The organism is Palleronia salina (assembly GCF_900141995.1).
In the GTDB taxonomy this organism is placed as follows: domain Bacteria; phylum Pseudomonadota; class Alphaproteobacteria; order Rhodobacterales; family Rhodobacteraceae; genus Palleronia; species Palleronia salina.
The window spans coordinates 1-56,156 of record NZ_FQZA01000012.1; the positions used below are offsets into that span (position 1 = coordinate 1).

Annotated in this window: 51 protein-coding genes and 2 tRNA genes; 25 read left to right on the forward strand and 28 right to left on the reverse strand. The window is 65.3% G+C overall.

The features are described 5' to 3' along the window. On the reverse strand, positions 1-276 hold a 276-nt coding region (locus BUB76_RS14420; protein ID WP_073126442.1), incomplete at its 3' end, for a transposase. 15 nt (positions 277-291) lie between these two features. Here BUB76_RS14420 and BUB76_RS14425 point away from each other — a divergent pair. The 5 genes from BUB76_RS14425 to BUB76_RS14445 all read left to right on the forward strand — a co-directional run bounded on the left by BUB76_RS14425 (position 292) and on the right by BUB76_RS14445 (position 8,325). Next, positions 292-3,141 (forward strand): UvrD-helicase domain-containing protein, encoded by a 2,850-nt coding sequence (locus BUB76_RS14425; protein WP_373280057.1) that lies wholly within the window; start codon positions 292-294, stop codon positions 3,139-3,141. Continuing rightward, entirely contained in the window at positions 3,135-4,490 is a 1,356-nt protein-coding gene (locus BUB76_RS14430; RefSeq protein WP_236737927.1) for a NotI family restriction endonuclease, read from the forward strand. The genes BUB76_RS14425 and BUB76_RS14430 overlap by 7 nt, the downstream gene beginning before the upstream one ends. Positions 4,491-4,569: 79 nt before the next feature. Continuing rightward, positions 4,570-5,703 carry a DNA cytosine methyltransferase gene (locus tag BUB76_RS14435; protein ID WP_073129505.1) on the forward strand — a complete coding sequence of 378 codons (1,134 nt, stop codon included), beginning with the start codon at positions 4,570-4,572 and terminating at the stop codon, positions 5,701-5,703. A 1-nt stretch (position 5,704) separates the two neighbouring features. Beyond that, positions 5,705-6,055 carry a very short patch repair endonuclease gene (locus BUB76_RS14440; protein ID WP_073129506.1) on the forward strand — a complete coding sequence of 117 codons (351 nt, stop codon included), beginning with the start codon at positions 5,705-5,707 and terminating at the stop codon, positions 6,053-6,055. Positions 6,056-6,456: 401 nt separating this feature from the next. Further along, positions 6,457-8,325 carry a TniQ family protein gene (locus BUB76_RS14445; protein ID WP_073129507.1) on the forward strand — a complete coding sequence of 623 codons (1,869 nt, stop codon included), beginning with the start codon at positions 6,457-6,459 and terminating at the stop codon, positions 8,323-8,325. Between the two features lie 162 nt (positions 8,326-8,487). Here the strand turns inward: BUB76_RS14445 and BUB76_RS17705 are convergent, their stop codons facing one another. The 3 genes from BUB76_RS17705 to BUB76_RS14450 form a co-directional block, all read right to left on the reverse strand. Further along, the gene (locus BUB76_RS17705; RefSeq protein WP_139250885.1) at positions 8,488-9,417 is read right to left on the reverse strand and encodes a hypothetical protein; all 930 of its coding nucleotides are present in this window, start codon (positions 9,415-9,417) and stop codon (positions 8,488-8,490) included. Continuing rightward, positions 9,410-10,573 (reverse strand): hypothetical protein, encoded by a 1,164-nt coding sequence (locus tag BUB76_RS17710; RefSeq protein ID WP_139250886.1) that lies wholly within the window; start codon positions 10,571-10,573, stop codon positions 9,410-9,412. The genes BUB76_RS17705 and BUB76_RS17710 overlap by 8 nt, the downstream gene beginning before the upstream one ends. A gap of 478 nt (positions 10,574-11,051) precedes the next feature. Beyond that, a tRNA-Arg gene (locus BUB76_RS14450) sits at positions 11,052-11,128 on the reverse strand. A gap of 99 nt (positions 11,129-11,227) precedes the next feature. Between BUB76_RS14450 and BUB76_RS14455 the strand changes: the two genes are divergently transcribed. Then, entirely contained in the window at positions 11,228-11,752 is a 525-nt protein-coding gene (locus BUB76_RS14455) for a superoxide dismutase family protein (protein WP_073129508.1), read from the forward strand. 71 nt (positions 11,753-11,823) lie between these two features. Here the strand turns inward: BUB76_RS14455 and BUB76_RS14460 are convergent, their stop codons facing one another. After that, the gene (locus BUB76_RS14460; protein WP_073129509.1) at positions 11,824-12,135 is read right to left on the reverse strand and encodes an ETC complex I subunit; all 312 of its coding nucleotides are present in this window, start codon (positions 12,133-12,135) and stop codon (positions 11,824-11,826) included. 391 nt (positions 12,136-12,526) lie between these two features. Between BUB76_RS14460 and uvrB the strand changes: the two genes are divergently transcribed. Then, on the forward strand, positions 12,527-14,728 hold the full coding sequence (uvrB, locus tag BUB76_RS14465; protein ID WP_073129510.1) for an excinuclease ABC subunit UvrB: 2,202 nt from the start codon (positions 12,527-12,529) through the stop codon (positions 14,726-14,728). Between the two features lie 41 nt (positions 14,729-14,769). On the opposite strand, the gene BUB76_RS14470 is transcribed toward uvrB, so the two are convergent. Beyond that, the gene (locus BUB76_RS14470) at positions 14,770-15,654 is read right to left on the reverse strand and encodes a hydrogen peroxide-inducible genes activator (RefSeq protein ID WP_073129511.1); all 885 of its coding nucleotides are present in this window, start codon (positions 15,652-15,654) and stop codon (positions 14,770-14,772) included. Positions 15,655-15,777: 123 nt separating this feature from the next. On the opposite strand from BUB76_RS14470, the gene katG reads away from it, so the two are divergent. After that, complete coding sequence (gene katG, locus BUB76_RS14475; RefSeq protein WP_073129566.1) at positions 15,778-17,982, forward strand: catalase/peroxidase HPI; 2,205 nt, start codon at positions 15,778-15,780, stop codon at positions 17,980-17,982. Between the two features lie 71 nt (positions 17,983-18,053). Here katG and BUB76_RS14480 read toward each other — a convergent pair whose 3' ends face one another. The 5 genes from BUB76_RS14480 to BUB76_RS14500 form a co-directional block, all read right to left on the reverse strand. Next, the gene (locus BUB76_RS14480) at positions 18,054-18,338 is read right to left on the reverse strand and encodes a hypothetical protein (RefSeq protein ID WP_073129512.1); all 285 of its coding nucleotides are present in this window, start codon (positions 18,336-18,338) and stop codon (positions 18,054-18,056) included. An 84-nt stretch (positions 18,339-18,422) separates the two neighbouring features. Next, entirely contained in the window at positions 18,423-18,698 is a 276-nt protein-coding gene (locus tag BUB76_RS14485) for a GlsB/YeaQ/YmgE family stress response membrane protein (RefSeq protein ID WP_073129513.1), read from the reverse strand. 55 nt (positions 18,699-18,753) lie between these two features. After that, positions 18,754-21,045, reverse strand: coding sequence for a glycosyl hydrolase family 28-related protein (locus BUB76_RS14490; RefSeq protein ID WP_073129514.1), 2,292 nt, complete (start codon positions 21,043-21,045; stop codon positions 18,754-18,756). 107 nt (positions 21,046-21,152) lie between these two features. Next, positions 21,153-21,557, reverse strand: a complete 405-nt coding sequence (locus BUB76_RS14495; RefSeq protein WP_073129515.1) for a DUF4864 domain-containing protein — start codon at positions 21,555-21,557, stop codon at positions 21,153-21,155. 87 nt (positions 21,558-21,644) lie between these two features. Next, a complete protein-coding gene (locus tag BUB76_RS14500) occupies positions 21,645-22,247 on the reverse strand; it encodes a riboflavin synthase (RefSeq protein ID WP_073129516.1) in 603 nt (200 codons plus the stop codon). A 134-nt stretch (positions 22,248-22,381) separates the two neighbouring features. Between BUB76_RS14500 and BUB76_RS14505 the strand changes: the two genes are divergently transcribed. From BUB76_RS14505 to BUB76_RS14515, 3 genes are all read left to right on the forward strand, one after another. Continuing rightward, entirely contained in the window at positions 22,382-23,686 is a 1,305-nt protein-coding gene (locus BUB76_RS14505) for a capsule polysaccharide biogenesis protein (protein ID WP_073129517.1), read from the forward strand. Positions 23,687-23,782: 96 nt separating this feature from the next. Next, positions 23,783-24,916, forward strand: a complete 1,134-nt coding sequence (locus BUB76_RS14510) for a polysaccharide biosynthesis/export family protein (RefSeq protein WP_236737928.1) — start codon at positions 23,783-23,785, stop codon at positions 24,914-24,916. A gap of 4 nt (positions 24,917-24,920) precedes the next feature. Further along, positions 24,921-26,936 (forward strand): capsule polysaccharide biogenesis protein, encoded by a 2,016-nt coding sequence (locus BUB76_RS14515; RefSeq protein WP_073129518.1) that lies wholly within the window; start codon positions 24,921-24,923, stop codon positions 26,934-26,936. On the opposite strand, the gene ribD is transcribed toward BUB76_RS14515, so the two are convergent. Continuing rightward, positions 26,933-28,018 (reverse strand): bifunctional diaminohydroxyphosphoribosylaminopyrimidine deaminase/5-amino-6-(5-phosphoribosylamino)uracil reductase RibD, encoded by a 1,086-nt coding sequence (ribD, locus tag BUB76_RS14520; protein WP_373280058.1) that lies wholly within the window; start codon positions 28,016-28,018, stop codon positions 26,933-26,935. The genes BUB76_RS14515 and ribD overlap by 4 nt on opposite strands. Then, complete coding sequence (gene nrdR / locus BUB76_RS14525; protein ID WP_073129519.1) at positions 28,015-28,482, reverse strand: transcriptional regulator NrdR; 468 nt, start codon at positions 28,480-28,482, stop codon at positions 28,015-28,017. Before nrdR ends, ribD begins: the two co-directional genes overlap by 4 nt. A 163-nt stretch (positions 28,483-28,645) precedes the next feature. On the opposite strand from nrdR, the gene BUB76_RS14530 reads away from it, so the two are divergent. Further along, complete coding sequence (locus BUB76_RS14530; protein WP_073129520.1) at positions 28,646-29,320, forward strand: SDR family oxidoreductase; 675 nt, start codon at positions 28,646-28,648, stop codon at positions 29,318-29,320. A gap of 4 nt (positions 29,321-29,324) precedes the next feature. Here the strand turns inward: BUB76_RS14530 and BUB76_RS14535 are convergent, their stop codons facing one another. Both BUB76_RS14535 and BUB76_RS14540 read right to left on the reverse strand, forming a co-directional pair. Continuing rightward, the gene (locus BUB76_RS14535; protein WP_073129521.1) at positions 29,325-29,696 is read right to left on the reverse strand and encodes a hypothetical protein; all 372 of its coding nucleotides are present in this window, start codon (positions 29,694-29,696) and stop codon (positions 29,325-29,327) included. Between the two features lie 80 nt (positions 29,697-29,776). Continuing rightward, positions 29,777-30,193: a secondary thiamine-phosphate synthase enzyme YjbQ gene (locus tag BUB76_RS14540; RefSeq protein WP_073129522.1), complete on the reverse strand. Its 417-nt coding sequence runs from the start codon at positions 30,191-30,193 to the stop codon at positions 29,777-29,779. Between the two features lie 86 nt (positions 30,194-30,279). On the opposite strand from BUB76_RS14540, the gene BUB76_RS18000 reads away from it, so the two are divergent. Together BUB76_RS18000 and BUB76_RS14545 are read left to right on the forward strand one after the other, a co-directional pair. Beyond that, positions 30,280-30,456: a hypothetical protein gene (locus tag BUB76_RS18000; protein ID WP_175481785.1), complete on the forward strand. Its 177-nt coding sequence runs from the start codon at positions 30,280-30,282 to the stop codon at positions 30,454-30,456. Positions 30,457-30,507: 51 nt separating this feature from the next. After that, entirely contained in the window at positions 30,508-31,101 is a 594-nt protein-coding gene (locus tag BUB76_RS14545; protein WP_073129523.1) for a DedA family protein, read from the forward strand. A 6-nt stretch (positions 31,102-31,107) separates the two neighbouring features. Here BUB76_RS14545 and BUB76_RS14550 read toward each other — a convergent pair whose 3' ends face one another. The 5 genes from BUB76_RS14550 to BUB76_RS14570 form a co-directional block, all read right to left on the reverse strand. Continuing rightward, positions 31,108-31,389, reverse strand: coding sequence for an HlyU family transcriptional regulator (locus BUB76_RS14550; RefSeq protein ID WP_073129524.1), 282 nt, complete (start codon positions 31,387-31,389; stop codon positions 31,108-31,110). Beyond that, positions 31,389-31,727, reverse strand: coding sequence for a hypothetical protein (locus BUB76_RS14555; protein WP_236737929.1), 339 nt, complete (start codon positions 31,725-31,727; stop codon positions 31,389-31,391). Before BUB76_RS14555 ends, BUB76_RS14550 begins: the two co-directional genes overlap by 1 nt. A gap of 48 nt (positions 31,728-31,775) precedes the next feature. Beyond that, positions 31,776-33,776, reverse strand: coding sequence for an RNA polymerase sigma factor RpoD (rpoD, locus tag BUB76_RS14560; RefSeq protein ID WP_073129525.1), 2,001 nt, complete (start codon positions 33,774-33,776; stop codon positions 31,776-31,778). Positions 33,777-33,922: 146 nt separating this feature from the next. Continuing rightward, a complete protein-coding gene (dnaG, locus tag BUB76_RS14565; RefSeq protein ID WP_073129526.1) occupies positions 33,923-35,875 on the reverse strand; it encodes a DNA primase in 1,953 nt (650 codons plus the stop codon). Positions 35,876-35,940: 65 nt separating this feature from the next. Next, the gene (locus BUB76_RS14570) at positions 35,941-36,375 is read right to left on the reverse strand and encodes a hypothetical protein (RefSeq protein WP_073129527.1); all 435 of its coding nucleotides are present in this window, start codon (positions 36,373-36,375) and stop codon (positions 35,941-35,943) included. Between the two features lie 348 nt (positions 36,376-36,723). On the opposite strand from BUB76_RS14570, the gene BUB76_RS14575 reads away from it, so the two are divergent. The 6 genes from BUB76_RS14575 (at position 36,724) to BUB76_RS14600 (ending at position 42,419) form a co-directional block, all read left to right on the forward strand. Continuing rightward, positions 36,724-38,367, forward strand: coding sequence for a Tad domain-containing protein (locus BUB76_RS14575; protein WP_073129528.1), 1,644 nt, complete (start codon positions 36,724-36,726; stop codon positions 38,365-38,367). Then, positions 38,364-38,909, forward strand: a complete 546-nt coding sequence (locus BUB76_RS14580; RefSeq protein ID WP_073129529.1) for a TadE/TadG family type IV pilus assembly protein — start codon at positions 38,364-38,366, stop codon at positions 38,907-38,909. Before BUB76_RS14575 ends, BUB76_RS14580 begins: the two co-directional genes overlap by 4 nt. Positions 38,910-38,932: 23 nt before the next feature. Further along, positions 38,933-39,514, forward strand: a complete 582-nt coding sequence (locus BUB76_RS14585) for a hypothetical protein (RefSeq protein WP_073129570.1) — start codon at positions 38,933-38,935, stop codon at positions 39,512-39,514. Between the two features lie 178 nt (positions 39,515-39,692). Next, positions 39,693-41,330: a pilus assembly protein TadG-related protein gene (locus tag BUB76_RS14590; protein WP_073129530.1), complete on the forward strand. Its 1,638-nt coding sequence runs from the start codon at positions 39,693-39,695 to the stop codon at positions 41,328-41,330. Then, a complete protein-coding gene (locus BUB76_RS14595) occupies positions 41,327-41,857 on the forward strand; it encodes a TadE/TadG family type IV pilus assembly protein (protein ID WP_084140687.1) in 531 nt (176 codons plus the stop codon). The genes BUB76_RS14590 and BUB76_RS14595 overlap by 4 nt, the downstream gene beginning before the upstream one ends. Positions 41,858-41,861: 4 nt before the next feature. Continuing rightward, the gene (locus tag BUB76_RS14600) at positions 41,862-42,419 is read left to right on the forward strand and encodes a TadE/TadG family type IV pilus assembly protein (protein ID WP_073129531.1); all 558 of its coding nucleotides are present in this window, start codon (positions 41,862-41,864) and stop codon (positions 42,417-42,419) included. Positions 42,420-42,428: 9 nt separating this feature from the next. On the opposite strand, the gene BUB76_RS14605 is transcribed toward BUB76_RS14600, so the two are convergent. Continuing rightward, entirely contained in the window at positions 42,429-42,962 is a 534-nt protein-coding gene (locus BUB76_RS14605; RefSeq protein WP_073129532.1) for a hypothetical protein, read from the reverse strand. Positions 42,963-43,103: 141 nt separating this feature from the next. Here BUB76_RS14605 and BUB76_RS14610 point away from each other — a divergent pair, with 141 nt between their 5' ends. The 5 genes from BUB76_RS14610 to BUB76_RS14630 all read left to right on the forward strand — a co-directional run bounded on the left by BUB76_RS14610 (position 43,104) and on the right by BUB76_RS14630 (position 48,114). Further along, the gene (locus BUB76_RS14610) at positions 43,104-43,415 is read left to right on the forward strand and encodes a hypothetical protein (RefSeq protein WP_073129533.1); all 312 of its coding nucleotides are present in this window, start codon (positions 43,104-43,106) and stop codon (positions 43,413-43,415) included. An 85-nt stretch (positions 43,416-43,500) separates the two neighbouring features. After that, positions 43,501-44,787 (forward strand): homoserine dehydrogenase, encoded by a 1,287-nt coding sequence (locus BUB76_RS14615; protein ID WP_073129534.1) that lies wholly within the window; start codon positions 43,501-43,503, stop codon positions 44,785-44,787. 150 nt (positions 44,788-44,937) lie between these two features. Beyond that, a complete protein-coding gene (glpX, locus tag BUB76_RS14620; protein ID WP_073129535.1) occupies positions 44,938-45,906 on the forward strand; it encodes a class II fructose-bisphosphatase in 969 nt (322 codons plus the stop codon). Between the two features lie 267 nt (positions 45,907-46,173). Next, complete coding sequence (recJ, locus tag BUB76_RS14625) at positions 46,174-47,943, forward strand: single-stranded-DNA-specific exonuclease RecJ (protein ID WP_073129536.1); 1,770 nt, start codon at positions 46,174-46,176, stop codon at positions 47,941-47,943. Positions 47,944-48,039: 96 nt separating this feature from the next. Continuing rightward, positions 48,040-48,114: transfer RNA gene (locus BUB76_RS14630), tRNA-Glu, on the forward strand. A 219-nt stretch (positions 48,115-48,333) separates the two neighbouring features. Here the strand turns inward: BUB76_RS14630 and BUB76_RS14635 are convergent. From BUB76_RS14635 to BUB76_RS14665, 7 genes are all read right to left on the reverse strand, one after another. Next, positions 48,334-49,803 (reverse strand): mannitol dehydrogenase family protein, encoded by a 1,470-nt coding sequence (locus BUB76_RS14635; protein WP_073129537.1) that lies wholly within the window; start codon positions 49,801-49,803, stop codon positions 48,334-48,336. Between the two features lie 37 nt (positions 49,804-49,840). After that, positions 49,841-50,614, reverse strand: coding sequence for an L-iditol 2-dehydrogenase (locus BUB76_RS14640; RefSeq protein WP_073129538.1), 774 nt, complete (start codon positions 50,612-50,614; stop codon positions 49,841-49,843). After that, positions 50,611-51,615, reverse strand: a complete 1,005-nt coding sequence (locus tag BUB76_RS14645) for an ABC transporter ATP-binding protein (RefSeq protein WP_073129539.1) — start codon at positions 51,613-51,615, stop codon at positions 50,611-50,613. The genes BUB76_RS14640 and BUB76_RS14645 overlap by 4 nt, the downstream gene beginning before the upstream one ends. An 82-nt stretch (positions 51,616-51,697) precedes the next feature. Beyond that, positions 51,698-52,528 (reverse strand): carbohydrate ABC transporter permease, encoded by an 831-nt coding sequence (locus tag BUB76_RS14650; RefSeq protein WP_073129540.1) that lies wholly within the window; start codon positions 52,526-52,528, stop codon positions 51,698-51,700. Positions 52,529-52,541: 13 nt separating this feature from the next. After that, the gene (locus BUB76_RS14655) at positions 52,542-53,408 is read right to left on the reverse strand and encodes a carbohydrate ABC transporter permease (protein ID WP_073129541.1); all 867 of its coding nucleotides are present in this window, start codon (positions 53,406-53,408) and stop codon (positions 52,542-52,544) included. Positions 53,409-53,563: 155 nt separating this feature from the next. Next, positions 53,564-54,826 (reverse strand): ABC transporter substrate-binding protein, encoded by a 1,263-nt coding sequence (locus BUB76_RS14660; protein WP_073129572.1) that lies wholly within the window; start codon positions 54,824-54,826, stop codon positions 53,564-53,566. A 167-nt stretch (positions 54,827-54,993) separates the two neighbouring features. Beyond that, positions 54,994-56,055, reverse strand: coding sequence for a LacI family DNA-binding transcriptional regulator (locus BUB76_RS14665; RefSeq protein ID WP_236737930.1), 1,062 nt, complete (start codon positions 56,053-56,055; stop codon positions 54,994-54,996). Positions 56,056-56,156: the final 101 nt, after the last annotated feature.

Sequence of the window (56,156 nt, forward strand, 5' to 3'; positions counted from 1 at the left end):
GAAGTTTCCCCGGGCGGCCTCGCTCAGGATCATCTTGTCGAGGGTCAGGTCGGAGACAGCACGCCGGAGCCGCTGGTTCTCTGTCTCGAGCTCCTTGAGTCGCTTCAGCTGATCGCGGCTCATGCCGCCATACTGCCTGCGCCACCGGTAGTAGCTCTGCTGCGTGATGCCGACCTGGCGCACCGCATCACCGACCGACAGCCCTTGGCCTTGCAGCACCTCAACCTGCCGCAGCTTCAGAACGATGTCTTCGGGCTTCTCTCGCTTCCCAGCCATTCTCTGGTCCTCTCCATGACGGGATCATTCTATCCCAGTGGGCGGACCACTTCAGAGGGGGCATTTCAAGGATTTGAGGCTATCGTGACCCGCCCAGTGGTGAGGAAAGGCCTGCTCTCGTCTTCTGTTTCGCTGAATCTTGGGGGCGCCGGCAACTTGAGCTTGCCCGCGGTGGATGCCGCCGCGGCCAAGACCTTCGCAAACGCGGCTACTGCCGCTTGGACGAATTTCAATCGGGCGGAGCTGGAGAAGCAGGACGCCGTGGTCCGGCGCACTCTGCACGCGATCGAAGCGCTCAAGGTGCCGAATACTTACCCCGCAGCATGCCACGTAGCGCCTCTGGCGCGCGACGCTTCCGATCTGAATAGCCGCGTGCTGTCCAAGCTGAACGCCGAGGCCGTTGGCAACGAGGTGATGTCCCGGATCGCCCCGATCACGGCCTTCGCTGCCGATCCAAACACCGTCCGGGACGCGGCTATTGAGACGTTCGTGGAAGCTCAGCTGCGTCGATGGCGGGAATTCTTCGACACGGTTGAGTCCATGCCACTGACGCCGGAACAGCGCCTGTCGGTGGTCGTCGACGAAGACGCAACCCTGGTTCTGGCCGGCGCGGGGTCCGGCAAGACCAGCGTCATCACGGCCAAAGCGGCATACTTGGTGAAGGCGGAGATACGGAAGCCAAACGAGCTCCTGCTCCTGGCCTTCGCCAAAGATGCTGCAACCGAGATGTCCGAGCGCATCGAGGCGCGGTGCGGGGTCCCCGTGGCGGCCCGCACCTTCCACGCATTGGCCTACGAGGTCATCGGCGAAGTGGAGGGGGAGAAGCCCCCATTGGCGCCCACCGCAACAGACGACAAGGCGTTCCTGTCGCTTATAAAAGACATCCTGCGCCACCTCGTGGCAACTGACGCCGATATTGCACAAACCGTGATCAGCTGGTTCGCCGGTTTCTTCGATGATTTCCCGACCGAGTGGGACTTCAAGACAAAGCACGAATGGTATGCGCAGATAGAGAGCCGCAATCTCCGGACGCTGCAAGGCGAGACGGTGAACAGCTTTGAAGAACTTCTGATCGCCAACTGGCTGTTCCGGAATGGCATCGCTTACGAATACGAGCCGAGCTATGAGCACAAGCTCCAAAGGACTGGGCGACGCGTCTACACGCCCGATTTCCGGCTGACAGAGAGCGGTGTCTACATCGAACATTTCGGTGTGCGCAAAAAACGCGGCAAAGACGGCAAGGAGGAGCTGACGACGGCGCCTTACATCGATCGAGATGAATATCTGGCGGGTATGGACTGGAAGCGGCAAGTCCATGTCGAGCACGAGACGGTTCTGGTCGAAACCTACAGCTGGGAACGTGAAGAAGACCGCCTGCTCGACGCACTTGCCGAAAAGCTCAAACCGCACGTCACGCTGCGGCCGATCCCGGACATCGAGATCTACGACCGTGTGGCCGAGGTCGGCGTGGTCGACGGCTTTACTTCGCTGATGGGCACCTTCCTGCGTCACTTCAAGAACGGCGGCTACCGGGTCGAGGACTGTTCGGACAAGGCGCAGACGCTGAAGATGGGCAAGCGAGCGGAGGCCTTTCTCAAGATTTTCGGAGCCGTGTTCCGAGAGTATCAGGCGCGCCTGGGCGACCGAATTGACTTCGAAGACATGGTGAACCGCGCTACGGCTCTCGTCGAAAGCGGACGCTACAATAGCCCGTTCCGGCATATCCTCGTCGACGAGTTTCAGGACATCTCGACCGGGCGAGCGAAACTAATACAGGCACTCAAGCGCCAGCACTCCGACGCCAAGGTGTTCGCCGTCGGCGACGACTGGCAGTCGATCTACCGCTTCGCTGGGTCGGACATTCACATCATGCGCAACTTCGGCGCGGAGTTCGGCGGGACCTATGCAGGAGCCACTGGTGTCCATCGCACCGTCGACCTCGGCCGGACCTTCCGGTCCGTCGACAAGATCGCCCTGGCGGCCCGTCGCTTCGTTCTGCGCAACCCGGCCCAGATCACCAAAACGGTGATACCGGCAGGCGAGACGGACGAGCCGTCGATCAGGATCGCCTGGACGCGCCGCGACACCGGGGAAACGGTCTTGAACAACGCCGTGGCTGCCCTTGCCGAGACTGAAGGCAAAGGAGGCGGGAAACCTTCCATCCTGATACTGGGAAGATACCGTTTCTTGCGGCCCGATGTGGCGCGACTCCAGCGCCAGAACCCCGGGGCGACGATCACCTTCAAGACCATTCACGCATCGAAGGGCTTGGAGGCCGATCACGTGATCATCCTCGGCGCCGACAACGCCAAAATGGGCTTCCCGTCGATGATTGTCGACGACCCTCTGCTCAGCCTCGTATCGCCCGAGGCCGAGCCATATCCGAATGCCGAGGAGCGACGCGTCATGTATGTCGCCGTGACCCGGGCCCGACGGACCGTAACCATCCTTGCATCCGAGGCGCGTCCTTCTCTCTTCGTCCAAGAGTTGATGAAAGAGCCCGAGTTCGGCGTGGTCGGGCCCTTGGAAGCTCAGAAACACACCCACTCCTGCCCGGGGTGCGGTGGCCGTCTGCTCCACATGCCTGGCGAGGACGGTCGCGACTGGTATCGCTGCGAGCATGTGAAGCTGTGCGGCAGTCGCATGCCGGCTTGCCCGGCCTGCGGTGTCGGCCTTCCGGTCCGTTCTCGGGCCAGTGGAGACCTGGTTTGTGGTGATTGCGGCGAGAGCCAGCGGGCCTGCCCCAGTTGCGACGCTGGATGGCTTGTCGAACGGCGCAGCCGATATGGAGCATTCCTCGGCTGTGTCCGCTTCCCTGACTGTGATGGCAAAGCCAAGTTAGAGAAAAAGCGCAAGACATGTTGAATTGGGCGACATTGGCCCACGGCAAGACCTACAACAAAGTTCCGCAGGTAGCGCATTCGGGAGTCCACCGGCGTCGCAGCGCACGGCAGGTCCCCGACAAGGCAGATGGTGGCTCGTTTTCGTTCATGAAGCTCGACACCCGCGAGGTGGGGCGGGCCGCAATGGCAGGGTTAATGTTTCGGAGAGAGGTAGAGGCGGCGGGCGCATTGGCTCAACGCGACTGGGCATTTCGCTCTTTCAACGTGCGCCCTCCACCGGTTACCTCTCGAATAAACTGGGGGATAAACGTGGCTGACGGTGACTTGTTCGAAGAAGCAGAAGAGGAGATCGAAGACGGTCCGTGTCGTTTCCACATCGCGGAATGGTATGGGCGGCCATTCCTCGAATTGTCTGACGAAGAGCGCTTGGAGCTTGCGAATTTCAAGGCCAAAGGCAGCATGTCCAAGACGGATCAGAACCGCCTTTTGGAACTTCGCGCGAAGAATCCTCTAACCCCACGCGAAGACGCCCGCCTTGGAAAGCTTGAGCAGGACTATCTCGACCTGACCGCCACGAGGAAGGTCTGTCCCTTCCGAACTGACAGCCCCTTCCCGCTATGCACGAAGGCGGGAGGGGTGTGTTCTATTCGTCTGGTAGAAGAGGTGGGCGGCAAGGTGCAACCGGTGGCCGGTGAGAGAGCGCCGATCCGGGCGACCTGCCCCTACCGCTTCCAGGAGGGCAACCGCGTCTTCCAGGCCATCGGAAAAGATCTTTTGGGTGATCCGGAACCGCATCAAGCAGGTGAGGTCGGCTTTCTGGAATCGACAGGCAACCTGGACTCTGCACCAGGCCAAGACGTCGGACGGATCGACATGGTGCTGGTCAAGACCAACGCGCCGGAAGGACATCCCCTCGAGTGGGTCGCCGCTGAGATCCAGGCAGTTTATTTCTCCGGTGATGAGATGCCGATGGAGTTCAAGCAACTGCGAGAGAATGGCGGCAGGCTCACCATGCCAGCAGGGAAGCGCCGGCCCGATTATCGGTCGAGTGGACCCAAACGCCTCATGCCACAGCTACAGATCAAGGTGCCAACGCTCCGCCGTTGGGGACGTAAGATGGTCTGCATCGTAGACACTCCTTTCTACGACTCCATGGGGAAGATGGAGGAGGTCGAAGATGTTTCGAATGGTGATATCGTCTGGTATCTGGTCGACTTCGTAGCCGGCGATCCCGGAGAGCCCCATCAGCTTTCTGTCGGAAGGAAGGCGACGGTCACGCTGGAGCGTGCGATCGAAGGCCTCACCGGAGGCAATCCAGTCGCGAAAACGGTGTTTGAACGCCGCATCACCAAGAAAATGGACGACGCTTGATGTCGTTCTACCGTTGCCTGACAGGGCAAAATCTGGTATTGTGCATGGAAACGAAAGAAGAACAGACAGGACATCAGGCATGAGCAAGCGGAGGACCGCTGTAGATCTTTTCTGCGGCGCAGGAGGGCTGTCTGCCGGGCTCGAAATGTCCGGATTCGAGGTTCTCGCGGGCAATGACCTCTTTGAAGCCGCCGGGAAGACTTTCGAAGCGACCCACCCCCGGGCGAAGTTCTTCGGTGAGCCTATCCAGGATCTCGACCTTGATCGCCTGCTCTCGGATATCGGACTGAAGAGGGGCGAACTGACCGTCCTCATCGGCGGTCCGCCATGTCAGGCATATTCGGTCTACAACCATCAGCGCGGCATGCATGATGAGCGATCACAGCTCTTCCGTCAGTATCTTCGTGTCGTTGAGGGGCTGAATCCCGAGTGGATCGTCATGGAGAACGTAGCGGGCATCTTCTCGATCGCAGGCGGGGAAGCGGTCCATGCTATCGAGAAAGAGCTTCGCGCGCTCGGTTACAACGTTGAATATCAGATCATGCGAGCCGAACAGTATGGTGTGCCGCAAGAGCGTCGGCGGGTCGTCTTCATCGGCAACCGCATAGGCGCCCCAATCCGCCATCCGCAACCCACTCATGGACCCGGCTTGGAGCCTCTGGTCACCATCAAGGACGCGATCAATGACCTGCCGCGCTTGGAGAATGGAGAAGATCCCGGCGTCCAGAAGTATGCGACCGCCCCACAAGGCGAATATCAGAAAGCCCTGCGGGGAAATGCGGTCGAGGTCACGTGCCATGCGGCACCCCGACTGGGGAAAGTAAATGTCGAGCGGCTCGCACACATTCCACCTGGCGGAAGCTGGCGAGATATCCCTTTCGACCTGCTGCCCGCCGGTATGAAGCGTGCCAAGAGATCTGATCACACTAAGAGATATGGCCGGATGACATGGGATAGTCAGGCGTGCACCATTCTGACGAAGTGCGACATTCATTGGGGTGCCTACCTGCATCCAGAACAAGACAGGGCGATCTCGGTTCGGGAAGCCGCCCGGTTGCAAAGCTTCCCGGATAGCTTCCAGTTTTTCGGCTCGAAGACTGAGCAGTATGTCCAGGTGGGTAATGCTGTTCCGCCCCTGCTGGGGAAAGCCATTGGCGAGACACTGGTTGAACTGATGGAGGAAACTGAAGCGTCCGAGGATAGCGCAGCCTAATATGGCGCAAGCCAAATCAGCGATGTCTCGATCCGAGAACATGTCCCGGATCAAATCTAAGAACACCAAGCCAGAGATGGTGGATCGCCGCGGACTGAACGCCCGGGGGTTTCGGTTTCGCGTGCACCGGGCCGACTTGCCGGGGCGGCCTGATCTGGTTCTACCACGGTGGAGCGCAGTGATCCAGGTCCATGGCTGCTACTGGCATGGCCACGATTGCCTTGGAAGGGCCCCGAAAACCATTACTGAATACTGGGGGCCAAAGATCGTCGCGAACCGGGAGCGCGACACTCGGAATGTGGCAGTCATACGTGCCGACGGGTGGCGTGTTCTGATTTTTTGGGATTGTTGATTGAAGGGTCCCGAGAGATGGCCGGCGGAGGCCAACAAAAATCCGTGAAGGCACTCCGATCAGCGAGAGTGCGGCCGACCTCCAACCGACACCGTCGACATACCTGCAAAGGTCGAAAAGTCCTCGAAACCCTTCATCACGACGGACTATATGTTTCAGGCGTAAAACCTTGGGTCATTTTCCTTCGTATCTCAGCAGTCTGGCCAACCTTCCATTAGACCAACAGTAGAGGGTTCCCGGATAGGATATCGGAGTGTTGTCTGCCCTTGGGAATTCAGATTGACCCCTGCGGCAGGTAGCAATCTGGAGCGTGCGGCTTGGGAGCCGCTACGCTTTTCTTTGCGCTGCGAACCATTACGTAACTGTCTGTCCCATTGAACCATCCAGCAAAATGCCGTCCTGTGACCTCTCTTCCGATCTCTAATCCCAATCCCGCAAGCCGTGAGACGGTATACTCCTACCTATCGCGCCTCGCTGCAACGTGGCGGACTGACATCGTCGATCTTGCCCACGACATCGGCGCACCGTTTCGAGCGCTCATTGAACAGGACCAAAATGCTCTCGACGCCCTCGCAGATTGGGCCGGCCTGAACGCACGACAGGTGGAAGACATGCTCTCCTGGACAGGCGTCCGGGTCGGAAACGTCAGGATGAGATTCCGCGGCGAATTATTTGTGTCCCGCGCGCTTCGAAATCCAATCGTTCGGGGCTGCCCGGTTTGTCTTCGCGAAGATGCGCTCCAGCATGACGGCCCAAACACAGCTGCTATGGTCATGCGCGGGGATTGGCAGCTGCGGGAGGTCGATTTGTGCGTCCGGCATGGTCACCCTCTTATTCCCCTCTGGAAAGAACAGGCCCCTCGAGACAGGAACGACATTAAAAAGCGTTTAGAGGAAATAGAGGGAGACATCTTGGCAGGGCGACTTGATCAAGCGGAGGTCGCCCCATCAGCATACGATTTATGGTTAGACGACCGGCTTCGGGATGGTCGAGACGGCACATGGCTAAAAGGCCAGCCGCTTTTCGCAGCTACAACCTTCATCCGGCTGCTCGGGCAAGCGCTTCTGCCAGATGTCGAACCGAAGGGGCGACGGTCAGATCGTGAAAGTCACGCCGTCGGTTTCGACATTGCGCGGAACGGAGAAGCTACCATTCGCCAAGCATTGGACCGGCTTGCCGCAGCCGCCACGGGACATCTCGATGAGCCCAGAAAAGCTTTCGGAGCGATGTATTCGGCGCTCAGTAATGACTACTTGGAAGAGGTCGGCTTCGACAACTTTCGCAGATGTTTGCGCGAGTGCATACTCGACCACTGGCCCGTCGCCCCCGGCGAAGAGTTTTTGGGCGAGACCGTTACCGAACGCCGCCTGCATTCCGTTGTTACTGCGGCAAGGGAAATCGGCGTCGGAGCCCAGGTTGTTGAACATCACCTCGTCAGCGCCGGCGCAATCGCCGAATCAGACAGGCGCCCCCGCAGCCGCAAGACCTTTGACGCCAAAGCTCATGATAGTCTGCTTAGAAAGATCCCCAACCTGGTGGGATCACTTACCCTGCGCCGAGCTATGGGCGCGACGAGACACGAGTATGAATGCTTGGTCAAAGAAGGTATTTTGATCCCCCAAACGCGCATGGCGAAGGTTAAGCACCCGTGGGACCTTACAGACGGAGTTGGGCTGGTTGACAAACTCCAAGCCAAATGTAGCCCCGTCGTTTCTGATAAGGATGTCTGGGAAACACTGTTACTCGCACGTCAGCGCACAGGTATAAGCCTCACTATGCTCATAGAGGCGATCCGTGCCAATCAGCTAAAACCGGCGCGAACCGGCGGCGTCACTGGCTTTCACGGAATTCTGGTCTCAAAGTCCGAAGTCGACAGCCTCCTTCTCGCCGCCGGCGCGTCTGATCAAGCCGATACACCACTTCCAGGCGTGATGAGTGCCGCTGAATTCGGTAGGACGGTCGGATTGCGGAACCACAGGAATTTTACAGCCCTGATCGAGGCCGGTCACACCCCCGCAGAAAAACACATCAACCCGAAAACAGGCCGCCCTCAATACCGTGTTAGCGCCGACGACATTAAGGCATTCCACTGCCGCTTCGTGACGCTTCCAGTGCTGTCTGTAGAAACAGGGCACCACCGCAATACGCTGAGAAGCCTTTTAGCTGCGGCGGGCGTTTCCCGTTTCAGCCCGGCGGGACAGGATTTCGGCCCAGTCTTTTTAAGATCACACACAGAAAAAGCTCTATATTCAAGAAAGACCCCTCGATAAGATCTGAAACTCACAACGCGCTTTGTCATCCAACACCTTACAGCCACGAAAAAGAAAATTTGATCGCGCCTCAGGTGCCTCCAGGGGTTAATCGCTGTAAGAAAGAGCAGTTGAAGTGATCCTGATACTTCACAAAACGGCCCAGCAGATATGGTAGTAAATCTAAGCTGAGGCCACCAATTTGATCGTCTGAGACAGACTGTCTCGCCAATCTTCTACCTGAAAGTGGCTTGCTTGAGATAAAGCTTTCACAAGACGCACTCTGTCCATCACGATACCCGCCTCTATGGCCACATCTCGGAGCTTACTTTCCGGCACAACATGCGGGATGGCAAAGACTTTTCCGGGGTCAACTTTTAATGGCGCAAACCACCGAAGAAATCGCTGAGAAATATCGTTAAGTTTCGAATCCCAGTTATTGCCGCATGCACACTGTCCAAGAAAAAACGGCTGCCCAATCGCACGACCACATCCAAAATCCTTCCATAAAATGTAGTCCACTCCCGAGTCACCACTTTCTGGCCCCTCTTCGGGTAAATCCGGGTTGGGCTGCCAAACAAGTTCCCTGCTGCTTCCTATAGCCACTTCTGCGGCATCGCGAAATCTTCCGAATTCATTCGGCGAGCCGGTATGGCAAAAATTCACATTTTCTCCAAGAAAATTCGCGGTTAGGAGCATAGCGATTCTTTCAAACTTTCTCGGAAACTCGACGTATTCTCCTGTCGTCAAGTTTGGGCTCAAACTCGTGCAAAGCAAAAATTCGTAGACTTGGCTATTCGAGCTTATATGTTTGATTACATCCCCATCCAATGAGAATGGATAAAGATCCCCCAATGCTTTTTGCCTACGCTCAAGCTCCTCGATAATTTGTGAAGATGCTGTGTCCAAAGAGTTCTCATGGGACTGCCAAGTCTCCTCATTCCGACCGTCATCCGCCGCATAATTTTCCTCAAGAGTGTCGGCTATAGCGTCATCTCGAACACCGGAAGATGCGCGCGATTGCCCAAATCTTACAGCAACAAGCTCTGCTTGGTCAGCATCGTTGGAAACTTTAAGGAAATGCCGCCTAAGGTAAAATTCGTGCCTACTCATCGAAATTCTCGAAATCCTTATCCGCAATCTCCTTGAGTTGCTTGGCGAGCTGTGCAGAAAGAGCCCTCACCCGAAGAGAGGGATCAAGATACATCTTCGCCGTCTCTACTTCTGGCGGCTTCTCAGAAAGACTTTTGAGCAATTCAGAAAGTATGTCCCGGACCTGCCGAATGTTGTCTTCTAATTTGGTCTCGATCGGTTTTGTTAGGTCGAGAACCTCCTCGAGGCCCTTACCCGATTTGAGAAGTGCCACTTTATCTGGGTCAGAAAATGCTCTCGCAAGGGAGGATAGCTGTCTTGAGTCGATAACCGCCGCACTGCGTCCTATTGCTCTATCGCCGAACATTGCTCTGACGACGGTTGACGCATTCTCCAGCTTATGTTCCGGGATCGGATTCGGAGCGGATTGGACGCCCTCAGTGAGGCCACAAAAGTCTCGTGCAGATTTAAATCCAAGAATGGTATAAACCCATGAAAATGGATATTCAGCGACACTTCCCCTCCCTTTTTTCTGGCTGTCGCTTGGCCTGAATTCCCCAGATTCAATCAATTGCCGTATAAACCTATAGCCCTCAAGAAGACGCACGACGGTGCTATGCTGATCTCCGATCATTTCAGAAATTCTTGACACCTCCATTCCGGTGTCATCGGAAATCTTAGCTACCCAGGAAGCTTTTGCATAAGAATCCCACGGCTGCGCTGCGGCGATATGGCGAACCCCTAAATAGGATAACATCGCCTTTGCTTCTGGGCCCTCTTCGTCGAATATGAGGACTGGAATCGGCTCGATTCTGGGGCGACTACTCTCTTCCCAGACCTTCCGCATTCTTTTCGACAAAGCCTTCTGCCGCACGGCGCGCTTGTCGTTCATGAGAACTATGCATGCACATAACCGGCGATTGCCTTCCTTCACGACCAGTTGACCGCTTTTGTTGCGCACACAAACTAACGGCTCCGCAGCGAAGAAGCCATTCATTGCAAGGGAACTGATTACGTCTTCTATACCGAATTTCTCGATAATAAGATCTACCAGCTGAGATTGCTCTGCGCCACGCTCAAGATCCCCAAATCTTGGGTTTTGTGCGTCAAGTTGAAGTTCTGCAATTAACTTTTTGTCTGGAGTGCCGCCGATTGCTTCAATATTTTTTTCCGCCATCGCTGCCCTAACTTTCTTGAGTTGCTTTTATCTCATGCAGGTCAAGAAACTACGAAAAACAGGCGCCTTCAAGGACTTCTGCCAGCAAACAGCTAACAATCGTGCTCGAGCGAGCCTCCAGCGGCTTGAAGCTTTGCCAAGCGAGAGCGATTCAAGCTCTTGAATAACGGGGCAATCGTGGGAGACGTTTTGGTCCGGCCTCCTCGTTGAAGCAGGGGGCTCCTGCGGAAATTGCTCGATCAGTCTGGCTTGCTCCATGACGCAACCATGGTGCTTGTTGAGGGCGACCAGTTCCAGTCGGGCTAAGAAAGCTCATCGTCGGAGCTTTCTCGACAGAACCCCAGGCAGGGCTAAAAATTCATAATATCAGGGACTTATCTCGAAAATTCTCGGGTTTTAAAATTAACGTCTTGACAGGGGTGCGCAAGCAATTTGGGCATTTTGCGCACACTTATGCCCCCTCGGCAACCAGTCGAATTGGCGATCCCTCGAGGACTCGAACCCCGAACCTGCTGATTAGAAGTCAGCTGCTCTATCCAGTTGAGCTAAGGGACCGCTGAAGCGCGGTGTAGCGTCGATCCGCCCCGGCGGGCAAGCGGAACAAGCGCGGGCGGCGCCCCGTTGTGCGGCCAAACCTGCAAACAGGAGTTACGCATGAAACGCCTCACCACCGCCGCGGCCCTGGCCGCCACCGCAGCCTTCACCGCCCCCGCCCTTGCAGAAGAGCATGTCATGCTCGAGACGCGGGCCGAGGTGCAGAACCGGGACGGCAACGCCATCGGCACCGTCACCGTCAACGAGACGGCATCGGGCACGCCCCTGGTGATCGTGGCCCTGACGGATCTGCCCGAGGGCGCGCACGGCATCCACCTGCACGCAACCGGAGATTGTTCGGCCGACGACTTCACCAGCGCGGGCGGCCATATCGCCGGTGACGCGCAGCACGGTGTATTCGACGCCGGCGGGCCGCATCCCGGGGACTTGCCGAACGGGATCGTCGGGGAAGACGGCGACCTGAACGTCGAGGTCTTCGCGCCCTTCCTCAATATCGAGGAAATGATGATGGACGAGGACGGATCGGCCTTCATCGTGCACGCGGGCGCAGATGACTACATGTCGCAGCCCGCCGGTGACGCGGGCGAGCGGATCGCCTGCGGCACCTTCGCCGCCGCCGAGTAAGGCAGGCCGCGGACCGACACGCAAAGGGCAGCCCGCGGGCTGCCCTTTTCGATTCGGGGCTCAAGGACCGGTCAGTGGGTCCAGGCGCCGCGCCGCGAGGTGGCGAAGTTCTCGCCGTATCCGCCGGGGCGGATATTCGCCCGGCGCGTCTTGGGCTTGGTCACGATGGCGTCGATACCGTTGGATTCGGCGTAATCGCGGGCGTCCTGCTCGGTGGCGAAGCGCAGACGGACCTGGCTCTGGGTGTCGGCGGAACTGGTCCATCCCATCAGCGGGTCGACGGCGCGCGGCTCGTCGGGCGTGTATTCCAGCACCCACTCCAAAGTCTTGGCGGTGCCCGAGGACATGGCGGTCTTGGCGGGGCGATAGATGCGGGCGGGCATGGGCTCCTCCGGTGAAGTCAGGTCACTGACGGTTAAATGGCGGCAAAACGCCCGCGTGGCAAGATCACGGGTCGGACGAGCCTGTCGCGGGCCGGAACGGGAAAGGCCACCTGTCCGGAATAGAACAGGTGGCCCGATGCAAGAGAATGAGGGGGTGTGACCGGGCCCCGGGAATGGGTGGGGAATGCGGAACCCGGCCACTTGGGTTTGCTGCTTGCCCCATCAGTGAAAGCAGAAACCGGGGCGCGCCGCAAGAGCCGATTCAACCTATTGGCGAATTTCGGCGAAAAACCGGTGTCCGCCGGCGCGCCAAACGGCAGCATCCTGCGCAACCGGGGTTGTGGGGGGCGCGGAAAGGCCCAAGTTATGTGCGACCAGCCCGAGGTTACCCATGCCCTACGCCCATTCCGACAAGTCCGATGCCCAGTTGACCGCGCCCGCGCCGCCCGTTGAGACCCGCGAGAAGCTGGAAGGCGGCATCGCTTTCCGCATGAATTCCGAGTTCAAGCCGGCGGGCGACCAGCCCACGGCCATCGCCGAGCTCAGCCAGGGCGTGCGCGACGGCGAGCGCGACCAGGTGCTGCTGGGCGCCACGGGCACCGGCAAGACCTACACCATGGCCAAGATCATCGAGGAGACCCAGCGCCCCGCGATCATCCTTGCCCCCAACAAGACCCTCGCCGCACAGCTTTACGGCGAGTTCAAGGGCTTCTTCCCCGACAACGCGGTCGAGTATTTCGTCAGCTACTACGACTACTACCAGCCCGAGGCCTACGTCCCGCGCAGCGATACCTTCATCGAGAAGGAAAGCCAGATCAACGAACAGATCGACCGGATGCGCCACTCGGCCACCCGGGCCCTGCTCGAACGCGACGACGTGATCATCGTGGCGTCGGTGTCGTGCATCTACGGCATCGGCTCGGTCGAGACCTACGGCGCCATGACCCAGGACCTGCACGTGGGCAAATCCTACGACCAGCGGGCGGTCATGGCCGACCTCGTGGCGCAACAATACCGCCGCAACGACCATGCGTTCCAGCGTGGTTCTTTCCGCGTGCGGGGCGACAGCCTGGAGATCTTTCCGGCGCACCTGGAGGACCGGGCGTGGAAGTTGAGCTTCTTCGGGGAAGAGCTTGAAAGCATTACCGAGTTCGATCCGCTGACGGGCGAGAAGACCGGCAGCTTCGACCGCATTCGCGTCTATGCCAACAGCCACTACGTGACGCCGAAACCGACGATGAAGCAGGCGGTCATCAACATCAAGAAAGAGCTGAAGCAGCGGCTGGACCAGCTGGTGGGCGAAGGCAAGCTGCTCGAGGCGCAGCGTCTGGAACAGCGCACCAATTTCGATATCGAGATGCTGGAGGCCACAGGGGTCTGCAACGGGATCGAGAACTACTCGCGCTATCTCACGGGTCGCGCGCCGGGTGAGCCGCCCCCCACCCTGTTCGAGTTCATTCCCGACAATGCCATCGTCTTCGCCGACGAATCCCACGTCAGCGTGCCCCAGATCGGCGGCATGTACCGGGGCGACTATCGCCGCAAGTTCACGCTGGCCGAGCACGGTTTCCGCCTGCCCAGCTGCATGGACAACCGCCCGTTGAAGTTCGAGGAATGGGACGCCATGCGGCCCCAGTCGGTCTTCGTGTCGGCCACCCCCGCCGCGTGGGAGCTGGAACAGACCGGCGGCGTCTTCACCGAACAGGTGATCCGCCCCACGGGTCTTCTGGACCCGCAGGTCGAGATCCGGCCGGTCGAAACCCAGGTCGATGATCTGCTGGACGAGATCCGCCGTGTGACCGAGCAGGGCATGCGCACGCTCTGCACCACGCTGACCAAGCGCATGGCCGAAGACCTGACCGAGTACCTGCACGAGCAGGGCATCAAGGTCCGCTACATGCACTCGGACATCGACACGATCGAGCGGATCGAGATCCTGCGCGACCTGCGGCTGGGCGCGTTCGACGTGCTGATCGGCATCAACCTGCTGCGCGAGGGGCTGGATATTCCCGAATGCGGGCTGGTGGCGATCCTGGATGCCGACAAGGAGGGCTTCCTGCGCTCGGAAACCTCGCTGATCCAGACCATCGGCCGGGCCGCGCGGAACGCCGACGGCCGCGTCATTATGTATGCCGACCGCATCACCGGCTCGATGGAGCGCGCCATGCGCGAGACCGAGCGCCGCCGCGAGAAGCAGCTGGCCTATAACGAGGAACACGGGATCACGCCCGCCACGGTGAAGAAGAACGTCGAGGACATCCTCGCCGGCCTCTACCAGGGCGACGTGGACATGAACCGCGTGACCGCCAAGATCGACCCGAAGGCGCAGGGCTCGAACCTGCAGGCGGTGCTGGACGGCCTGCGCGCCGACATGCGCAAGGCGGCCGAGAACCTGGAATTCGAGGAAGCCGCCCGCCTGCGCGACGAGGTCAAGCGGCTGGAGGCCGTGGACCTCGCCGTGTCCGACGACCCCATGGCCCGCCAATCCGCCGTCGAGGCCGCGTCCGAGGCGTCCACGAAGGCGTCCGGACGCAGCACGGCGGGCCGCCCGGGGCAGCGTGGGGGGAACGTGAAGCGGCGGAAGAAGGGCTAGCCAGTCGGCGGGAAGCAAGGCCCTGTCGATTTCGACGGGCTTCAGACCGAGGCGGCGAGCTTCCCCGCCATCTCCTCCAACGCCTCCGCCAGCGGGGTCGTCTTGCGCCAGATCATGCCCACCGTCCGCGCGGGCTGGGGCTCGCTGAACCGGCCCACCGAGACCGGGGCGGCGCGGGTTTCGACCTCCACCGCCATCTCGGGGATGAGCGTCACGCCCATGCCCGCGCCGACCATCTGTACGAGCGTCGACAGCGACGTGGCGTCGAGACCCAGCGCGGTGTGGGCGCGGTCGAGATCGCAGAAGGACAGCGCCTGGTCGCGGAAGCAGTGGCCTTCTTCCAGCAGCAGCAGGCGCATCTCGCGCAGCTCGTCCCGGCCGGGCATGGGGCGGTCCGCGTCGGCCTCGGGGCGGACCAGCACGAAGGGCTCGGAGAACAACGGCACCTCGGTAAAGGCCGGCTCGCCGATGGGCAGGGCGACGATGGCGCAGTCGATCCGGCCCTCGCCCAGCTCGCGCAGCAGCGCCGAGGTCACCGTCTCGCGGATGTCGATGGCCAGGTCCGGCCATCCGCGCGCCAGTTGCCCCATGAGCCGGGGCAGCAGGTAGGGCGCGATGGTCGGGATGATCCCCAACCGCAGCCGCCCGCGCAGGCCCCCCCCTGCCCCGCGCGCCGCGTCGCCGAGATCGTCCACCGATTGCAGCACGGCGCGGATGCGGGGGCGCAGCGCCTCGCCCAGCGCGGTCAGGGTCACGGACCGGCCGCCGCGTTCGAACAGCGGCCCGCCCAGCTGTGTCTCGAGCTCGCGGATCTGCACCGACAGGGCGGGCTGCGAGATCGCCGTCACATCGGCCGCGCGGCCGAAATGGGCCTGGTCGGCCAGCGCCTCGAAATAGCGCAACTGCTTGAGGGTCAGGTTCTTCATAACCTGAAGTTATGGGAAATATAGCAAAGCACAAGTTTCCCTCATGGCCCACGCCTGTTAGAACGGTTCCAGACAGGCAGGCCCACTGCCCCGAACGATCAACAAGAGCGGAGAGACCCCATGATGGACGGAAGCGACAGCCCGCGCGGCAACGGCGGCTGCCCCGTGATCCACGGCACCCAGTCGAACCAGAAGGCGCGCAGCAACCGCGACTGGTGGCCCAACCAGCTGAACCTGCGGATCCTGCACCAGAACCTGCCGGAAACGACGCCCTACGCGCCCAGCTTCAACTACGCCGAGAAGTTCAAGGCGCTGGACCTGAAGGCGCTGAAGAAGGACCTGGCCGACCTGATGACCGACAGCCAGGATTGGTGGCCTGCGGACTATGGCCACTACGGTCCCTTCTTCGTGCGCATGGCCTGGCACAGCGCGGGCACCTACCGCACGGCCGACGGGCGCGGCGGCTCGTCCAGCGGGTCCCAGCGGTTCGCGCCCCTGAACTCGTGGCCTGACAACGGCAACCTCGACAAGGCCCGCCGCCTGCTGTGGCCGATCAAGCAGAAATACGGCGACGCGATCTCGTGGGCCGACCTGTTCATCCTGACCGGCAACGTCGCGATGGAAACCATGGGCTTCAAGACCTTCGGTTTCGGCGGCGGTCGCGAGGACATCTTCGAGCCCGAGGAAGACATCTACTGGGGCATGGAAGACGAGTGGCTGGGCACCAAGGACGTCCGCTACACCTCGCATGACGGCGAGGGGCGGTTCCTGGAAAACCCGCTGGCCGCCGTTCAGATGGGCCTGATCTACGTGAACCCCGAGGGCCGCAACGGCGAGCCGGACCCGATGAAATCGGCCGAGGACATCCGCGAGACCTTCGCGAAGATGGCCATGAACGACGAGGAAACCGTCGCGCTGACCGCCGGCGGCCACACCTTCGGCAAGGCGCACGGCGCCGGTGACGCGGGGCTCGTCGGCTCCGAGCCCGAAGGCGCGCCCATGGAGGCGATGGGCTTCGGCTGGAAGAACGCGTTCGAGACCGGCATGGCCGAGCACACCACCACCAGCGGGATCGAGGGCGCCTGGACCCCGAACCCGATCAAGTGGGACATGGGCTATTTCGAAACGCTGCTGGGCAACGAGTGGGAACTGACCAAGTCGCCCGCCGGCGCGCACCAGTGGAAGCCCAAGGGCGACGCCATGGCCGACGCCGTGCCCGATGCCCACCGCGACAATGTCCGGCACGCGCCGATGATGACCACCGCCGACATGGCGATGAAGGTGGATCCCGCCTATCGCAAGATCAGCGAGGATTTCCTGGCCAACCCCGACAAGTTCGCCGATGCCTATGCCCGCGCGTGGTTCAAGCTGACCCACCGCGACATGGGCCCGAAGGTACGCTACCTCGGCGACGAAGTCCCGGACGAGGACCTGATCTGGCAGGATCCCATCCCCGCCGGTCCCAGCCTGACGGACGCGCAGGTGGCCGAGTTGAAGGGCAAGATCCTGGACAGCGGCCTGTCGGTGTCGGAACTGGTGCGGGCGGCCTGGGCCTCGGCCTCGTCCTTCCGCGGATCCGACAAGCGCGGCGGTGCCAACGGTGCGCGCGTGCGGCTGGCGCCCCAGCGTGGCTGGGCCGCGAACGACCCCGAGAATCTGGACAAGGTGCTGCCGGTGCTGGAAGGCATCAAGGACGGCTTCGACGGCGACGTGTCGCTGGCCGACCTCATCGTGCTGGGTGGCTCGGCCGCGGTGGAAAAGGCCGCGCGCGACGCGGGCTTCGACATCGAGGTGCCGTTCGCACCGGGCCGCGGTGACGCCACCGAAGAGCAGACCGACGCCGAGAGCTTCGAGCCGCTCGAGCCCAAGTCCGACGGCTTCCGCAACTACCAGGAGCGGGCCTTCACCTCGTCCCCCGAGGAGCTGATGGTCGACCGCGCACAACTGCTGACGCTGACCGCGCCCGAGATGACGGTGCTGGTGGGCGGCCTGCGGGTTCTGGGCGGCAATACCGGCGGCACGGCGCACGGCGTGCTGACCGACCGTCCCGGCCAGCTGACGAACGACTTCTTCGTCAACCTGCTGGACATGGGGACCGAGTGGGCCGTGGCCGACGAGGCGGCGGGCACCTACCAGGGCCGCGACCGCAAGACCGGCGCCGACCGCTGGACCGGCACGCGCTGCGACCTCGTGTTCGGCTCGAACAGCCAGCTGCGCGCGATCTCCGAGGTCTATGCCCAGGCGGACTCGGGCGAGCGTTTCGTCCGCGACTTCGTGGCGGCGTGGGTCAAGGTGATGAATGCCGACCGGTTCGACCTGGCGGCCTGATCTGCGTCACGAGTAAAAATGAAAAAGGCACCCCGCGGGGTGCCTTTTTTACGACAGTATGTGGGCCGGATTTACTCCGGCGCGGGCTCGACATCGACCGACGGCACGGTGACTTCGGTCTCTTCGGTGTCGACCTCGACATCCACGTCGGGAACCTCGACCGTCTCGGTCTCGGTGCCCACGTCGACCGACCCGGTCTGAACGTCGACATCGGGCATTTCGCCAGGCTCGGCCGAGACGTCCACGTCGACATCGGGCAAGGCGCCCTCGTCGGTCACGTCCACGTCGATAAAGTAGAAGGCCAACAGGGCCACGATCACCGCCACCAGGAGGGCGGCAAGAACTCCGCGTTTCATAACGCTCTCACCTTTTCGTTAAAACATCTGCGGCAAATACGCGCGGAAGCCCGGGATGTTCCGAAAAGTCTCGCGCGATGCGAATTAATCTTTGCCGCGCAAGGCCCGCACCAGCGCCAGGACCACCACCGCCCCGATCAGCGCCGTGATCAGGATGACCAGCAATCCACCGGCCGCCAGGATGCCAAGGCCCAGCGCGGCCAGGATGAACGGCAGCGCGACCGCCCCCGCGATGCCGGCGATCAGGTAGAGAAGCCGTTGCCGGCCGGCCAAGGCGCCGGCGATGAGCCCTGCCACCGCGCCGATGACAACAAGCAGGATCAGCGCCGTCGCGCCGATCACGTCCAGGATCTGTTCCATAGCGGTCCCCTCATGCGTCCGTTCGCACAGCGCACGAGGGGTGTTCCGGGTTCCCTCAATAGGGCCTGTCGCAGCGCACCGTCAGCTGCACCTTGCCCTTCACCGCCTTGCTCCAGCGCAGGCGCACGCGGTTGTTGGCGGGTCCCTCCAGCGGCGTGGCGGCGGGCATGTCGTAGACGGCAGACCCGCCGCTGTCGGTGATGCTGCCCTGCGCAACCACACCGGGGATCGTCCGGCTCCACCCGCCGAAGGGCAGCCACGGGCCGGGATCGAGCGTCCAGTTCTGCGCGGCCGAGCCTTGGGTGAATTCCAGCGTCACCGGGTTGATGGTTTCCTGCAGGATGTTGTTGAAGCTGTTGGCCGAGAAGTCGATCACCCTGTGCCGCGAGGCATCCAGCGGCGCGATCGAGTCGTCCACCCGTTCGACCCGGTTCAGCGGACCGTTGATCGACCGGAACGTGTTGCCCGTGACGCTGAGCCCCTGGATGAAATGACCGGTGCCGAAGGGCTTCACCACGATGAAGGTGAACCAGTCGGCCGCGTTCAGCGCGTTGAAGATGTTGCCGGTCAGGCTGAGCCCGCCAAAGCTGAACTGGTTCGCGAAATCCGGGAACGGCTCGTACTGGTTCGACATCTCGATGTGGCAATTGTCGATGTAATTGCCGGTGATGATCGTCTTCGGGTTGGTCTGGGTGAACACGCAACCCGCCGTCAGGGGCCCGTCGGGGGTGTTGTCGCCCTGGAACCAGTGGTTGCCGACGATGATGTGGCCCGAGCCGTTCAGCACCATGGTCGTGCCAAACCGCTGGAACCGACTGTCGCGGATCTTGGCGTCGTTGGCGTTCACGTTGAAGCCGACGCTGATCCGTTGCGGCGCGGCGACGGGCTGTTCGTCGGACACGAACAGGCAGCGGTCGACCATCAGGTCCTGGCAGCCCCGCCCGTGGCTGGTGATGCCGCGATGGCTGGGCTTGGTCATCGACACGTCCCGGATCTGGAAGGTCTCGCCCAGGGGCGGCAGCAGAATGCCGCTGGCCTTGCCGTCCATCTGGAAATCCACGTCGTCGATGGTGAATTTCGACATCTTGGTGAAGCCCGAGAAGTCGAGCACGTAGCGATAGCGCGTGAAGGTATAGCTCTGGTTCGCCGCCGCCCCCCAAAGCGGCGCCGAAGGCTCGATCGTGCCCGCGCCTAGGTTGCGCGACCGCACGAAGACCTCGCGCCCCACGCCGGTGCCCTCGACCCGCGCGCCGACCTCGATATTCGCGATGCCGGTCACGTTGCTCAGCCGGGTGGGATTGGAGCCCGGGTTGTACTGGGCCGTGGCGGTGACGGTGCCCGGGGTCCAGCCGGTGCCGGACTTGACGTTGAACTGGCCGTTGCGGATGACGCGCCGGATCTCGAACACCGTCTCGTTCGCGGCCTCGGCCATGTCGATGGGGCCGAACACGTCGATGCGCCGCCCGCCCAGGTCCAGCGACTCGTGATCCGCGTTGGACAGCAGGGCCTGGAACGCCTTCTTGAAGGCTTCGACCTCGTCCCCGAAAGCGTCGATATAGCTTGGCAGGTCGAAGTTCCTGCGCAGCAGGAACCGCCGGTTGCGCGGTTGGGTCACCGTGCCCTCGAACCGGATGCGGGTGTCGATGGTCACGTCCTGCCCGAGGTAGTAGGTCCCGGCGGGCACGATGATCTCGCGCCCCGCCGACGCGGCATCGGCGGCCTCGAACGCGGCCGAGTCGTCGGTCACCCCGTCGCCCTTGGCCCCGAAATCAACCACGTCGACCACGGGGATCACCTTGCGCAGGTAGGCGCCGGTGATGTCCTCGATCACCAAGTCGTCGATGCGCACCACGCCGCCCGACGGCCCGGTCAGGTCCAGCCCGAAATAGCCGTAGGTGGGTTCGCCCCCCCAGGCCATGTCGACGCCGCCGCGCGCGCCCGGTCCCACGATGGCCGAGACCTCGACCACCTCGCCGTAGCTCGTCAACGGCACCGACGTCCCGGTTTCGGGGATGCCGTCCACGGCCACGTCGTTGCCGCGCCCGGCCCAGCCGGCGATGCGCACGGAGGGAAGGTTGCCCGACACCGCCTTCACCCGCGCGGTGATGCGCAGGTAGCAGCCCGGCTCGATCGGGGTGCGGATCATGTAGCGCAGCCGCTGCGTGGCCTGGGTCTTCAGAAGTTCCAGCGCGCCGCCGAAATCCTGGTCGGCCGGGACGAAGGCCGCGTTGGACGCGTTTTCATAGGTGGGCGATCCGGCGGTGCCATCACCGCTGGACCAGACGTCGAGCCCGGCGGCGAAAGGCGTCGGCATCAGGACGATGCCGTCGGTGATGGTCTTGTTCATGGTGGTCCCCGCGTGAATGGCGCGCGCCCCGGGAAGACCGGGCCGCTTCGGGGACAAGGGATAGGCAGGCGGGCGTTAAGACGGCCTGCGCCCTGCGTGCGGTGGCCTCAGGCGCCGACCTGGGGGGCGCGCAGCAGCCGCACGCCGTTGATCTGCCACCCGTCCGCGGTCTCGATCATCTCGTATTCCAGGACGTGCAGCGCGCCACCGGTGTCGCGCATCATCACCCGCTGCTGCACCCGGTCGCCCAGCGGTCGGGCGTCGAGGAAGGTCACGTCCTCGGGGCGATAGACCATGGGATAGCCCTGCCGCACCATCTGGCCGAACCGTTCGGGCGTGCCGAACATACCCTTGATCATGGGCGAGGCATAGGTGAACGCGGTGGCGAAATCGTCGGCCCGGAAAGCATCGAGCTGGGCGCTGATGACCCCTTCGATGGCAGCATCCTCGGCCGGTGCGATGACGGGCGCGACCAGCGCGGCGGCAAGACAGGCGGTGAAAAGCGGTTTCATAGGCAATCCTCCTACGGTCAGAGACACGAGAGGATGATGGCGCAAGTTTCGGATCTGCCCATGCGACGATTGGTGTCGGCGGGCCTGTCAGCTCATCTGTGACAGGCGCGCCACGTAGCGGGCCAGCGTGTCGATCTCGAGGTTAAGCCGGTCGCCCACCTTGCGCGCGCCCCAGGTCGTGACCTGCTTGGAGTGGGGGATCAGGTTCACGTCGAAGGACGCCCCGTCCACGGCGTTCACGGTCAGCGACGTGCCGTCCAGCGCGATCGAGCCCTTGGGCGCGATGTACCTGGCCAGCGCCTCGGGCGCCTCGATGGTGAAGCGGGTCGAGCCGTCGATCTCTTCCATGCCGGTGATCCTCGCCACGCCATCCACGTGACCCGACACGATATGCCCGCCCAGCTCGTCGCCCACGCGCAGGCTCCGTTCCAGGTTCAGCCGCGTGCCGGGCGCCCAGCCCGTGTCGCCGATATTGGTCTTCGACACGGTCTCGGCGCTGATCTCGACCTCGAACCATCCGCGCGGGTCGGTGCCGGTGTCGGTGACGGTCAGGCAGATGCCGTCGCAGGCGATGGACGCGCCCAGCGGCACGGTCGCGATGTCGTAGGAGGTGGCGATCCGCGCGCGCAGGTCATGGGGACGCTCGACCTTCAGAACCTCGCCGATATCGGTGATCAGTCCGGTGAACATGCGCCGCTCCTTCGTGGTGGGATCCTGCCGCGGATATGGCCCGCGCGGGGCAGCGGTGACAAGGGCTGCACCATCCGGGACATTAAATAACCACCTTTCCACGCCATGATCCCGGTGATTGAGTGGCGGGGACCATGAAGATGAGCGGTGATATCCACGACCCGGGCCAAAGGCGGTTCCTGTTCCTTCAGGGGCCGCACGGACCCTTTTTCGGCCGGCTGGGCCGGATGCTGTCGCTGGCGGGGGCGCCTTGCTGGCGCGTGGGGTTCAACCGCGGCGACCAGGCGTTCTGGCCCGATGCCGACCGCTACATCGCTTATCGCGATGCGCCCGAGGCTTGGCCGCAGACCTTCCGCGATCTCGTGGCCCGGCACGGGATCACCGATATCGTCCTTTACGGCGACGCGCGCGCGATCCACGCCGAGGCCATCGCCGCCGCCCGCACGCTGGGCCTGACCATCCACGTCTTCGAGGAAGGATACCTGCGGCCCTACTGGGTGACCTACGAGCGCGGCGGCTCGAACGGCAACTCGGCGCTGATCGGGATGGACGTCACCGGGATGCAAAAGGCGCTGGCCGCGTCCACGGGCGAGCAGCCCGAGGCCCCGGCCCATTGGGGCGACATGCGCCAGCACATCTTCTACGGCGCCGCCTACCACGCCTTCGTGCTGCTGATGAACCGGCGGTACCGCAACTTCCGCCCGCATCGCGCGCTCAGCGTCGCGCAGGAATTCCGGCTGTACCTCAAGCGGCTGCTGCTGATGCCGGCGCTCTGGGCCGACCGGGTCATCGCGACCGCGCGGGTGCGCGGGGGCGGCTATCCCTACCACGTGGCGTTGCTGCAGCTGGAACACGACAGCAGCTTCCAAGCGCATTCTCCCTTCGGCACCATGACCGAATTCCTGGACCTGCTGATCGACGGCTTCGCCACCGGGGCGCCGGGGCACCACCACCTGGTGATCAAGGCCCACCCGCTCGAGGACGGGCGGGTCGACCTGCGCGCCCATATAAGGCGCCGCGCCGCCGATCGCGGGGTCTCGGGCCGGGTGCATTTCCTGCGCGGTGGCAAGCTGGCGCAACTGCTCGACCATGCCCGGTCGGCCGTGACGGTGAACTCGACTGCCGCGCAGCAGGTCCTGTGGCGAGGTTTGCCGCTGAAGGTGTTCGGCACGGCCGTCTACGCCAAGCCCCAGTTCGTGTCGGATCAGCCGCTGCCCGATTTCTTTCGCTGGCCCGACAGCCCCGACGCCCGCGCCTACCGCGATTACCGCCGGTTCCTATTGGAGACCAGCCAGATCCCGGGGTCGTTCTATTCGGCCAAGGGGCGACGGCAATTGCTGCGCCAAGTGGTGGATCTCATGCTGGCGCGCGACGATCCCTACGAGCTTTTGCAGAAGGGGCGCGCGGCTCCAAGGCAACAGTTACGCGTCGTGACCTGAACCCGCACGACCGTCAGGCTTTCAAAAATACAACATCCGGTCTACGCTCGGCTACAAAAAGTCGAGGCAGAATAACAAGGTCGAGGAGACCGGGCAGTGAAAATCCAATATTCCCGCTGGGGCAAGCCCGTTGCAGCCCTGGCAATCCTGGCCGTTTTGGCCGGGTGCGGGCTGCCGCGAAGCGGCCCGACCAAACGCGAAATCTTCGCCGGATCCGTCCAGCGCGAGGGAGACGCCTTCATCGTCTCCGTCAATTCCCGGGTGACGCGGGCCACGGCGGTCTATACGTCGCTGGGCTTCTCGCGGAGCTTCGTCAACGCCGGTGTCCTGGGATCTGACACGATCCAGCCGGGCGACACGCTGGGCCTGACGATCTACGAGAATGTCGACGACGGGCTGCTGGTGCCCCAGGGCGCACCGTCGGCCGTGCTGGAAGAGGTGCAGGTCGACGGAAACGGCTTCATCTTCGTGCCCTACGCGGGTCGTGTCCGGGCCGCCGGCAACACGCCCGAGGCCATCCGGCGCATCATCACCGACCGGCTGGACAGCCAGACGCCCGAGCCGCAGGTACTGGTCCGGCGCCTTCAGGGCGACGGCACGACCGTATCGGTCACCGGCGGCGTCGGCGCGCAGGGCGTCTATGCCATCGAACGTCCCACCCGGACGCTCACCGCCATGCTCGCGCGCGCGGGCGGCATCGCCATCCCGAACGAGACCGCGCAAGTCACCGTGGTGCGCCATGGCCGGCAGGAAAAGGTCTGGTTCCAGGATCTCTACGAGAACCCGCATTTCGACATCGCCCTGCGCGGCGGCGACAAGATCCTGGTCGAGCAGGACCAGCGCAGCTTCAGCGCGCTCGGCGCCACCGGCACGCAGCAGCTGGTGCCCTTCGACCGGCAGACGATCTCGGCCATCGAGGCCATCGCGCTGGTCGGTGGTCTCAGCACCAACCTGGCCGACCCGACCGGCGTTTTCGTCTTCCGCAACGAGGCCGAGGTCATCGCCGAACAGGTGCTGGCCCGCGACGATCTGCAGGGGGCGCAGCGCATGGTCTACGTGCTGGATCTCACCGCGCCGAACGGCATGTTCGAGGCGCGCGATTTCGCCATTCGCGACGGCGACACCGTCTACGTGACCGAAGCGCCCTATACCCAGTGGCAGAAGACGCTGTCGGCCATCACCGGCACAGCCGCGACCGCCAGCAACATCGACTCGCTCGGCGGCAACTAGGCCCGTGGCCCCTGGGCCGTCCGAGCCGGGCAAAAGGCTGTTCGCCTACAATGGCGGGTTCCTGAACGCGCGCGTGCGCCGCATCCTGGCCTTGGCCGGCCATCGCCTGACCACCGGGCGGCCCGGCGACGGAGACGCGGTGGCCGTCTGGGGCCGCTCTCCCACCGCCCACCGGGGCGAGACCATGGCGGCGCGATGCGGCGTGCCGCTGGTGCGGGTCGAGGATGCCTTCCTGCGTTCGCTGCATCCCGGTCGCACGGGCGCGCCGCCCCTGGGCCTGCTGCTGGATCGCAGCGGCGTGCATTTCGACAGCAGCCATCCATCCGACCTGGAAACCATGCTGGCGAGTGCCGCGCTGGACGACACCGTTCTGCTGGACCGCGCGCGCGACGTGATCGACCGCCTTCGCCGCGATCACCTGACGAAATACTGCGCCGTCGATCCCGACCTGCCCCTGCCCGACCCGGGCTACGTCCTGGTGGTGGACCAAACCCGCGGCGACGCATCGATCACCCACGGGGCCGGATCCGAGGAACTATTCGCCGAGATGCTGGCCTTCGCCCGGATCGAGAACCTGGGCGCCCGCATCGTCATCAAGACCCATCCCGAAACGGCCCAGGGCTTCCGCGACGGCCATTTCTCGGAAAAGGACAAGGACGCCAAGACCATCCTGCTGGACACGCCCGTGTCGCCCTGGAGCCTGCTGGAGGGCGCCGTTGCGGTCTACGCGGTGACCAGCCAGATGGGATTCGAGGCGATCCTGGCGGGCCATCGACCGCGCATCTTCGGACAACCGTTCTACGGCGGCTGGGGCCTGACGCAGGACGAGAACCCCCAGCCCCGGCGCGAACGCAAGCTGACCCGCGCGCAGCTCGTGGCGGGCGCGTTGATCGAGTATCCGCTCTGGTACGACCCCCATCGCGACCGGCTGTGCGAGATCGAGGATACGCTTGATGCGCTGGCCGCCGAGGCGCGGGCCTGGCGCGAGGATCGCCACGGTTGGATCGCGGGCGGCATGCGGCTGTGGAAACGCGGACCCTTGCAGAAGGTCTTCGGTCGCCACCGCGCCATGGTATTCGAACCCGACCCCGACCGCCTGGTCGCCCGCTCGGAAGGGACAGGACGGCGTGCCATGTGCTGGGCGGGAAAGCTTCCGCCGTCACTGGCCGCCGCGGCGATCCACCGGGTCGAGGACGGGCTTCTCCGCTCGCGCGGGCTGGGCGCAGACCTAGTGCCACCTCTGTCGTTGGTCGTCGATCCCGAGGGCATCTACTACGACCCCACCCGCCCCTCGCGGCTGGAGCATCTCATCGCCCGCAGCGTCGATCTGAGGCCGTCCGAGGTCGAACGCGCGCGGCGTCTGATCGCGCGCCTGACGGCCGATGGGCTGACCAAGTACAATATCGGCAGCACCACGCTGCCCGATCTTCCCCGCGACCGGCACGTGATCCTGGTGCCGGGCCAGGTGGCCGACGATGCGTCGATCCGCCTGGGCACGGACGCGGTGTCGGAGAACGCGGCCCTGCTGGCGTGGACCAGGGCCGAGAACCCGGATGCCTTCCTGGTCTACAAGCCCCACCCGGACGTGGAGGCCGGCCTGCGCGAGGGCGCCATACCAGCGGACGACGCCGACCTCGTGCTGGCCGGCACCGATGCGGCCGCGCTTCTGCGGGCCGTGGATGCGGTGTGGACCATGACATCTACCGTCGGGTTCGAGGCGCTGCTGCGCGGCGTGCCGGTCACCTGCCTGGGCACGCCGTTCTACGCGGGCTGGGGCCTGACGGCCGACCTGGGGCGCGTGCCCGCCCGGCGCGTGGCGCGTCCGAGCCTGGTCCAAATGGTTCACGCGGTGCTGATCGGCTACCCGCGTTACCACGATCCGGTGACCGGCACGCCCTGTCCCGTCGAGGTCGCCGTCGACCGGCTGGCCGCGGGAAAGGCCCTGCCCCGCTCGCCCCTGAACCGCATGCTGGCCAAGGCGCAGGGCGCGCTGGCGTCACAGGCGCATCTCTGGCGCTAGGCGCGGGTCCAGGTCGCCATGACGTCGCCGCCCACCGGGCGCGCATCTTCCAGCGCGAACCGTGGTGCATCGGCCAGGGCCGACAGGCCCAGCGCGCCCAGCGACGGCTGGCCCTCGGCGCCCAGGGCGACGCCGGCGGTGAACCCCACCAGCCGGTCCACCAGCCCGGCCTGCAAAAGGGCGGCGCCGAAGCTGCCGCCGCCTTCGCAAAACACGCGGGTCAGCCCCGCGTTGCCCATGGCGTTCAGCAAGGCCGCGGGGTCGACCCGCCCCCGGTCCAGCGGCAGCTCGATCAGGCGCGCGCCAAGTCCCGCCCAGTGGTCGCGGCGGTCCTGCGGCGCGTCGGGGCCATGGCAAAGCCACAGACCGTCATTCGCGCTGCCTTCAAGCCGCCCGCCCAGTGGCAGGTCGAGCCGCCGAGCGGCGACGATGCGCACGGGCTGGCGGGCCACGCCCAGATCCCGCACGGTCAGCATCGGGTCGTCCGCACGCGCCGTGCCGCCCCCGACGAGCACCGCGTCATGGATCATCCGTTGGGCGTGAACGGCCCGCCGCGCGCCGGGTCCGGTGATCCAGCGTGACTCACCGCTGGCCGTGGCGATGCGGCCGTCGAACGACGTCGCCAGCTTCAGCGTCAGGCGCGGCCGCCCCTGCCCGATCCGCGTGAGATAGCCCGCCTGGTCGGCCCGTGCCGCCGCTTCGCCGACACCGATCTCCACCTCGATCCCCGCCTCGCGCAATCGCGCATGCCCGCGCCCCGCCACGCGCGGATCGGGATCCTGCATGGTGGTGATGACGCGCGCGACGCCCGACCGGATCAGCGCGTCGGCGCAAGGCGGCGTGCGCCCGTGATGCGCGCAGGGTTCGAGCGTGACGAAGACATCGGCGCCGCGCGCGGCATCGCCGGCCTGCTCCAGCGCCATGGTCTCGGCATGGGGGCGTCCGCCGGGCTGGGTCCAGCCGCGGCCGACGACGCGCCCGTCCTTGACCACGACGCAGCCTACGGCGGGGTTCGGCCACGCCTGACCAAGACCGCGCCGTCCAAGGGACAGCGCGTGCGCCATGAAGGCCGCGTCGGTCACTCTTCCGGCTGTGCGGGCGGGCGCAGTTCGCTGACAAACTTGTCGAAGTCGTCGGGCGCCTGGAAATTCTTGTAAACGCTGGCGAACCGCACGTAGGCGACGGTGTCGATGCGGGCGAGGCTTTCCATCACGATCTCGCCGATAACCTTCGACGGGATGTCGGTGTCGCCCATGGATTCCAGCCGCCGCACGATGCCCGAGATCATCTGGTCCACCCGCTCGGGCTCGACCGGGCGTTTCTGCATCGAGATGCGGACCGAACGTTCCAGCTTGTCGCGGTCGAAATCCTCGCGCCGGCCGTTGGTCTTGACCACGACCAGGTCGCGCAGCTGCACCCGTTCGTAGGTGGTGAACCGTCCCGCGCAAGCCGGGCAGAACCGGCGACGCCGGATCGCCACGTGGTCTTCGGCCGGGCGCGAGTCCTTAACCTGGGTGTCGATATTGCCGCAGAAAGGACAGCGCATGCGGAATTCCTTGGGTTCGGTCAGCCGTTGGACACGACCACTATAGGCAGCCCCGCAGAGCTTGGGTAGCCCGGAATTTCCGTCGCTAGATAGGCTTCCGTGAACCGGTGCCGGGTGCCCCGCGTTGCCCGTGCGCAATCAGATGGCATCACAGGAGCGACCCATGGCAAATAAGACCTTGTTCATCACCGGCGCAAGCTCGGGCATCGGCGCGGCGACGGCCCGCGCGGCGGTCGCGGGCGGCTGGAACGTGGCGCTGTTCGCCCGGTCCGAGGACAAGCTCGGCGCGCTCGTGGACGAGCTGGGCGATGCGACACTGGCCCTGCCCGGCGACGTGACCGACCTTTCGGCGCTGGAAGACGCGGTGACCCGGGCCGAGTCGCATTTCGGCGGCATCGACGCGGGCTTCGCCAATGCCGGGCGCGGCATGAAGAAAGCGGGCACCGTCGAGGGCGATGCCGACGACATGCGCGGCATGGTCGACGTGAACGTCATGGGCCTGCTCTGGACCGCTCGTGCGGTCATCCCGGCCCTGAAGAAGACGAAGGGCACGCTGGTCCTGACCGGTTCGGCCGCCGGGCGGCGCCACATCTCGGGCTCGATCTATGGCGCGACCAAGTGGTTCGTGCACGGCTACGCCGGCAACATGGCCGAGGAGATGCGCGAATGGGGCGGGCGCTGCACCGTCATCGCGCCGGGCATGGTCGATACGCCCTTCTTCGACGAGGGAAAGCCCGACAAGCTTCAGCCCGAGGACGTGGCCGACGCGGTGATGCACGCGATCACGGCCGACCCGCGCGCGGCAGTGCGCGAGATCTTCCTCATGCCGCAGAACTGAAGCCCTAGCGCCGCGCGGCCGGGCTGTCGCACAGGAAGCGCGCGTAGCCCGCGGTCAGGCCGGGGCTGTCCGACAGGCGCAGCAGCCCCGGATCGACCGCGCGCGCGACGTCCAGCGAGAAATCCATCGCCTCGCCCCCGCGGCGGGGCGGCGGGCTGGTGCGATAGATCCGCGTCGCGGGCGAAACCCCGAGGATGCTGATCGCGTAGTCCCCCGCCGCGCACCAGAAGGCGCGCGGCCCTGACAGCCCCTTGTAGGGCACGGTGAAATCGCCTGTCCCGCTGCCTTCGACCACCAGCGAATTCTCGGCGATGAAGGCGTGGGACGGCAGGGCGACGAGGCTGGCCAGAAGGGCGGCGGCGAGTGTGCGGGTCATGGGGACGGCTCCGGTCTCGGGCGGTTTTGCACAGTCTAGCGCGGTTGCACGGGCGACACATCCCCGCCGCGCCTCACGGCTCAGTCATCGGCGGCAAAATGCAGCGCCACCTGCCGGCTGTGCGGGCGACGGCGGTGCTCGACCAGGTAGATTCCCTGCCAGGTGCCCAGAACCATGCGGCCGCCCTGCACCGGGATCTGCAGGCTGACCGGCAGGTGCGCGGCCTTGATATGGGCGGGCATGTCGTCCGGCCCCTCGGCCCGGTGAGCGAGGTAGTCCATCGACGGATCGTCCGCCGGGGGCGCCAGCCGGTCGAGCCATGCGAGGAGGTCGCGCTGCACGTCGGGATCCGCGTTCTCCTGGACAAGAAGCGAGCACGAGGTATGGCGCACGAACAGGGTCAGAAGACCGTCGCGGCGCGGCAACCACTCGGCCACGCGGTCGGTGAATTCGGTCAGGCCGGGGCCGCGGGTGTTGATGGTGATCGTTGTCTGCATGCGACAATGCTGCACGCCCCGCCCGGGCGGTGCAAGGGAACGACCGCCCCCGGACAACTGTTCTTTCGGCAAAACAGGAGGATAGCATGACCGACCCGAAGACAGGCCCCGGCACGACCGACGATCCCAACCAGGCGACCAACACCGGATTGCCCGAAAAGCCGGCCATCAAGCCGGACGTGCCCGATGACGACAGCGACCCGCAAGACCCCACCAGCGGCCCCGGATCGACCGAAGATCCCAACCAGGCAAGCCGCACCTGAGGTCATTTCCCCACCTGTCCCCGGGGCGCGCGGGCCGCTAGGCTCGCCGCCATGGATATCGCCGGCTCCCTTGCCCGCTGGGGCGTTCTGTTCGTCTACCTGGGCTGCGTGGTGGAAGGCGACGCCGTGGCGATCAGCGCCGGTGTGCTGGCCGACCAGGGGCGGCTGCCCTTCTGGCCGGTGGTCTTCGCCGCGGCGCTGGGGGCGTGGACCTGGGACATGGGGATATTCACCGCGGGACGGATTTTTCGCGGCCATCCGCGCATCGCCAGGGCGCTGGAGCATCCCCGCGCGCAGCGGGTCACGCGGCGCCTGCTGCGGCGGCCGTGGCTTTTGGCGGGCATCTTCCGGTTCATTCCCGCCACGCGCACGGTGGCACCCCTGGCGCTGGCGACCGGATCATCCATACGCGCCGCGACCTACGCGGCGATCACCGGGCCGGCCTGCCTTCTCTGGGCGATGATCGCGGTGACGATCGGCGCCGACCTCAGCCGGCTTCTGTCGGCCGTCTGGCGCGAGGCGCGCAGCGAGATGCAGATCGCGGCGGCCCTCGCCCTCGGCGGCGTGGCCATCTTCGCCTGGCGCCGCTGGAGCCTTGCCCGCGCCCGGGCGATCAGCCGAACCCTCGACGACCCCGAGCGCTAGAGCGTCCTAGTCGCTGAACAGACGTTCGCCCTGCTCGTCGATCATCTGGCGCGCCTTGGCGAGGCTGGCCTCGGCCGCGGCCTCGAAGCTTTCCAGCCGGTCGGCCCGGATCAGGTGATGGCTGCGCGTGGTGCCGCCCACGTCTTTCTCGATCAGCGCGCCGATGCGAAACTGTCCACCATCCTTGGCGGGCTGCGGCGTAATGGTGAAGCCCTTGTAGGTTTCCGAAGGCTGCTCGGCCGGAGCCTTGTCGCCTGCGCGACCGAAGAGACGTTTCAGAATAGACATCACACCCTCTCCTTGATCGGGGCCGTTACAAGGGCGGCTTCGCGTGGGCCGCCGCCGGGGCCCTCGTCGCGGCCCAAAGACATGATCGCGATACCGGACTGCACGCCGGCGAACACGATGCCGTTCAGCACGAAAAAGATCGCGGCCGCGAACCAGCCGCCCGCGACATGCGTCACAAGATGCCCGATCCCCGCCACGTCGAACCATAGCACCAGCCCGGTGAAGATGGCGGCCAGCGCGAAGCCGAAGACGGCGTTCAGAATGTAGATGCGGACGATCCGCGGCAGCCGCGCCAGCGCCGCGGGCCGCCTGCGGAAGGGGTCGGTCAGGGAAAACATCGCAATCTCCCTCTCGGCATGCCCGGCCCCTGGCCGGGTTTCTAGGGACTACTGGTCGACGAACGACCGCAGCTTGCGCGACCGGCTGGGGTGCTTGAGCTTCCTGAGCGCCTTCGCCTCGATCTGGCGGATCCGTTCGCGGGTCACGCTGAACTGCTGGCCGACCTCTTCCAGCGTGTGATCGGTGTTCATGCCGATGCCGAAGCGCATCCGCAGAACCCGCTCCTCGCGCGGGGTGAGGCTGGCCAGAACCCGGGTCGTGGTTTCCTTCAGGTTCTCCTGGATGGCCGAGTCGAGCGGCAGGACGGCGTTCTTGTCCTCGATGAAATCGCCCAGCTGGCTGTCTTCCTCGTCGCCGATGGGCGTTTCGAGGCTGATCGGTTCCTTGGCGATCTTCATCACCTTGCGAACCTTCTCCAGCGGCATCTGCAGCTTGTCGGCCAGCTCCTCGGGCGTCGGCTCGCGGCCGATCTCGTGCAGCATCTGGCGCCCGGTGCGGACCAGCTTGTTGATCGTCTCGATCATGTGGACCGGGATACGGATCGTCCGGGCCTGATCGGCGATCGAGCGGGTGATCGCCTGGCGGATCCACCACGTGGCGTAGGTCGAGAACTTGTAGCCGCGGCGATACTCGAACTTGTCGACGGCCTTCATCAGGCCGATATTGCCTTCCTGGATCAGGTCCAGGAATTGCAGGCCCCGGTTGGTGTACTTCTTCGCGATGGAGATCACGAGGCGCAGGTTCGCCTCGACCATCTCCTTCTTGGCCTGCCGGGCTTCCTTCTCGCCCTTCTGAACCTGCTGCACGATGCGGCGGAATTCGCTGATGTCGACGCCCACGTACTGGCCGACCTGGGCCATCTCGCCGCGCAGCTCCTCGACCTTGGGGGTCGAGCGCTCGATCAGCGCCTGCCAGCCCCGGCCGGACTTCTCGCCCATCCGGTCGAGCCAGGTGGGGTCGAGCTCGTAGCCGCGGTATTCCTCGACGAATTCGCGGCGGTTGATGCGGGCCTGGTCGGCCAGCTTCACCATGGCGCTGTCGATGGACATGATCTTGCGGTTGATGCCGTAAAGCTGGTCGATCAGCGCTTCGATACGATTGTTGTGCAGGTGAAGCTCGTTCACCAGCTCGACGATCTCGGCGCGCAGCTTCTGGTACTTGGCCTCGTCCGCCTCGCTGAACGAGCCGTCCTCGTTCAGCGTGGCCGACATGCGCAGGTCCTGCATCTCGCTCAGCTCGGCGTAGTCGCGAGCGATGACGTCCAGCATTTCCAGCACGCGCGGCTTCAGCGCGGCTTCCATGGCGGCAAGGCTCATGTTGGCCTGCTCGTCCTCGTCCTCGTCGTCATCCTTCGAGATCGGGTTGCCGTCGGCATCGACGTCGGGCTGGTCGTCCGACGAGCCCTTGTCCGAGGTCTCGGCGCCGGCGGCGGCAACGCCGCCGACCACGGCGGTCTCGTCCTCTTCCCCCTCTTCGCCCATGGACCGGCCGAAGGTCGTCTCGAGGTCGATCACGTCGCGCAGCAGGATGTCCTCGGACAGAAGCTCGTCGCGCCAGATGGTGATGGCCTGGAAGGTCAGCGGGCTTTCGCACAGCCCCAGGATCATCACGTTGCGGCCGGCCTCGATCCGCTTGGCGATGGCGATCTCGCCCTCGCGGCTCAGCAGTTCGACCGATCCCATCTCGCGCAGGTACATGCGCACCGGGTCATCGGTGCGGTCGAGCTTCTCGCTTTCGGTGGTCGAGACGGCGACCTCGCGCGAGGTCGAGGTGGTGGCGACCTCGGTCGAGCCCTTCTTGTCCTCTTCCTCGGCCTCGTCATCCTCGATGACGTTGATGCCCATCTCGCTGAGCATCGACATCACGTCCTCGATCTGCTCCGAGCTCACCTGCTCGGGCGGAAGAACCTGGTTCAGCTGGTCGTAGGTTATGTATCCACGTTCGCGCGCCTCGGAGATCATCTTCTTCACCGCGGCCTGGCTCATGTCGAGCATCACCTCGCCGTCGGCGTCGTCCTGCTTGCGCTCGTCGTTGTCTTTCGCGGCCATACGCCATTCCCTTCCCACGATCGGGTCGTGCTACTGTCCCCGCAGACGCCCCGGATCAGATGCGCGAATCATTTGGCTCGGATGATTCGCAGAAATTCTTACCGATTCGATTACCAAAATGTTCTCTGGGTTCCCAGAGACCCGGATCACTTGTTCCTATCTGTCGCACTTAGGCCGATCTGGCTCAGAAGCCCGTCCAGGGCGTTACGTTCGGCCCGGCTCATCATCACACCGTTGGGCGCTTCCTCGTATTCCGTCGTGTCCTCGGCCTGGCCCTGCGTCGCCTGGTCGCGAACGCGGGCGGCCTCGCGCAGGCGCCAGGTCAGCGCCTCGCCGGTTTCGGCCGCGAAATCCTCCATCGCCTCGGCGATCTCGCGGGCGGCCCCCTGCCCCGCAAGAAGCTTTGCCAGCTCCTCGCCCAGGCAGATCCCGGCCAGGTCGCGATCATCGCCCTTCAGGGCCGGGACCACCCGCAGATGGCCCGCCGCGGCGAGCTTTTCAAGGGCAGCGGACGGGGCGTCAGCGTGCACGAGCTCCGCCTGCCGTTCGGGGTCGGCCCCGGCGTGCCGCAGCAGGGCGTCCGCCACCCCCGCGTGCCCGTCGCCGCGCCAGTCGATCTCGGCCAGCGCGTCCTCGACCCTCAACGTCAGGTCCGGGAACCGCAGCAGCACGGCCAGCACCACCTGTTCGCGCAGGTTCTGCTCGACCCGGTCGCCACCGGTGGCCAACAGCGAGGCGCGCGTGGTCGTCACCGGCACCTGCGGCGCGGCCCCCCGCCGCCCACCCAGGCCCGGCTGCCACGTGCCCCGGGGCTTGCGCGGATTGAAAAGCTGCCAGCGGCGTTCCTTGATGGCGTCGCCGTAGTGGCGCTTGAGCGACGGGTCGGAAATGCGCGAGATCTTGTCGCGCAACTCCTTGTCCAGCGCGGCGCGCGCCTCGGGCGTGTCGAAGCTGCGGCCCTCGGTCTGGGCGTCCCACAGGAGGTCGACCATGGGCAGCGCGGCCTCCAGGGCCTTCTGCATCGCGGGGGCGCCACCCGATTTCAGCAGGTCGTCGGGGTCCTGCCCCGCCGGCATCATGCAGAACCGCAGCGACCGCCCCGCCCCGATCAGCGGCAGCGCCAGGTCGACCAGGCGCAGCGCCGCGCGCCGCCCGGCCACGTCGCCGTCCAGCGCGATGATCGGGTCGGGCGACATGCGCCACATGAGCTGAAGCTGCTCCTCGGTGATCGCGGTGCCCAGGGGGGCGACCGTCGCGCCGAAGCCCGCCTCGGCCAGCGCGATCACGTCCATGTAGCCCTCGGCCACGATCAGCGGCTGCTTGCCGGCCGCCGCGCGCGCGGGCCCGACGTTATAGAGCGTCCGCCCCTTGTCGAAGAGCGCGGTCTCGGGCGAGTTCAGGTATTTCGCGTTGTCGTCGGGATCCATCGCGCGGCCGCCGAAGGCGATGCAGCGCCCGCGCGCGTCGCGGATGGGAAACATGATGCGGTTGCGAAACGTGTCGTAGGGCGCCTTGCCATTGCGGCTGGGCTTGGCCAGCCCCGCGTCGACCAGGCGTTCCACCGCGATGCCCTTGCCCGCCAGGTGCTCGCGCAGCGCGTCCCAGGATGCCGGCGCGAACCCGAGGCCCCAGCGGTCGCAGGCCGCGCCGTCCAGCTTGCGGCCCTTGAGATAGTCGCGCGCCGCCTGCCCCGCCCCCGCGCGCAGTTGCATCTGAAAGAACCGCGCGGCGGCTTCCATGATCTCGACCAGTGTGTCGCGCTTTTCGGCGCGAGCCTGCGCCTGCGGGTCGCGGTCGGGCAGCTTCATGCCGGCCTCGTCGGCCAGCAGCTTTACGGCGTCGATGAACGGCAGGTTCTCGGTCGCCATGACGAAGCCGATGGCATCGCCTTTCTCGTGGCAGCCGAAGCAGTAGTAGAAGCCCTTGCGGTCATCCACGTGGAAAGAGGCCGTCTTTTCCTGGTGGAACGGACAGGGCGCCCACATGTCGCCCTTGCCCTGGTTCGACTTGCGCGGATCCCACGTGACCTTGCGCCCAACCACGTGCACGAGGCTGAGGCGCGAGCGCAGTTCATCGAGGAATCCGGGGGGCAGGCTCATACCCCTCATATTGGGCTGCGCGCGCCCGGAGTCGAGGGGGCGAGCGCCGGTTCACGCGCTGGATCTCAGCAGGAATCGATGACCCGCGAGACCAGCGGATCGCCCGCCGCCGTGCGCACGTTGGCCGCGAAGCCGCCGCGCGTGGCGATATAGGACCGCAGCGCGGGCGCGGCGCACATCTGAAGGCCGAAATCACGCTGGAACGCCTCGATGAACGCGGCCCGCTTGGCGGGCGTGTCGATGGCGCTGTCGTCGCTGAGGCTGAGATCCATGATCACGCGGCCGTCCCCGGCGCGGGCATCGTTCAGGACGAGACCGGGCGACAGTTCCGAGCCTTCCAGCGGCTCGAGCGCCGAAAGCACGGCCGCCTGCTGCGGCGGGTTGGCGGCGGCCCGGGCGGCGGCCTCGGGGTCCACCCGCGGAAGCGAGGCCGTGGGGGCCGTCGTGTTGCAGGCGGCCAGCGCCACCAGACCCGCACCGAGCAGCAATCGATCGAACATTACAGATATCCTTCTTGCAGTCTGGCCGCAGCTTGGGTCCAGACGCCGCCGAGCGCAACGCGAATCACCGGAAATCGGGCCGGAGCGCATCTCCAAAAACCTGACTAAAAGGACAGGGTCGAAAAAATCTGCCTTTTTCACGCCGTAATTTCAGCTTCGAGTTTAACGGAATTTCGCGAACAATCCTTGGGGTTCAACCCTGCGTTGTTTCGCGGTGCGCCGCAATGCCATGCTTTGCCACTTTTGCCGCCACAAACCCGCCACAGGATTGGAGTTGAATAAAACTCGAATTGGTCCCGGGCGAAATGCGTCCCGATCGAGGGCCAGGAAAGAGGAAGTATGTCTCGTATGTCACCCATTTCGGCCCTTCGCATTGCCCGTTTCGGCAACGAGGAAGAAGGCTCGCTGACGATCATGGCCCTGTTCTTCTTCATCTGCATGGTGATGATCGGCGGCCTGTCGTTGGACATCATGGTGTTCGAGAACAACCGCACCCGCCTGCAGAACCTCAGCGACCGGGCGGTGCTGGCCGCCACGGCGATGAACCAGGAGGGCGACCCCGAGGCCGTCGTGCGCAGCTACTTCGACAAGGCGGGCATGTCGTCGAACCTCGCGGGGATCCAGGTCAGCCAAGGGCTGGTCGCACGGACGGTGTCGGTGCAGACCGCGCAGCCCATGCGCACGATGTTCATGAACATGACGGGCGTGACGCAGCTGAAGGCGCAGACGAACTCGACCGCGGTCGAGGGCATGGACCAGCTGGAAGTCGCGCTGGTGCTGGACGTGTCGAACTCGATGAACCAGGCCTCGAACGTGCCGGGCATGGCGACCAAGCTGGACGACATGAAGAACGCCGCCAAGCGCTTCATCGACGTGATCTACGACAACGCGGACCAGGGCACCGTCAGCGTCACGCTGATCCCCTACAACACCCAGGTGAACGCGGGCCGCGACATCCTGGAGGCGCTGAACGTGCAGCTCGACCACGAGCATTCCTTCTGCCTGGACTTCGACGACACCGACTATGGCGCTGTCGCGATGAATACCAGCAAGGCCTACAGCCAGGCCGCGCATTTCGACCAGTGGCACGTGAACGAGCAGGACCCGGTCGTGACCGTGTGCCGCTCGGGATCGAACCAGGAGATCAAGCTGCACCAGAGCGACCCCGAGGTCATCAAGGCGCAGATCGACGCGCTGACGGCGCATGGCAACACGTCGTCCGAGATCGGCATGAAGTGGGCTGCCTCGCTGCTGGATCCGTCGACCAGGGACCTTGTTCAGCAGCTGTCGTCGAACGGGGTCGTCCCGAACGAGATGTCGAACCGCCCGCTGGATTACGACGTCGACGGCGCGCGCAAGGTCGTGATCCTGCTGACCGACGGCATCAACACCGAACAGATGCGGATGAACAACCAGTACAAGAACGGCATGTCGCCGGTCTACGAGACGGTGAACGACGGGGCGACCGAAACCTTCTCGGTCGACATGCGCAGCCTGTTCAACCGCGCCTATGGCAACAGGAACTTCTGGGCCAAGGCCGATTGCTACCTCGGCATCTGCTGGAACGACACCTGGAACCAGACGCCCACACTGGGCTGGGTCGCATCCCTGCTCGGCTTCAACCCGAACTACGGCCAGCGTCGCCTGACCTGGCAGGAAACCTGGGAGACGATGAACCCCCGGCACCTGGCCTGGCACTACCTGGTCGACGCGAGCGAGAACTCGCAGGACTACTACGATTTCCTCGACGGCCTGTGGTCGCCGGTCAGCGGCGCCACCAAGGACACCCGCCTGCTGGGCATGTGCAACGACATGCGCGAGGAATCGATCACGGTCTACACCATCGGGTTCGAGATCAACGACCACGCCCGCGACATCATGGGCCGCTGCGCGTCGAACGCGAACACCTTCATCGACGTGACCGGCGACGACCTGGAAGAGACCTTCGCTTCGATCGCCACGTCGATCACCAGACTGAGGCTGACCCAATGATCACGCGCCTGAAATCCATGGGCGAGCGCGTCGTGCGCTTCCGCCGCGACGAGGACGGGGTCGCCACGATCGAGTTCGTGATCCTGTTCACGCCGATGATCATGATGATGCTCATGGGCGCCGAGGCGGGCCTGCTGAACCTGCGCCACGCCATGCTGGAGCGCGGCGTCGACGTGGCCATGCGCGCGGTGCGGCTGGGCCCGGCGACACCGCCCTCCCATGCCGACATCAAGAAGATGATCTGCGATCAGGCCCTGCTGATCCCCGATTGCGAGAACGCGCTGTCGGTCGAGATGCGCGCCGTCTCCAAGAACAACTGGGACGTGCTGGGCGACAAGGCGATCTGCCGCGACCGGTCCGAAGAAATCAAGCCGGCCACCCATTTCAACCCCGCCCAACAGTCCGAACTGGTGCTGGTGCGGGCCTGCGTGAAGGCACGGCCCATCTTCCCCACCGCCGGTCTGGGCGCGGCAATGACCAAGGACGCCAATGGCGATTACGCCGCCATCGCGACCTCGGCCTTCGTGAACGAGCCGACCTGAGCCAGGTCGCAGGAGACATGATCATGCAGATCTTCCATCCCCTCCAGCGTGCTTTGTCGCGCTTCCGTCGCGGCGAAGCGGGCGGGCTGTCCATCGAGTCGATCCTGACCCTGCCGACCCTGGCCTGGGCCCTTCTGGCGTGCTTCTCGTATTTCGACGGCCTGCGGCAGTACAACATCAACATCAAGGCCGCGCACACCATGGGCGACCTGCTGTCGCGCGAAACCCAGGTGGTCGACGACGACTACATCGACGGCATGCACGACGTGCTGAAGTTCCTGACCCGGTCCGCCGCCGAGCCGCGGATGCGGATCTCGGTCGTGGCCTATGACGGCGACGACGACAGCTTCGAGCTGATCTGGTCCGAGGCGCGCGGCGGCCAGGCCGCTCTGACCGAGGCCGGCCTGAAATCCATCGAGGGCCGCCTGCCCATGGCGTTCGGCGGCTCGCAGCTGATCGTCGTCGAGACCTCGATCGACCACAAGGCACCCTTCGTCTTCGGCCTGAGCGACCGGACGCTGGACAACTTCCTGGTGACCCGCCTGCGGTTCGTTCCGCAGCTGAACCACGAGGATCACATGGAAGGCAACACGGGCACATCCTGACCTTCCCGGCGGCGCCCCGCGCCGCCCCCAAGACCCGCCGCGCCGCCATGGCACGGCTGGCAAGCGACTGATCAATCAACGTTTGGGCGCGTTTCCGTCCAATTCCTGCCCTGAACGCGGTCAAGATCGTTTTCCGGGACGAGTCAGATGTCCGTCCCGTGTGTGAAAGGGATTGGGTATGACGTTGGCGCGTGCGGAGAAACAGGCCCGGGGATTGCTTGGGCGCATCGCCCGCGACGAAGATGGCTCGTTCGTCCTGTTCGGCATCTACCTTGTCATCGCGATGCTGCTGGTCGGGGGCGTTGCCGTCGACATCATCCGGCACGATTACGAGCGGATCCGCATGCAGGGCACGGTGGACACGGCGATCCTGGCCGCCGCCGACCTGGACCAGACGCTCGATCCCGAGGCGGTGGTCCGCGATCATTTCGACAAGGCGGGCGTCCTGGAACGACTGGACCACGTCCAGGTGACCGAGAACATCAATTCCCGCATCGTCAGCGCCCAGGCGTCCATGGACGTGAAGACCATGTTCATCCGCTCGCTGGGCATGAACAGGATCGGCGCACTGGCAGGCGGGGTCGCCCGCGAGGATATCCGCGATATCGAGGTGTCTCTGGTTCTCGACATCTCGGGCTCGATGGCTGACTTCAACCGCATCGACAACCTGAAGACCGCCGCCAAGGATTTCGTCTCGACCGTTCTTTCGGGCGTCGACGACGGGCGCGAGAACGAGGTCTCGATTTCGATCGTTCCCTATTCGACCGAGGTGAACATGGGCTCGGAAATGGCGTCGCTCTTCGCACTGTCGGACGTGCACGACTTCTCGCATTGCGTGAATTTCCAAAACAGCGATTTTGACTCGATTGCCATGGATCTCAGCGTGTCGCGCCAGCAGACGGCCCATTTCGATCCGTTCTCCAACGGGTTCACCTTCGAGCAGCGCGCGCCCGACCCGCTGCTCACGCCGTGCCGCGCGGACGAAGCCGCGGAAATCGTCTACATGTCGCAGAACGAGGCCGAGCTGCATGCGCGCATCGATGCGCTGCAGCCGGGCGGAAACACCTCGATCGATGTCGGTCTGAAATGGGGCGCGGCGCTGCTGGATCCGTCGATGCGGGCGCCGATCACGACCCTGTCCGCCCTGGGCAAGGCCGACCCGGCCTTCGTCGGTCGCCCCTACGATCACGGCCGCAACAACACCATGAAGATCATCGTCGTGATGACCGACGGTCAGAACACCTACCAGTACCGCCTGAAGGACGCCTATCGTGGGACGGCGATGAGCGATGTCTGGGGCGCCATGATCACCGACGCGTCGAACCCCGAGGATAACGGCTTCCGCTTGTCCGTCGACGACGATGAATACCAAGATTTCGACAATGACGGCCGCTGGGAGGAGGATTGGTGGATCCCCAATCGCGGGCGCTGGTACAACAGCAACTGGGGCGGCAGCGCGGCCGATCGCCTGACCTACCAGGAACTGTGGAGCGTCGCCTCGCTGGGCTGGCACGCCTACTGGGGCCGGTATCGCCAATACAACAACGCCGACACCTACTACTGGTGGAAGGACACGCCCTACACCAATATCGGACCCACCACGAAGGACCCGCGCATGACCGACATGTGCGAGAAATCCAAGGACAAGGGCATCCTCGTCTTCTCCATCGCGCTCGACGTGGCCGAGTCGAACGCCACTCGGATGGAAGACTGCGCCAGCTCGGACAACCACTACTTCAACGTGCAGGGCACCGAGCTTCTCTATGCCTTCTCGGCCATCGCCAGCACCATCAACCAGCTGAGGCTGGTGCAATGATCTGGCGGCTGCTCCGGAGCTTCGCCCGGCGCGAGGACGGCTATGGCACGGCCGAGGTCGCGCTCCTGTTCCCGGCCGTGCTCTGGCCGTTCATGCTGGCGATGGAAACCGGCTTCGTTCAGATGCGCCAGGTCATGATGGAGCGGGCCATGGACGTGGTCGTGCGGGACCTGCGCCTGGGCGCCGCCCATATCGACAGTGCCGAGGCGTTGAAGCAGGCCCTTTGCGACGAAGTTCTGATCATGGGCGGCTGCATGGACGATCTCATGCTCGAGATGATGCCGGTGCAGGTCCCGGATTATTCGCCGCCCGGCGGCCGCGTCGCCTGCGTCGACCGCTCGGAGGAGTTCAACCCGGTCACGACCTACAGCCCCGGCGCGAACAACGAGATGATGATGCTGCGCTTCTGCCTGCTGCACGACCCGATCCTGCCGGCCGTGGGTCTGGGAAAGATCCTGCCGCGCGAGGCCGGGGGCGGCTTCGCCCTGACCGCGTCGACCTTCTTCGTGAACGAGCCGAGCAGCTGATCGGATGGCTCTGCGTCTGCCCCTCCGCGCCCGCCGCTTCCTCCGCAACGAGGATGGCGCCTATTCCATCGAGGCCGCCCTGGTGCTGCCCACGTTGATCTGGTGCAGCCTGGCGATGCTGACCTATGTCGACGGCTACCGCCAGCAGACCATGAACTTGCGCACCACCTATGCGCTGTCGGACATGCTGTCGCGGCAGTGGAACCCCGTCGGCCCCAAGTTCGTCGACGGGCTTGGCCGGGTCCACGACCACCTGACCGAAAGCGATGACGAGACATTCCTGCGCGTGACCGTCGCCTACTGGGACGAGCCGGCGAACGAGCACAGGCTGGTCTGGTCCGATGCCACCAGCGACGGCCCCGTCCCGCTGAACCAGGAAACGCTGTCCGACATCGCCGGCGCGATCCCGACGATGGCTAACGGCGACAGCGCGATCATCGTCGAAACCTGGATGAACTACGTGCCGGCCTTCAATGTCGGCCTGAAGCCCAGCCAGTTCTACAACCGCGTCGTCACGTCGCCACGCTTCACGCCGCAGCTGAAATACGACGTCTCCAAGTAGGCCGCCGCCTCAGTCGTCTTCGTCGCGCGTCTCCGCATCCTGCGCGGCCCGCTGCGCCATCATCGCCTGCAAAAGTTCGGCCACGGCCTTGGCCTCGCCCGGCGAGGTCACGCCGCCCACGCCCAGCCGCCGCCCCAGCCGCCACCAGAGCCCGGGCCGCCAGCCGAAGGGCTGCGGCGAGGTCAGCACCACCGAAAACCCGTTCGACGGCTTGAAGGCGAAGGCGCCCCGTTCGATCTTGTCGATGCCGTCCAGCGGGGCCAGCGCGTCGCCCTCTTCCGTGAACAGGCCCTCGGGCCGCAGCACGAGCGCACCGGCCGTGGCGCGCCACAGGGCCAGGGCGGAAGCACAGGCCGCGATGCCGACGGTTGCGAGGATCGCCCGCCAGATGGCCGGCGCGGGCTCGGCCACGGCGATCCACAGCACCAGCACGCCCAGCGCGGCGATGGCCCCCACGCCGATGAATCGCCGCGAGGGCGAGGCGCGCAGCTCGGTCAGGGTGGATCCGGGCGGACCCTGGATCGGCAGCTGCGGCGTCAGCATGGCGGCTCCTTCGCGACGTGTCTTCGGCGTGGCCACCGCCATAGCGCCGCGCGGCCCCGGTGAAAAGCGCCGCTTGTGGCGCGCCGCCCCCCGCGCCTAGTCTCGGGACGAGAGATTCCCGTCCAGCCCGGAAGGCCCGCCATGCAAGCCCCGCGTTTCCTTGTCGCCCTCTGCCTGCTGGCGGGGTGCTCGATCCCGCAGCTGGACACACCGAACGCGGCCGAGATCGCCCGGCAGGATTACCCCGAGCTGCGCCCCCTGTCCGAGCTGACAGCCGAGGCGGACGCCCGGTCCCAGGCGATCACACCGGGCGTCACCGACGGGTTGCGCGCCCGGGCCACAAGCCTGCGGGCCCGCGCGCGGGTCCTTCGCCAATCGGCCCTGACGCCCGCCGACCGGGAACGGATCCGTTCCGGCCTCGCCCGCCTGAACGCCGCGCGGGCAGAAGGCTGAAATGCGGCCCCTGCGGGTCTAGTGATCGGCGGTCAAAGGGGGTAAAGGGCGGCCCAGACAGCCACCCGCCAAAGGAGCCGCCCCCATGACCAGCCCCCTTCGCCTTGGTATCGCCGGGATCGGCACGGTGGGTGTCGGCGTCATCCGCATCGTCCAGCGCCACGCCGACCTGCTGGCCGCGCGCTGCGGCCGGCCGATCCAGATCACCGCGGTATCGGCACGCGACCGGTCGCGCGACCGCGGCGTTCGCCTGGGCGAATACGCGTGGGAGGACGACGCCGTGGCGCTGGCCCGCCGTGACGACGTCGACGTCTTCGTCGAGCTGATCGGCGGCGATGACGGCCCGGCCAAGGCCGCCGTCGAGGCCGCCATCGCCGCGGGCAAGGACGTGGTCACCGCCAACAAGGCGCTGCTGGCCCATCACGGCCAGGCTTTGGCCGAGGCGGCCGAGGGTGCGGGCGGCGTGCTGCGCTTCGAGGCCGCGGTGGCGGGCGGCATCCCCTGCATCAAGGCCCTGACCGAAAGCCTTGCGGGCAACGAGATCACGCGCGTCATGGGCGTGATGAACGGCACCTGCAACTACATCCTGACCCGCATGGAAAGCGCGGGCCTGACCTATGACGCGGTGTTCCAGGAGGCGTCGGACCTGGGCTATCTCGAGGCCGACCCGACGCTCGACGTGGGCGGGATCGACGCGGGCCACAAGCTGGCGCTGCTGGCCTCGATCGCGTTCGGCACCAAGGTGGATTTCGGCGCGGTGAAGCTCGAGGGGATCGAGCGGATCTCGATCGACGACATCAACCGCGCCGCCGACATGGGCTTCCGGGTCAAGCTTCTGGGCGTGGCGCAGATGACCGGCCGGGGGCTCGAGGCGCGGATGCAGCCCTGCCTGGTGCCCGCCGCATCACCGCTGGGCCAGCTGGAGGGCCCGATGAACATGGTCGTGCTCGAGGGCGACAGCGTTGGCCAGATCGTGCTGCGCGGCGCGGGCGCGGGCGAAGGCCCGACCGCCAGCGCGGTCATGTCCGACGTGGTCGAGATCGCCCGCGGCCAGCGCCTGCCGACCTTCGGCCAGCCCGCGAGCGGCCTTGCCACGCCGCGCCCGGCCGAGGCCAACACGCCCGCCCCCTACTACCTGCGCATGGTGCTGAAGGATCGCCCGGGCGCGCTGGCCAAGATCGCCGCCTGCCTCGGTGCCGAGGGCATCTCCATCGACCGGATGCGCCAGTACGACCACGCCGAGGGCAGCGCCCCTGTCCTGATCGTGACGCACAAGGCCATGCGGTCGGGGCTGGATGCCGCCATCGCCGCCATGGCGGGAACCGACGTGCTGGAAAGCGAACCGGTGGCGCTAAGGATCGAGGACGTCTGACAACCAGCCGCTTTCCATCGCGAGAACGGGCCGTCACACACGGGTTTCCGCGCCCCGCGCCGCGCAGTTTCGGCGCAAACAACCTTGTGCGCGCAGGGCCAAGCCCTTAGGCCTTGGGCGATTTTTTCGCCAGATGCACGGAGCGCGCCCATGGCCGACCAAGATTTCAACGACCGCATGTTGTCCCTGGGCCTGGCCCGCGTAAGCGAGGCGGCGGCCCTGGCCTCGGCGGGTTGGATCGGGCGCGGGGACGAGAAGGCGGCCGACCAGGCGGCCGTCAACGCCATGCGCGAACAGCTGAACCGGCTCGACATCGCCGGCACCGTCGTCATCGGCGAGGGCGAGCGCGACGAGGCGCCCATGCTCTATATCGGCGAAGAGGTCGGCACCGGGAACGGCCCCCAGGTGGACATCGCGCTCGACCCGCTGGAAGGCACGACCCTGACCGCCAAGGACATGCCCAACGCGTTGACCGTCATCGCCATGGGCGGGCGCGGATCCATGTTGCATGCCCCCGACGTCTACATGGAAAAGCTCGCCATCGGGCCGGGCTTCCGCCCCGGCACCGTGACCATGGCCATGCGCCCCGCCGAACGGGTCAGCGCCCTGGCCGCGGCCAAGGGCTGTTCCACCCACGACATCACCGTCTGCGTGCTGGAGCGCCCCCGCCACGAGGAAATGATCGCCGAGCTGCGCTCGACCGACTGCGCGGTGCGCCTGATCACCGACGGCGACGTGGCCGGCATCATCCACACGGCCGAGCCCGACCGCACCGGCATCGACATGTACATGGGCTCGGGCGGCGCGCCCGAGGGCGTCCTGGCGGCCGCCGCCCTGAAATGCATGGGCGGCCAGATGTTCGGCAAGCTGCTGTTCCGCAACGACGACGAGCGCGAACGCGCCAAGAAGGCCGGCGTCACCAATTTCGACCGGGTCTACACCCGTGACGACCTGGTCAGCGGCGACGTGATCTTCGCGGCCACCGGCGTCACCGACGGGTCGGTCGTGGACGGCATCAAGCGCGAGCCGGGATACCTGACCACCGAGACGATCCTCATGCGCTCGAAAACCGGATCGGTGCGGCGGATGATCTACCGCAACCCGACCAAGCACAGCTGAGGCGCCTTGCCGCCAGCGCTGCGCAGGGCATCATGCGTCGCGCCATGAGTATTTTACGACCAGTGATGGGAAGGCCGCTTTCACCGCGGCCGCCCGCGGTATTCGGCTGCTCTTGCATAGGTATTTGAAGACCGGTGATGGCAGCGGCGCCGCGGCCGCCGACGGTTTCGCGGGCCCCTGTGGCGTTTTTTCGCGCGGCGGGGTTTTCGCATGGGCGATCCCCGTATATCGTGTCGGCACCACACACCTTATCCACATGTTGTGAGCATGCCGCGCGATTTGACCGTTGAAGCCTTTCTGAATGTCGAGCGGTCGTTGACCGGGCGCACCTGGATCGGACCCGATGCCAACGACCTGCGCCTTGCCGAGGCGATGGCGCAGCAGACCGCCCTGCCCGCCCCGATCTGCGGCGTGCTGGTGCGCGCGGGTGTCGCCGCGGACGGCGCCGAGGCGTACCTGGCCCCGTCCCTGCGCGAGCTTCTGCCGGACCCGCGCGGCTTGCAGGACATGGGCCGCGCCGCCGGCCGGCTGATCCGCGCCGTGGACCGGGGCGAGCGGATCGCCGTGTTCGGCGATTACGACGTGGACGGCGCATGCTCCTCGGCCCTGCTGATCCTTTGGTTGCGGCAGATGGGCCGCGACGCCACGCTGTATATTCCCGACCGCATCGACGAGGGCTATGGCCCCAACGTGCCCGCCATGGCCGACCTTGCCGCGCGGCATGACGTGATCGTCTGCGTGGATTGCGGCACGCTCAGCCACGAGGCCATCGCGGCGGCCCAGGGCGCCGATGTCATCGTCCTGGACCACCACATGGGGGCCGAGACGCTTCCCCCCGCCATGGCCGTGGTCAACCCGAACCGCATGGACGAGGATCGGTCGCTCGGCCATCTCTGCGCCGCCGCCGTGGTGTTCCTTCTGCTGGTCGAGGCCGGTCGGCTGCTGCGCGAGCGGGGCACGCGGGGGCCGGACCTCTTGAGCTTTCTCGACCTGGTCGCGCTGGCGACCGTGGCCGATGTGGCGCCGTTGATCGGGGTAAACCGCGCCTTCGTGCGCCAGGGGCTGACCGTCATGGCACGACGCCAGCGGCCGGGGCTGGTGGCGCTGTCGGACGTGGTCCGGCTGGACACGCCGCCGACCGCCCACACGCTGGGCTTCGTTCTGGGACCGCGGATCAACGCGGGCGGGCGCATCGGCGCGGCGGACCTGGGCGCGCGCCTGCTGACCACGGACGACCCGGCCGAAGCCGCCGCCCTGGCCGCCCGGCTGGACGCGCTGAACGAGGAGCGCCGCGCGATCGAGACCGAGGTGCGCAATGCCGCCCTCGCCCAGGCCACCGCGCGCGGCACCGACGGCGCACTGGTCTGGGCCGCGGGCGACGGCTGGCATCCCGGCGTCGTGGGCATCGTCGCGGCGCGGCTGAAAGAGGCTACAGGACGTCCGGCCGTGGTCATCGGGCTCGAGGACGGTGTCGGCAAGGGATCCGCCCGGTCGATCAGCGGCGTCGACCTGGGCGCCGCGATCCACCGCCTCGCCGCCGAGGGCCACCTGGAGAAGGGCGGCGGCCACAAGATGGCCGCGGGCCTGACCGTCAAGGCCGACCGGCTCGAACCCGCCATGGCGCGGCTGGAAGAGCTGTTGGCCCGCCAGGGCGCCGCCGAGGGCGAATCGCGTGCCCTGACCCTGTCCGGCCTGCTCATGCCCGGCGCCGCGACGGCCGAGCTGATCGAGCGGATCGAGTGTGCCGGCCCCTTCGGCATGGGGGCCCCGGCCCCGCGCTTCGCCTTCGCCGATTGCCGGATTCTCGACGCGCGCCGCGTGGGCGAAAGCCACCTGAAGATCGCCTTCGGAGACGGCACCGGACCGCGGCTGGACGCGATCTGCTTCGGCGCCTTCGACGGCCCTCTGGGCGACGCGCTGACGGGCCACGGGGGCCGCCGGTTCCACCTGGCGGGCCGCCTGGAGGTGAACCACTGGAACGGCCGCAGCCGCCCGCAACTACGCCTGGACGACGCGGCCGAGGCCAGCGTGGCATGACGTCGGGGCGGCTTCGGGACCTGCGCATTTTTTCCGACAAAAAGCGCGGAAATCGTCTTGCAGCCCCCCCGCAGTTTGCTTAGAGACACCGCCAGTGGCCCGTTCGTCTATCGGTTAGGACGCCAGGTTTTCAACCTGGAAAGAGGGGTTCGATTCCCCTACGGGCTGCCACTTTCCCTCTCTTCGAACCAGCCCGCCATGCACGCACCGCATCGTGGAATTGCGTGATCCTTGGGACGGTCTGACCTGCGCATAGGATCAGCCTCGGACCACCAAGGCGCGGCCACGCGCGCGCGAGCCGGCCCCGCATCAACCAAAGCGCGACTGCCCCGGGCGGAGCGTTTGCACCCCGCCCGGCTGGGCCGCCCCATCGGCTTGCACAGTCTCTTTCTAGTCGGCGAGGTAGGCGCGGATCGCGGCTTCGGGGCCATCGACCCAGACCTGCCGCAAGGCATCGGTGAAGGGCTCGGCGAAGCGAGGCTCGGCGGCCAGGTCGCCGTAGATCCACTTCTGGTCCAGCCAGGCCGCCGGGTCGTCCTTCGCGGCGGCCGCCGCGGCGCTGAGACGGTCCCAGTTCGGATCGTTGGGCTCGATCTCGGAGCCGTCGACGCGGGTGCCCGCGCACATCCGCGCCCAGAGCGCTTCCACCAGCGCCAGCCCCTGCAGGGAGGCACCCTTCCCGAGCGCATCGCGGATGATCGGAAGCAGGAATCCCGTGTGGCGGGACGAGCCGTCGAAGGCCACGCGGCGCACGGTGTCGCGGATCTCGGGGTTGGAATAGCGGCTGTCGATCAGGTCCACGTAATCGGCCGGCGTCATGTCCGGGACCGGTTTAACATGCGGCGCGATTTCGTCCAGGGCCACCTTGCGGAACAGGCCGTGGATCGCGTCATGGGCCATGCAGTCGGCGATGGTCTTGCAACCCAGAAGCTCGCCCGGGTTCGCCACGACCTGGTGGGTGGCGTTCAACAGGCGGATCTTCATCGCCTCGTAATCGTGCACGTCATCGGTGAAGGTCGCGCCGATCCGGTCCCAGTCGGGGCGCCCGGCGCAGAACCGGTCCTCGATCACCCATTGGCGGAAATTCTCGTGGGTGACCGGGGCGTTGTCGTCGATCCCGAACTCGCGGACCAGCTGCAGCTCGGACGGGCCGGTGGCGGGGACGATGCAGTCGACCATGGAATTCGGGAAGGTGCAGTTGGTTTCGATCCAACCGGCAAGGTCGCGATCGGACAGGCGCGCCAGCCCCAGCACCGTCTGTTTCAGCACGTCGCCATTGCCCTGCAGGTTGTCGCAGCTTTGGCAGGTGAACGGGCCGGTGCCCGCGTCGCGCCGCCGCTTGAGCGCCGCGATCATCGCGCCGAAGGCCGTGCGAGGCGCCTCGGGGTTGGCCGCGTCGTGCTGGATGTCCACGTGCCCTTCGTCGAAGCCACCATCGGGGGTCACGAAATACCCGCCCTCGGTCACGGTCAGCGACACGATGCGGATCGCCGGGTCGGCCATCCGTTCGATCAGCGGGCCGTTGCCGTCTTCGACGGGAACGAAGTCGATCATCGCGCCGGTGACCTCGGCCGACCGGCCCTTGGGGTCCAGCTCGATCAGCGTGGTCAGGCAATCCTGGGCCAGCAGACGCTCGCGCTGTTTCGCGTCGGGCGCACGGACGCCCGCGCCGACGATGGCCCAGTCATGGGCCGCGCCGGTGTCCATCAGGCGGTGCAGATACCATGCCTGGTGGGCGCGGTGGAAATTGCCGAGGCCGATATGCACGATGCCGGGCGTGAGCGCCGCGCGGTCATAGCCGGGCACGCGGACCCCTTCGGGCAGATCCATCAGCGTGGCGTTCGACAGGCGGGTGGTCATGAGTGAATCCTTCGCGAAATTCGTCGGGGCGACGGGGTCAGCTCATCCACTGGCCGCCGTCGACGTTGTAACATTGCGAGACGATGTAGTCCGCCTCGGGCGAGGCCAAGAAAACGGCCATCCCGGTCAGATCGTCGGGCGTGGCGAAACGGCCCGCGGGCACACCGGCCGCGACCTCGGCCTTCTTCTGGCCCGGCGGCTTGCCTTCGAGCTTGGCGAACATGCTGGCCACGTGGTCCCAGTGTTCGCCGTCGACCACGCCGGGCGCGATGGCGTTCACGTTGATGCCGTGGGAGATCAGGTTCAGGCCCGCCGACTGGGTCATCGAGATCACCGCCGCCTTGGTCGAGCAGTAGACCAGCACCAGCGGCTCGCCCCGGCGCCCGGCCTGCGAAGCCATGTTGATGATCTTGCCGCCATGGCCCTGGGCGATCATCTGCCGCGCGGCGGCCTGCATGGTGAACAGCGTGCCGGCCACGTTCACCGCGTAAAGCCTGTCATAGCTTTCGCGCGTGATGTCCACCGTCTCGGCCGCGTCGAACAGCGCCGCGTTGTTCACCAGGATGTCCAGCTTGCCGGCCCGGTCCACCACGGCCGCGATGGCCGCGTCGATGCTGTCCTGTCGCGTCACGTCCAGCTCGACGGCATAGGCCCCCTGCCCCAGTTCCTCGGCCGCCGCGCGGGCGGCCTCGAGGTTGATGTCGCCGATGGCCACGGTCGCGCCCTCGCGCAGGAAGGCGGCGGCGAAGCCCTTGCCGATTCCGCGCGCCGCGCCCGTGATCAGGGCGGATTTGCCGTCCAGCCGCCTCATGCGATGCGCAGGCCTTTCTCGTCGAAGCGGTGGATCTTGTCGGCCTGCGGCTCGAGATGGATCATGTCGCCGTGGCGCAGCCCGACCTCGCCCCCGGCGCGGACGGTCATGGGTTCTTCCATGGCATCCACGTGGACGTGGAAGAAGGTATCGGACCCAAGGTGCTCGGACACGCCGACCTTGCCCGAGAAGGTGCCGCCGCTTTCGACCACGTCCAGATGCTCGGGGCGGATGCCTATGGTGTGGGCCCCGTGGGCCTGCGCGGCGGGGCCGCTCATGAGGTTCATCTTGGGGCTGCCGATGAAGCCCGCGACGAAGACGTTGCGCGGCTCGCGATAGAGCTCCAGCGGGCTGCCCACCTGCTCGATATTGCCGGCGCGCAGCACGACGATCTTGTCGGCCATGGTCATGGCCTCGACCTGGTCGTGGGTGACGTAGATCATCGTGGTCTCGAGCCGCGAGTGCAGCTCGGAGATTTCAAGGCGCATGCCCACGCGCAGCGCGGCATCGAGGTTCGACAGCGGCTCGTCGAACAGGAACGCGGCCGGTTCGCGCACGATGGCGCGGCCGATGGCGACGCGCTGGCGCTGACCGCCCGAAAGTTGCCCGGGCCGCCGGTCCAGGTAGTCGGTCAGGTTCAGCGCATCGGCCGCCTTCTTGATGCGACGGTCCTGCTCGGCCTGGTCCATGCCCGCCATCTTCATGGGGAAGGCGATGTTCTTGCGCACGGTCATGTGCGGGTAGAGCGCGTAGGACTGGAACACCATGGCGAGGCCCCGCTTGGCCGGCGGCAGGTCCGTAGCGGGCTGCCCGTCGATCCGGATCTCGCCGGACGACACGTCCTCGAGCCCCGCGATCAGCCGCAGCAGCGTGGACTTGCCGCAGCCCGAGGGGCCGACGAAGACCACGAACTCGCCATCCTCGATGGTCAGGTCCAGCGGCGGGATGACCTCGGTTTCACCGAACTTCTTTTGCACTTTCTCAAGCGTGATGCGTCCCATGGAGAGGCTCCTTTTCAATACCCTTCGGCTTGCACGGCTTCAGGGCGCGATCGATGCCCTGTCGCGTGCGCGGCTTGAGGCGTTACTTCACGGCGCCGAAGGTCAGACCCCGGACCAGCTGCTTCTGGCTGAACCAGCCAAGGATGAGGATCGGCGCGATGGCCATGGTCGAGGCCGCGCTGAGCTTGGCGAAGAACAGGCCCTCGGGCGAGGAATAGCTGGCGATGAAGGCCGTCAGCGGCGCGGCGTTCACCGCCGTCAGGTTCAGCGTCCAGAACGCCTCGTTCCAGGCGAGGATGAAATTCAGAAGAACCGTCGACGCGATGCCCGGCACCGCCATGGGCGTCAGCACGTAAAGGATCTCGTTGCGCAGGGACGCCCCGTCCATCCGCGCGGCTTCCAGGATCTCGCCCGGGATCTCGCGGAAATAGGTGTAAAGCATCCAGACGATGATCGGCAGGTTGATGAGCATGATGATCACCACCAGTGCCACCCGGTTGTCGAGCACGCCGAGCTCGATGCAGATCAGGTAGATCGGGTAGAGCACGCCCACCGCCGGCAGCATCTTGGTCGACAGCATCCACAGCAGGATGTCCTTGGTCCGGCGCGACGGGACAAAGGCCATGGACCAGGCCGCCGGCACCGCGATGATGACGCCCAGGATCGTCGAGAAGCCCGCGATGATGACCGAGTTCCACAGGAAGCGCATGTAGTTCGAGCGCTCCTGCACGATGCGGTAGTTCTCGAGCGTCCAGTCGAAGCCCAGGAAGATGGGCGGGTCCGCGATGGCCTGTGCCTCGGTCTTGAAGCTGGTCAGGATCGTCCAGAGGATCGGGAAGAAGATCAGCAGTCCGATGGCCCAGGCCACGGCCGTGTTGATCGCCTTGCGTCTGCTGCTGACTGCGCGTGCCATGTCCGTCTCCTCCTCAGGTGTCCAGGTTCTTGCCGACGATGCGCATCAGGAAGATGGCGACGATGTTGGCCAGGATGATCGCGTAGACACCGCCCGCCGAACCAAGGCCGATATTCTGGCTTTCCAGCACCCGCTGGAAGATCAGGTAAGTCAGTGTCCGCGTGCCGAAGGCGCCGCCGGTGGTCACGAAGATCTCGGCGAAGATCGACAGCAGGAAGATGGTCTGGATCAGCAGCACGATGGTGATGGCCCGGCTCAGGTGCGGCAGGATGATGTACCAGAACCGCTTCAGGTGCGGGGCGCCGTCCATCTCGGCCGCCTCCAGCTGGTCGCTGTCCAGCGACTGGATCGCGGTCAGCAGGATTAGGGTGGCGAAGGGAAGCCATTGCCAGCTGACGATCAGCACGATCGAGAACAGCGGCACGTCCGACAGCCACACCACAGGGTCGGCCCCGAAGAACCGCCACAGGTGGGCCAGAAGCCCGTTCGTGGGATCCATGAACATGTTCTTCCAGACCAGCGCGGACACGGTGGGCATGACGAAGAAGGGCGCGATGACCAGGATGCGCACGATCCCCTGCCCGAACATCGGCTGGTCCAGAAGCATCGCCAGCAGGATTCCGAAGAAGATGGTTATGACCAGCACGCCCCCGACGATGATCAGGGTCGAATAGATCGAGGGCCAGAAAGACGAGGATGTGACGAAGCGGACGTAATTGTCCCACCCCGCGAAGCCCAGGTCCCCGCCCCGAAGCGGCAGGTACTGCCTGAACGAGAACCAGAGCGTCATGCCCAGCGGCACGAGCATCCAGACCAAGAGCACGAAGACGGCGGGCGCCATCATGAGTCGCGCGGCGGAGCGTGAGTGTTGCGTGGCCATGGTGTCCTCCCTCACGCGGCGCGGCCGCGGACGACTGGCAGAATGTCACGACGATCCGGTCGATGCAGACCGCTCCTCCCCCGGGGATCGTCGGACCCGGGAACGGTCGTGCGACGGGGCGGGCGCGCCGCCCCGTCGCGATTGTTGGTCGTGGCTTAGTAGCCCGCGGCCTCCAGGGCGTCGGTCATGATGGCCTGGCCCTGCTCAAGCGCTTCCTCGACGCTCTGCTGACCGGCATAGGCCGCCGAGAATTCCTGGCTGACCTGGCCCCACATGCCCGCCCATTCCGGGATCGCGGCGAACTGGACGCCGGTATACGGGACCGGGTCGACCGTCGGGTTGGTGGGATCGGCCGCGTCGATCGACGCCAGCGTCAGGTCGGCAAAGGGAACGTCGGCATAGTTCTCGTTCTCGTAGAGCGAGGTCCGCGCACCCGGGGGCACGTTGGCCCAGCCTTCGTTCTCGGCAACCAGCTCGATATAGTCGGTCGAGGTGGACCACTCGATGAACTGCTTGGCCGCATCGGCCTGCTCGGTGCCGGCCGGGATGGCAAGCGCCCAGGCCCAGAGCCAGTTGGCCTTCTTGTCGACGCCCTCGGCGCTCGGCGCCAGCGCGAAGCCGACGCTGTCGGCAACCTCGGATTCCTCGGGGTTGGTCACGAAGGACGCCGCGACGGTCGCGTCGATCCACATGCCGCACTTGCCCTGCTGGAACAGCGACAGGTTCTCGTTGAAGCCGTTGGTGGCGTAACCGGCGGGGCCCGATTCAGCCATCATCTCGGTAAAGAAGGTCAGCGTTTCGGCCCACGCTTCGCTGTCGAGCTGCGGCTCCCAGTCCTCGTTCACGGGACGTGCGCCGAACGAGTTCGCCATGGTCATGATGAAGGCACCGCCTTCGCCCCAGCCGGCCTTGCCGCGCAGGCAGATGCCGTTGATGTCGGCGTCGCGGTCGGTCATCGCGGCGGCCGCTTCGCGGATGAACTGCCAGGTCGGCTCTTCCGGCATCTCGAGGCCGGCCTCTTCCATCAGGTCCGTGCGGTACATGATCATCGAAGACTCGCCGTAGAACGGCGCGGCGTAGAGCGTGCCGTTATAGCTGAGACCGGCGCGCATGGCGGGCAGGATGTCCTCGGCGTTGTAGTCGTCGGACAGGTCGTCCAGCGGCACCAGCCAGTCGTTGGCAGCCCAGATCGGGGCCTCGTACATGCCGATGGTCATGATGTCGAACTGGCCGCCGCCGGTGGTGATGTCGGTCGTGACGCGCTGGCGCAGGACGTTTTCCTCGAGCGTGACCCACTCGACCCCGATCCCCGTCTCTTCGGTGAATTGGTCGGTGTAGCCCTGCATCCGGACCATGTCGCCGTTGTTGACGGTGGCGATGGTGATCGTCGTGTCTTGGGCCATGGCGGTCGCGGCCATGCCAGAGGCAAGGCCAATGCCGGCCACGGTGCCCAGAAGGCGTTGTGTCGTGGTCATGTGTTCCTCCCAGAACGAAATTTACGCAGGTAAAGAGTTAGCGGCGAGCATATGTTCGGTCAACCAAAAGTTTCAAATTCGGATGCGGCAGCGCAGCATATTTAGCAGGATCACGCGGACTCGCGAAGCTTCAGGACCCCGGGAAACAAGGTTACGGCGTGGTCCGTCAGGGAATTTTCCGCGCGTATCTTCTTCATCAGACGCGCCACGGCGGCCTGGCCGATGGCGTCCACGTCCTGGCCCACCGTGGTCAGCGACGGCACCAGGAACGGGCACAGCGGATAGTCGTCATGCCCAGCGATTCGCAGCCCGCCCTTGCGCCGCGCGCCCGGATCCAGCCCGAACCGCGCCGCGGCGCGCAGCGCCCCGATGGCCACGCGGTCGTTCACGCAGATGATCGAGCGATCCGTCAGGCGGCCCTCGGCGAACTCCCGACCCAGCGCCAGCTCTCCGTGCGCCTCGTAATGCGCGCCGGGCTCGATCTCCTCGGTGCCGACGACCTGCGGCTCCAGCCCCAGCTCCTCCATCTTCTCGAGATAGGCGCGCTCGTGGTTCAGCGCGTTGAAATTGACCCGCGGCATGGCCAGGAACACCGGCGGATCCCCCACGCGGGCCAGGTATTCGGTCATCAACCCCATGCTTTGAGAATGCTCGGTGCCGATGTAATCCACGTGGCTCAGCGCGCCGGGACGGCTGTCGACCAGGACGAATGGCAAGCGCCGGTTCAGCCGCTCCATGGCGGCGATATCGCTGTTGTCGCCCAATGGCGCGACGATGGCGCCGTCCACGTTCATCGAGATCAGCGTCTCGACCGCGCGCGCCTCGACCTCGGGCGTGGTGTGCGAGCACTGCACGATGACGGTGAACCCCGCCTCCATGGCCGCGAACTCGATGGATTGCTGAAGCTTGGTGAAGAACAGGTCGTTCAGGTAGGGGATGATGACGCCGATCATCCCCGTGGATTTGCGATTCATCCGCGTGGCGAAGAAGTTCGGCACGTATTCGACCCGCTCGAGCCCGCGTGCGATCCGCTCGCGCGAGCTGCGGCTGACGCTGTCGGGATCCTGGAAATACCGCGACAGAGTCGGGCGCGACACGCCGATGGCGACCGACAGCTCTTCCATCGTGCGCAGGCGCGGCCGCTCGCCGCCCGCACCGGATCCCTTCGGCATTTTTACCTCCCGCGGGCATTGCGCCCGATATTTTTACATCACGTAAAAATATGCCACCGTGATTGCCCCGCTGACAAGGGGTTAAATGACAAATGGTATGC

Excerpts from the sequence above, each read along its gene's own strand:
- BUB76_RS14615 (WP_073129534.1), top strand. The coding sequence starts at position 43,501 with ATGACCAGCCCCCTTCGCCTTGGTATCGCCGGGATCGGCACGGTGGGT.
- BUB76_RS14550 (WP_073129524.1), bottom strand. The coding sequence starts at position 31,389 with ATGTCTATTCTGAAACGTCTCTTCGGTCGCGCAGGCGACAAGGCTCCG.
- BUB76_RS14495 (WP_073129515.1), bottom strand. The coding sequence starts at position 21,557 with ATGAAACCGCTTTTCACCGCCTGTCTTGCCGCCGCGCTGGTCGCGCCC.
- BUB76_RS14460 (WP_073129509.1), bottom strand. The coding sequence starts at position 12,135 with ATGCCCGCCCGCATCTATCGCCCCGCCAAGACCGCCATGTCCTCGGGC.
- BUB76_RS14660 (WP_073129572.1), bottom strand. The coding sequence starts at position 54,826 with ATGGCCGCGACCGCCATGGCCCAAGACACGACGATCACCATCGCCACC.
- BUB76_RS14530 (WP_073129520.1), top strand. The coding sequence starts at position 28,646 with ATGGCAAATAAGACCTTGTTCATCACCGGCGCAAGCTCGGGCATCGGC.
- BUB76_RS14650 (WP_073129540.1), bottom strand. The coding sequence starts at position 52,528 with ATGGCACGCGCAGTCAGCAGCAGACGCAAGGCGATCAACACGGCCGTG.
- BUB76_RS14665 (WP_236737930.1), bottom strand. The coding sequence starts at position 56,055 with ATGCCGAAGGGATCCGGTGCGGGCGGCGAGCGGCCGCGCCTGCGCACG.
- BUB76_RS14425 (WP_373280057.1), top strand. The coding sequence starts at position 292 with ATGACGGGATCATTCTATCCCAGTGGGCGGACCACTTCAGAGGGGGCA.
- dnaG (WP_073129526.1), bottom strand. The coding sequence starts at position 35,875 with ATGAGCCTGCCCCCCGGATTCCTCGATGAACTGCGCTCGCGCCTCAGC.
- BUB76_RS14640 (WP_073129538.1), bottom strand. The coding sequence starts at position 50,614 with ATGAGGCGGCTGGACGGCAAATCCGCCCTGATCACGGGCGCGGCGCGC.
- BUB76_RS14435 (WP_073129505.1), top strand. The coding sequence starts at position 4,570 with ATGAGCAAGCGGAGGACCGCTGTAGATCTTTTCTGCGGCGCAGGAGGG.
- BUB76_RS14485 (WP_073129513.1), bottom strand. The coding sequence starts at position 18,698 with ATGGAACAGATCCTGGACGTGATCGGCGCGACGGCGCTGATCCTGCTT.
- BUB76_RS14535 (WP_073129521.1), bottom strand. The coding sequence starts at position 29,696 with ATGACCCGCACACTCGCCGCCGCCCTTCTGGCCAGCCTCGTCGCCCTG.
- BUB76_RS14440 (WP_073129506.1), top strand. The coding sequence starts at position 5,705 with ATGGCGCAAGCCAAATCAGCGATGTCTCGATCCGAGAACATGTCCCGG.
- BUB76_RS14555 (WP_236737929.1), bottom strand. The coding sequence starts at position 31,727 with ATGTTTTCCCTGACCGACCCCTTCCGCAGGCGGCCCGCGGCGCTGGCG.
- BUB76_RS14430 (WP_236737927.1), top strand. The coding sequence starts at position 3,135 with ATGTTGAATTGGGCGACATTGGCCCACGGCAAGACCTACAACAAAGTT.
- glpX (WP_073129535.1), top strand. The coding sequence starts at position 44,938 with ATGGCCGACCAAGATTTCAACGACCGCATGTTGTCCCTGGGCCTGGCC.
- uvrB (WP_073129510.1), top strand. The coding sequence starts at position 12,527 with ATGCCCTACGCCCATTCCGACAAGTCCGATGCCCAGTTGACCGCGCCC.
- BUB76_RS17710 (WP_139250886.1), bottom strand. The coding sequence starts at position 10,573 with ATGGCGGAAAAAAATATTGAAGCAATCGGCGGCACTCCAGACAAAAAG.
- BUB76_RS14480 (WP_073129512.1), bottom strand. The coding sequence starts at position 18,338 with ATGAAACGCGGAGTTCTTGCCGCCCTCCTGGTGGCGGTGATCGTGGCC.
- BUB76_RS14545 (WP_073129523.1), top strand. The coding sequence starts at position 30,508 with ATGGATATCGCCGGCTCCCTTGCCCGCTGGGGCGTTCTGTTCGTCTAC.
- BUB76_RS18000 (WP_175481785.1), top strand. The coding sequence starts at position 30,280 with ATGACCGACCCGAAGACAGGCCCCGGCACGACCGACGATCCCAACCAG.
- recJ (WP_073129536.1), top strand. The coding sequence starts at position 46,174 with ATGCCGCGCGATTTGACCGTTGAAGCCTTTCTGAATGTCGAGCGGTCG.
- BUB76_RS14585 (WP_073129570.1), top strand. The coding sequence starts at position 38,933 with ATGCAGATCTTCCATCCCCTCCAGCGTGCTTTGTCGCGCTTCCGTCGC.
- katG (WP_073129566.1), top strand. The coding sequence starts at position 15,778 with ATGGACGGAAGCGACAGCCCGCGCGGCAACGGCGGCTGCCCCGTGATC.
- BUB76_RS14505 (WP_073129517.1), top strand. The coding sequence starts at position 22,382 with ATGAAGATGAGCGGTGATATCCACGACCCGGGCCAAAGGCGGTTCCTG.
- BUB76_RS14570 (WP_073129527.1), bottom strand. The coding sequence starts at position 36,375 with ATGTTCGATCGATTGCTGCTCGGTGCGGGTCTGGTGGCGCTGGCCGCC.
- nrdR (WP_073129519.1), bottom strand. The coding sequence starts at position 28,482 with ATGCGCTGTCCTTTCTGCGGCAATATCGACACCCAGGTTAAGGACTCG.
- BUB76_RS14470 (WP_073129511.1), bottom strand. The coding sequence starts at position 15,654 with ATGAAGAACCTGACCCTCAAGCAGTTGCGCTATTTCGAGGCGCTGGCC.
- BUB76_RS14490 (WP_073129514.1), bottom strand. The coding sequence starts at position 21,045 with ATGAACAAGACCATCACCGACGGCATCGTCCTGATGCCGACGCCTTTC.
- BUB76_RS17705 (WP_139250885.1), bottom strand. The coding sequence starts at position 9,417 with ATGAGTAGGCACGAATTTTACCTTAGGCGGCATTTCCTTAAAGTTTCC.
- BUB76_RS14595 (WP_084140687.1), top strand. The coding sequence starts at position 41,327 with ATGATCTGGCGGCTGCTCCGGAGCTTCGCCCGGCGCGAGGACGGCTAT.
- BUB76_RS14575 (WP_073129528.1), top strand. The coding sequence starts at position 36,724 with ATGTCACCCATTTCGGCCCTTCGCATTGCCCGTTTCGGCAACGAGGAA.
- BUB76_RS14605 (WP_073129532.1), bottom strand. The coding sequence starts at position 42,962 with ATGCTGACGCCGCAGCTGCCGATCCAGGGTCCGCCCGGATCCACCCTG.
- BUB76_RS14635 (WP_073129537.1), bottom strand. The coding sequence starts at position 49,803 with ATGACCACCCGCCTGTCGAACGCCACGCTGATGGATCTGCCCGAAGGG.
- BUB76_RS14455 (WP_073129508.1), top strand. The coding sequence starts at position 11,228 with ATGAAACGCCTCACCACCGCCGCGGCCCTGGCCGCCACCGCAGCCTTC.
- BUB76_RS14590 (WP_073129530.1), top strand. The coding sequence starts at position 39,693 with ATGACGTTGGCGCGTGCGGAGAAACAGGCCCGGGGATTGCTTGGGCGC.
- BUB76_RS14645 (WP_073129539.1), bottom strand. The coding sequence starts at position 51,615 with ATGGGACGCATCACGCTTGAGAAAGTGCAAAAGAAGTTCGGTGAAACC.
- BUB76_RS14500 (WP_073129516.1), bottom strand. The coding sequence starts at position 22,247 with ATGTTCACCGGACTGATCACCGATATCGGCGAGGTTCTGAAGGTCGAG.
- rpoD (WP_073129525.1), bottom strand. The coding sequence starts at position 33,776 with ATGGCCGCGAAAGACAACGACGAGCGCAAGCAGGACGACGCCGACGGC.
- BUB76_RS14600 (WP_073129531.1), top strand. The coding sequence starts at position 41,862 with ATGGCTCTGCGTCTGCCCCTCCGCGCCCGCCGCTTCCTCCGCAACGAG.
- BUB76_RS14655 (WP_073129541.1), bottom strand. The coding sequence starts at position 53,408 with ATGGCCACGCAACACTCACGCTCCGCCGCGCGACTCATGATGGCGCCC.
- BUB76_RS14580 (WP_073129529.1), top strand. The coding sequence starts at position 38,364 with ATGATCACGCGCCTGAAATCCATGGGCGAGCGCGTCGTGCGCTTCCGC.
- BUB76_RS14610 (WP_073129533.1), top strand. The coding sequence starts at position 43,104 with ATGCAAGCCCCGCGTTTCCTTGTCGCCCTCTGCCTGCTGGCGGGGTGC.
- BUB76_RS14540 (WP_073129522.1), bottom strand. The coding sequence starts at position 30,193 with ATGCAGACAACGATCACCATCAACACCCGCGGCCCCGGCCTGACCGAA.